General features: G+C 70.4%; 44 protein-coding genes (2 of these 44 cut by a window edge). 24 read left to right on the top strand and 20 right to left on the bottom strand.

Going from position 1 to position 57,671, the window contains the following annotated elements; genetic code table 11:
• The 4 genes from GVY39_RS25160 to GVY39_RS25145 all read left to right on the top strand — a co-directional run.
• Positions 1 to 930 carry the 3' portion of a serine/threonine-protein kinase gene (locus GVY39_RS25160; RefSeq protein ID WP_159928767.1) on the top strand. It extends 582 nt beyond the left edge of the window, so only the last 930 of its 1,512 coding nucleotides appear in the window; its start codon lies beyond the left edge, outside the window; it ends in the stop codon at positions 928 to 930.
• Positions 931 to 977: 47 nt separating this feature from the next.
• A complete protein-coding gene (locus GVY39_RS25155; protein WP_159928765.1) occupies positions 978 to 2,201 on the top strand; it encodes a serine hydrolase in 1,224 nt (407 codons plus the stop codon).
• Positions 2,202 to 2,368: 167 nt separating this feature from the next.
• A complete protein-coding gene (gene trpB / locus GVY39_RS25150) occupies positions 2,369 to 3,610 on the top strand; it encodes a tryptophan synthase subunit beta (RefSeq protein WP_159928763.1) in 1,242 nt (413 codons plus the stop codon).
• Between the two features lie 76 nt (positions 3,611 to 3,686).
• Entirely contained in the window at positions 3,687 to 4,829 is a 1,143-nt protein-coding gene (locus tag GVY39_RS25145; protein WP_159928761.1) for a metallophosphoesterase, read from the top strand.
• A gap of 35 nt (positions 4,830 to 4,864) precedes the next feature.
• On the opposite strand, the gene GVY39_RS25140 is transcribed toward GVY39_RS25145, so the two are convergent.
• The gene (locus GVY39_RS25140) at positions 4,865 to 6,517 is read right to left on the bottom strand and encodes an alkaline phosphatase (protein WP_159928759.1); all 1,653 of its coding nucleotides are present in this window, start codon (positions 6,515 to 6,517) and stop codon (positions 4,865 to 4,867) included.
• Positions 6,518 to 6,573: 56 nt separating this feature from the next.
• Positions 6,574 to 9,192 carry a LuxR C-terminal-related transcriptional regulator gene (locus GVY39_RS25135; protein WP_159928757.1) on the bottom strand — a complete coding sequence of 873 codons (2,619 nt, stop codon included), beginning with the start codon at positions 9,190 to 9,192 and terminating at the stop codon, positions 6,574 to 6,576.
• Between the two features lie 221 nt (positions 9,193 to 9,413).
• Here GVY39_RS25135 and GVY39_RS25130 point away from each other — a divergent pair, with 221 nt between their 5' ends.
• Together GVY39_RS25130 and GVY39_RS25125 are read left to right on the top strand one after the other, a co-directional pair.
• A complete protein-coding gene (locus GVY39_RS25130; protein ID WP_159928755.1) occupies positions 9,414 to 9,827 on the top strand; it encodes a hypothetical protein in 414 nt (137 codons plus the stop codon).
• A 226-nt stretch (positions 9,828 to 10,053) separates the two neighbouring features.
• Positions 10,054 to 10,836, top strand: a complete 783-nt coding sequence (locus GVY39_RS25125; RefSeq protein ID WP_159928753.1) for an alpha/beta fold hydrolase — start codon at positions 10,054 to 10,056, stop codon at positions 10,834 to 10,836.
• A gap of 15 nt (positions 10,837 to 10,851) precedes the next feature.
• Here GVY39_RS25125 and GVY39_RS25120 read toward each other — a convergent pair whose 3' ends face one another.
• A complete protein-coding gene (locus tag GVY39_RS25120; protein WP_159928751.1) occupies positions 10,852 to 12,642 on the bottom strand; it encodes an FAD-dependent oxidoreductase in 1,791 nt (596 codons plus the stop codon).
• On the bottom strand, positions 12,635 to 14,044 hold the full coding sequence (locus GVY39_RS25115; protein ID WP_159928749.1) for an NAD(P)/FAD-dependent oxidoreductase: 1,410 nt from the start codon (positions 14,042 to 14,044) through the stop codon (positions 12,635 to 12,637). Before GVY39_RS25115 ends, GVY39_RS25120 begins: the two co-directional genes overlap by 8 nt.
• A gap of 169 nt (positions 14,045 to 14,213) precedes the next feature.
• Here GVY39_RS25115 and GVY39_RS25110 point away from each other — a divergent pair, with 169 nt between their 5' ends.
• Positions 14,214 to 14,864: a TetR/AcrR family transcriptional regulator gene (locus GVY39_RS25110; RefSeq protein WP_159928747.1), complete on the top strand. Its 651-nt coding sequence runs from the start codon at positions 14,214 to 14,216 to the stop codon at positions 14,862 to 14,864.
• Between the two features lie 39 nt (positions 14,865 to 14,903).
• Positions 14,904 to 15,902 carry a Gfo/Idh/MocA family protein gene (locus tag GVY39_RS25105; RefSeq protein ID WP_159928745.1) on the top strand — a complete coding sequence of 333 codons (999 nt, stop codon included), beginning with the start codon at positions 14,904 to 14,906 and terminating at the stop codon, positions 15,900 to 15,902.
• On the opposite strand, the gene GVY39_RS25100 is transcribed toward GVY39_RS25105, so the two are convergent.
• The 5 genes from GVY39_RS25100 to GVY39_RS25080 form a co-directional block, all read right to left on the bottom strand.
• Complete coding sequence (locus GVY39_RS25100) at positions 15,885 to 17,135, bottom strand: glycosyltransferase (RefSeq protein WP_236565653.1); 1,251 nt, start codon at positions 17,133 to 17,135, stop codon at positions 15,885 to 15,887. The genes GVY39_RS25105 and GVY39_RS25100 overlap by 18 nt on opposite strands.
• Complete coding sequence (locus GVY39_RS25095) at positions 17,132 to 18,229, bottom strand: alpha/beta fold hydrolase (protein WP_236565652.1); 1,098 nt, start codon at positions 18,227 to 18,229, stop codon at positions 17,132 to 17,134. Before GVY39_RS25095 ends, GVY39_RS25100 begins: the two co-directional genes overlap by 4 nt.
• Positions 18,229 to 20,505, bottom strand: coding sequence for a thioester reductase domain-containing protein (locus GVY39_RS25090; protein ID WP_236565651.1), 2,277 nt, complete (start codon positions 20,503 to 20,505; stop codon positions 18,229 to 18,231). The genes GVY39_RS25095 and GVY39_RS25090 overlap by 1 nt, the downstream gene beginning before the upstream one ends.
• A complete protein-coding gene (locus GVY39_RS25085; protein ID WP_159928743.1) occupies positions 20,502 to 30,515 on the bottom strand; it encodes a hybrid fatty acyl-AMP ligase/type I polyketide synthase in 10,014 nt (3,337 codons plus the stop codon). Before GVY39_RS25085 ends, GVY39_RS25090 begins: the two co-directional genes overlap by 4 nt.
• An 85-nt stretch (positions 30,516 to 30,600) precedes the next feature.
• Positions 30,601 to 31,893, bottom strand: a complete 1,293-nt coding sequence (locus GVY39_RS25080; protein WP_159928741.1) for a glycosyltransferase — start codon at positions 31,891 to 31,893, stop codon at positions 30,601 to 30,603.
• Positions 31,894 to 32,594: 701 nt separating this feature from the next.
• On the opposite strand from GVY39_RS25080, the gene GVY39_RS25075 reads away from it, so the two are divergent.
• From GVY39_RS25075 to GVY39_RS25060, 4 genes are all read left to right on the top strand, one after another.
• Positions 32,595 to 32,930, top strand: a complete 336-nt coding sequence (locus GVY39_RS25075; protein WP_159928739.1) for an Lsr2 family protein — start codon at positions 32,595 to 32,597, stop codon at positions 32,928 to 32,930.
• 131 nt (positions 32,931 to 33,061) lie between these two features.
• Positions 33,062 to 34,078, top strand: coding sequence for an iron-containing redox enzyme family protein (locus GVY39_RS25070; RefSeq protein WP_321209982.1), 1,017 nt, complete (start codon positions 33,062 to 33,064; stop codon positions 34,076 to 34,078).
• Between the two features lie 32 nt (positions 34,079 to 34,110).
• Positions 34,111 to 34,764 (top strand): HemK2/MTQ2 family protein methyltransferase, encoded by a 654-nt coding sequence (locus GVY39_RS25065; protein ID WP_159928737.1) that lies wholly within the window; start codon positions 34,111 to 34,113, stop codon positions 34,762 to 34,764.
• Complete coding sequence (locus GVY39_RS25060; RefSeq protein WP_195071019.1) at positions 34,742 to 34,951, top strand: CDGSH iron-sulfur domain-containing protein; 210 nt, start codon at positions 34,742 to 34,744, stop codon at positions 34,949 to 34,951. Before GVY39_RS25065 ends, GVY39_RS25060 begins: the two co-directional genes overlap by 23 nt.
• A gap of 7 nt (positions 34,952 to 34,958) precedes the next feature.
• Here GVY39_RS25060 and GVY39_RS25055 read toward each other — a convergent pair whose 3' ends face one another.
• Complete coding sequence (locus GVY39_RS25055; protein ID WP_159928735.1) at positions 34,959 to 35,447, bottom strand: CinA family protein; 489 nt, start codon at positions 35,445 to 35,447, stop codon at positions 34,959 to 34,961.
• 138 nt (positions 35,448 to 35,585) lie between these two features.
• On the opposite strand from GVY39_RS25055, the gene GVY39_RS25050 reads away from it, so the two are divergent.
• Positions 35,586 to 36,086 (top strand): hemerythrin domain-containing protein, encoded by a 501-nt coding sequence (locus tag GVY39_RS25050; protein ID WP_159928724.1) that lies wholly within the window; start codon positions 35,586 to 35,588, stop codon positions 36,084 to 36,086.
• A gap of 53 nt (positions 36,087 to 36,139) precedes the next feature.
• Here the strand turns inward: GVY39_RS25050 and GVY39_RS25045 are convergent, their stop codons facing one another.
• Positions 36,140 to 36,751, bottom strand: a complete 612-nt coding sequence (locus GVY39_RS25045) for a flavodoxin family protein (RefSeq protein WP_159928722.1) — start codon at positions 36,749 to 36,751, stop codon at positions 36,140 to 36,142.
• A 34-nt stretch (positions 36,752 to 36,785) separates the two neighbouring features.
• Positions 36,786 to 38,249, bottom strand: coding sequence for an aminotransferase class I/II-fold pyridoxal phosphate-dependent enzyme (locus GVY39_RS25040; RefSeq protein WP_159928720.1), 1,464 nt, complete (start codon positions 38,247 to 38,249; stop codon positions 36,786 to 36,788).
• 285 nt (positions 38,250 to 38,534) lie between these two features.
• On the opposite strand from GVY39_RS25040, the gene GVY39_RS25035 reads away from it, so the two are divergent.
• From GVY39_RS25035 to GVY39_RS25015, 5 genes are all read left to right on the top strand, one after another.
• Positions 38,535 to 39,728, top strand: coding sequence for an alcohol dehydrogenase catalytic domain-containing protein (locus GVY39_RS25035; protein WP_159928718.1), 1,194 nt, complete (start codon positions 38,535 to 38,537; stop codon positions 39,726 to 39,728).
• A gap of 94 nt (positions 39,729 to 39,822) precedes the next feature.
• A complete protein-coding gene (locus GVY39_RS25030) occupies positions 39,823 to 44,439 on the top strand; it encodes a cation-translocating P-type ATPase (RefSeq protein ID WP_159928716.1) in 4,617 nt (1,538 codons plus the stop codon).
• Between the two features lie 80 nt (positions 44,440 to 44,519).
• Positions 44,520 to 46,301 (top strand): thiamine pyrophosphate-requiring protein, encoded by a 1,782-nt coding sequence (locus GVY39_RS25025; RefSeq protein WP_159928714.1) that lies wholly within the window; start codon positions 44,520 to 44,522, stop codon positions 46,299 to 46,301.
• A gap of 20 nt (positions 46,302 to 46,321) precedes the next feature.
• Positions 46,322 to 46,882, top strand: coding sequence for a hemerythrin domain-containing protein (locus GVY39_RS25020; RefSeq protein ID WP_159928712.1), 561 nt, complete (start codon positions 46,322 to 46,324; stop codon positions 46,880 to 46,882).
• A 60-nt stretch (positions 46,883 to 46,942) separates the two neighbouring features.
• Positions 46,943 to 47,782, top strand: coding sequence for an SDR family oxidoreductase (locus GVY39_RS25015; protein ID WP_159928710.1), 840 nt, complete (start codon positions 46,943 to 46,945; stop codon positions 47,780 to 47,782).
• A gap of 69 nt (positions 47,783 to 47,851) precedes the next feature.
• Here GVY39_RS25015 and GVY39_RS25010 read toward each other — a convergent pair whose 3' ends face one another.
• The 3 genes from GVY39_RS25010 to GVY39_RS25000 form a co-directional block, all read right to left on the bottom strand.
• Positions 47,852 to 48,073 (bottom strand): DUF6480 family protein, encoded by a 222-nt coding sequence (locus tag GVY39_RS25010; protein ID WP_159928785.1) that lies wholly within the window; start codon positions 48,071 to 48,073, stop codon positions 47,852 to 47,854.
• 197 nt (positions 48,074 to 48,270) lie between these two features.
• A complete protein-coding gene (locus GVY39_RS25005; protein WP_159928708.1) occupies positions 48,271 to 48,651 on the bottom strand; it encodes an inorganic diphosphatase in 381 nt (126 codons plus the stop codon).
• 28 nt (positions 48,652 to 48,679) lie between these two features.
• Positions 48,680 to 49,519: an ABC transporter permease gene (locus tag GVY39_RS25000; protein ID WP_159928706.1), complete on the bottom strand. Its 840-nt coding sequence runs from the start codon at positions 49,517 to 49,519 to the stop codon at positions 48,680 to 48,682.
• Positions 49,520 to 49,704: 185 nt separating this feature from the next.
• On the opposite strand from GVY39_RS25000, the gene GVY39_RS24995 reads away from it, so the two are divergent.
• The 3 genes from GVY39_RS24995 (at position 49,705) to GVY39_RS24985 (ending at position 52,142) form a co-directional block, all read left to right on the top strand.
• Positions 49,705 to 50,328 carry a hypothetical protein gene (locus GVY39_RS24995; protein ID WP_159928704.1) on the top strand — a complete coding sequence of 208 codons (624 nt, stop codon included), beginning with the start codon at positions 49,705 to 49,707 and terminating at the stop codon, positions 50,326 to 50,328.
• 174 nt (positions 50,329 to 50,502) lie between these two features.
• Positions 50,503 to 51,282, top strand: coding sequence for a helix-turn-helix domain-containing protein (locus tag GVY39_RS24990; RefSeq protein ID WP_159928702.1), 780 nt, complete (start codon positions 50,503 to 50,505; stop codon positions 51,280 to 51,282).
• Positions 51,279 to 52,142, top strand: a complete 864-nt coding sequence (locus tag GVY39_RS24985; protein WP_159928700.1) for a fructosamine kinase family protein — start codon at positions 51,279 to 51,281, stop codon at positions 52,140 to 52,142. Before GVY39_RS24990 ends, GVY39_RS24985 begins: the two co-directional genes overlap by 4 nt.
• 15 nt (positions 52,143 to 52,157) lie before the next feature.
• Here the strand turns inward: GVY39_RS24985 and GVY39_RS24980 are convergent, their stop codons facing one another.
• The 3 genes from GVY39_RS24980 to GVY39_RS24970 all read right to left on the bottom strand — a co-directional run bounded on the left by GVY39_RS24980 (position 52,158) and on the right by GVY39_RS24970 (position 54,446).
• The gene (locus tag GVY39_RS24980; protein ID WP_159928698.1) at positions 52,158 to 53,033 is read right to left on the bottom strand and encodes a TIGR03619 family F420-dependent LLM class oxidoreductase; all 876 of its coding nucleotides are present in this window, start codon (positions 53,031 to 53,033) and stop codon (positions 52,158 to 52,160) included.
• A 148-nt stretch (positions 53,034 to 53,181) separates the two neighbouring features.
• Entirely contained in the window at positions 53,182 to 53,685 is a 504-nt protein-coding gene (locus GVY39_RS24975; RefSeq protein WP_159928696.1) for a VOC family protein, read from the bottom strand.
• On the bottom strand, positions 53,682 to 54,446 hold the full coding sequence (locus GVY39_RS24970) for an SDR family oxidoreductase (RefSeq protein ID WP_159928694.1): 765 nt from the start codon (positions 54,444 to 54,446) through the stop codon (positions 53,682 to 53,684). Before GVY39_RS24970 ends, GVY39_RS24975 begins: the two co-directional genes overlap by 4 nt.
• Positions 54,447 to 54,507: 61 nt before the next feature.
• On the opposite strand from GVY39_RS24970, the gene GVY39_RS24965 reads away from it, so the two are divergent.
• Complete coding sequence (locus tag GVY39_RS24965) at positions 54,508 to 55,146, top strand: TetR/AcrR family transcriptional regulator (protein WP_159928692.1); 639 nt, start codon at positions 54,508 to 54,510, stop codon at positions 55,144 to 55,146.
• A 114-nt stretch (positions 55,147 to 55,260) separates the two neighbouring features.
• Here GVY39_RS24965 and GVY39_RS24960 read toward each other — a convergent pair whose 3' ends face one another.
• A complete protein-coding gene (locus GVY39_RS24960; RefSeq protein ID WP_159928690.1) occupies positions 55,261 to 55,521 on the bottom strand; it encodes a hypothetical protein in 261 nt (86 codons plus the stop codon).
• Between the two features lie 181 nt (positions 55,522 to 55,702).
• Here GVY39_RS24960 and GVY39_RS24955 point away from each other — a divergent pair, with 181 nt between their 5' ends.
• The gene (locus GVY39_RS24955; RefSeq protein ID WP_159928688.1) at positions 55,703 to 55,891 is read left to right on the top strand and encodes a hypothetical protein; all 189 of its coding nucleotides are present in this window, start codon (positions 55,703 to 55,705) and stop codon (positions 55,889 to 55,891) included.
• Positions 55,892 to 55,948: 57 nt separating this feature from the next.
• The gene (locus tag GVY39_RS24950; protein WP_159928686.1) at positions 55,949 to 57,247 is read left to right on the top strand and encodes an NtaA/DmoA family FMN-dependent monooxygenase; all 1,299 of its coding nucleotides are present in this window, start codon (positions 55,949 to 55,951) and stop codon (positions 57,245 to 57,247) included.
• A gap of 72 nt (positions 57,248 to 57,319) precedes the next feature.
• Here GVY39_RS24950 and GVY39_RS24945 read toward each other — a convergent pair whose 3' ends face one another.
• Positions 57,320 to 57,671, bottom strand: partial view of a hypothetical protein gene (locus GVY39_RS24945; RefSeq protein ID WP_159928684.1) — the 3' end only. Its footprint extends 407 nt past the window's final position; 352 of the gene's 759 nt are visible here — the last part of the coding sequence; its start codon lies off the right edge, out of view; its stop codon occupies positions 57,320 to 57,322.

Below are 57,671 nucleotides of genomic sequence, written 5' to 3'. Positions count from 1 at the left end.
GACCATCGCTGCGACGTGTACGCCCTCGGCGCGACCCTGTACCAGATGCTCACCGGCGCCATGCCGTTCGCGCGCACGACCCCTGCGGCGGTGCTGCGAGCGCATCTGGCCGAACCGCCACCGCGCCCTTCGGCGGCCGATCCGGCCCTGCCCGCGGCGCTGGACGTCGTCGTCGCCACCGCTATGTCGAAGCGTCCCGCAGACCGCTACGACAGTTGCCGCGCACTGGCCGTCGCTGCCGCGCAGGCATTCGCCCCTCCTCCCGCGCCCCGCCTCGCGCAACCTGTCGCGCGCCCGCGGCCGACGCCGCCCGTGCGTTCGTCGCCTCGGGTCCTGGCGACCACGGCCGCCGTATCGGTTCTGTTCCTGGCGCTCGCCGGTGTGCTGCTGCTGCGCTCGAACACGGTTCCCGGCGTGGGGATCGCGGATAGCGCGACACCATCCGCCTCGTCCACCGCGACCGCGGCGCCGTCGAGCACCGCCACCACGGCGGCGTCCTCCGCATGGGGACGCAACGCCGAACTCGTCGCGTCGCTCCCCGGTCTGCTTCCCGCCACACCGGACGGGTTCGGCTATCAGGGCGCGCGCTGCACCGACATCGACGTGGTCAACAACGGTGGCGCCCCCGCGGTCGAATGCCGCCAGGACAATGGGATCCACTGGTACGTGTGGTCTTTCCGGCACGGTGACCCCCGGCGCGACTCGACGTTCGACACCAACATCGACAACGACACCACTCGTCAGGAAATCTGGCGCAGGCCGTCCGGCTCGGGGCGGGTGCGCTGGAGCCACTACCCGGGCGGGAACACCGGCCTGCTCACGGTCGGATTCGACGACCCGGCGCGGGCATGGATCGTCATCGATGTGTCCTGGGATCACCACACCGGTCAGGAGCTGTTCGATCAGTGGTGGCAGTCGGCGCCGCTGTGAGCCGCCGCGTACCGGCGGCGCCCGCCGATGGTCGATAAGCTGGCCGGGTGAGCGCACTAACGGCCGGCTCGGTGGCCATCGTCGACGACTTGGACGCCGTCACCACCCGAGGTCCCGAGGACGATCCCGCGGCGGCCGGACTCAGCCGCGCCGACGTGGAGGCCCTGTGGGAGTCGGTGCAGGCGTGGTACCGCCTCGGCTCCACCCCGGCCATTCAGGTGTGTCTGCGCCGCAACGGCAAGATCGCGCTGAACCGGACCATCGGCCATGGCTGGGGCAACGCGCCGGATGACGGTCCGGACGCGGTCAAGATCTTGGCCACTCCGGATACGCCGTTCTGTGGATTCTCGACCGCGAAGGGCGTGGCCGGTGCGCTGATGTTCATGCTGGTCGAACAGGGCGCCTTCGCCCTGGACGAGCCGGTGTCCGGCTACATCCCGGAGTTCGCCGCGAATGGCAAGGCCGCCATCACGATCGGTGACGTGCTCTCGCACTCCGCCGGGGTCCCGTTCGTCACGCCGCCGTATCAGGGCGTCGATCTGGTTGTCGACGAGCAACTGGCGGTGCGCGGGCTGGCCGACCTCGTCCCGAGCTGGAAGCCGGGACGGTTCCGGGTGTATCACGCGCTGACGCTCGGATTGATCCTGCGTCTGCTGGTGCAACGCGCGACCGGCAAACGGCTGCGCGACCATTTGTCCGAGCAGGTGCTCGAGCCGTTCGGGTTCCGCTGGACCAACTTCGGCGTGCGGCCCGAGGACCTCGACAAGGTCGTGCCCAGCGTGAAGACCGGTCCGGCTCCGTCGCGCACAGCGAGCTATCTGGCGCGCAAGGCGATCGGCGGACGAATGGACCGCGCCTCGCGCGCGGCGACCGACGCTTTTCTCACCGCCGAGCTGCCCTCCGGCAATCTGATCACCACCGCGTCCGAATTGTCACGGTTCTACGAGATTCTCACGCGCGGCGCACCGGACGGCCGACGGATCATCCGGCCGGAGACACTGGAGGAAGCGGTGCGACCGGCTCGCTGGATACCCGGCGTGGCCGGCCGCGTCAGCCGAGCCGGCTTCGAACTCGGCGGCCGCAGGTCGAAATTCGGCCGCGACACCGGAGCGCATTTCGGGCGCAGTGGACTGACCACCCAGTACGGCTGGGCAGACCCGGCTCGTGGGCTGTCCGGGGCGATTCTCACCAGCGGCAAAGCCACGACCGATACCGAGCGGCCGTGGCAGCTGGTCGCGCAGATCTCCGCCACAGTGCGCGCCGATCGGTAGCCAGGGCTGTGCGCGCGGCCGCATCGATCGCCTCCACCAGTGAGAACATCTTAGCCATCCGAACGATCTAGTCTGTTAACTCGCTTGTTGCCCAACCGTGGGGTTGTGCTAGCGCTAGCGGAACAGACTGACCCGTCGGCTCTTTGGCGGTGAAAGCGTTGGTGTTGATGAGGATTGACCATGACGTGGCGGTGAGCGCATACCGGCACGAGACGTTCCCCGACGAACGCGGACGGTTCGGCGTGTTCGGCGGCAGATTCGTACCCGAGGGCCTGATGGCCGCGCTGCTGGCCCTGGAGGACGCCTACCGGCTGGCCCGTGCGGACGCCGGGTTCATGGCCGAGTACCGGGAGCTGTTGCGCGACCGCGTCGGCCGTCCCACGCTGCTGCATCAGGTGCGGCGGTTCGGGGAGTTGCTGGGTGTGCCGGGCGCCCGGGTGTATCTCAAGCGCGAGGACATGACCCACACCGGCGCCCACAAGATCAACAACGCGCTCGGGCAGGCGTTGCTGGCCAGGCGCATGGGCAAGAAGCGGATCGTCGCCGAGACCGGCGCGGGCCAGCACGGCGTCGCGGTGGCGACGGTCTCGGCGATGCTCGGATTGACCTGTGTGGTGTACATGGGAACCGAGGACATGCGGCGGCAGGCGTCGAACGTGATGCGCATGAAGCTGCTCGGCGCCGAAGTCCGTCCGGTCGACACCGGTTCGCGGCGACTCAAGGAGGCGATCAGCGAGTCGGTCCGCGACTGGGTGGCCGACGTGGACACCACCCACTACCTGTTCGGCACCGCCGCGGGACCCGCGCCGTACCCGCGGATCGTGCGGGACTTCCAGACGGTGATCGGTGCGGAGACCAGACACCAGATCGCCCGCCTCGAGGGCAGACTGCCCGATTACGTTTTGGCGTGTGTGGGCGGCGGCAGCAACGCCATCGGGGTCTTCCACCCCTTCGCCGACGACCCGCAGGTGCGGCTGATCGGCGTCGAAGCGGCCGGTCTCGGGGTCGACACCGGCGAGCACGCGGCGACCCTCTGCATGGGCAGTCCCGGTGAGATCGACGGCTCCTACAGCTACATGCTGCAGGACGAGGACGGCCAGATCGCGCGCACCCACAGCATCGCGGCGGGACTGGACTACCCGGGTGTCGGCCCCGAACTCAGTCACCTCAAAGACAGCGGCCGGGTGTCCTATCGCGCCGCCACCGACGCCGTGGCCCTGCGCGGCATGCAGGCGCTCAGTCACACCGAGGGCATCCTCGCCGCACTCGAATCCGCCCACGCCGTGGGTTACCTGATGGATATGGCCGAGCGCGGCGAGGTTCCCGCCGACTCGGTGATCGTGCTGTGCCTGTCCGGCCGCGGCGACAAGGATCTCGCTGTCGCCGCCGAGCGGCTCGGTGTGGCGTAGGCGCTGCTATGGTCGGAAGCGCCCAGGGCGCCGGAGAGGGACCGCGCGCTACACCCGCGCACGAGGACGAGCCCTCTTGAAGTATGTACCCCGCCTGATCTTGTTCCTGGCCATTCCCGCCGTGCTGTTCCTGCTGCCCTGGTGGACGCTGGTGGCGGCGCCCACCCAGGAATCCGGCGCACTGTTCTGGCTCGGGTCGGCGGTGTTCGGGCTCGGGTTCGCCGCCCTGCCCGCGTCGATGTTCCTCGGTCACGGGCCCGCGCAGTCGGACGCCGCCTCGATCGTCGGCGACACCTTGCTCGGTGTGATGTGGGTGGTCTTCAGCTGGTCGGTGCTCGGGAACCTCGCCGGCGCGGGGCTGGCCGCCGCGGGCGTCGGCGATCCGGCTCGCTCCCGCATCGTCGCGACGGGCGTGCTCGCGGCCGCGACGGTGCTGGTGGTGTGGGGTGTGTTCGAGGCGCGCCGGGTGCCGCGGGTGCGCACCGTGGAGGTATCCATTTCCGGTCTGGGACCGGCGCTGGACGGGCTGCGCGTGGTCGTCGTGACCGACACCCATTTCGCCGCGCTCGACCGGCTGCGCTGGTCGGAACGCGTGGTCGAGGTGGTCAACGCGCAGCGCCCCGACATCGCCTGCCATGCGGGAGATCTCGCGGACGGATCGGTGGCGAAACGGCACGCGCAGGTCGACCCCCTCGGCAAGGTCGAGGCCGAACTCGGCCGGTTCTACATCACCGGCAACCACGAGTATTTCGGTGACGCCCAGGGCTGGATCGATCACATGACCGCGCTCGGCTGGCAGCCGCTGCGCAATCAGCACGAGACGGTGCGTCGCGGTGACGATCGACTGGTGATCGCGGGCATCGATGACCCCACCGGCATCGCCTTGACCGGTCACGGCCCCGACCTGCCCGCCGCGCTCGCTGCGGCGGACCCGGACGCGCCGGTCGTCCTGCTCGCCCACCAACCCAAGCAGATCGCCGAGGCCGCGGCGGCGGGGGTGGCGCTGCAGATCTCCGGCCACACCCACGGCGGCCAGATCTGGCCCTTCCACTACCTCGTTCGCCTCGACCAGCCCGTCGTCGCCGGGCTGAGCCGCCACGGCGGCCACACCCAGCTCTACACCAGCCGGGGCACCGGGTTCTGGGGACCTCAGCTGCGGGTGTTCGCCCCGAGTGAGATCACCCTGCTCATCCTGCGGTCGGAGGCGGCGAGGGGCTGAGTTCGGCGCGGACGGTGCGCAGCGGGTACGCCTCGTCAGCGGTGGCCGCGGTCGGCGCCCGCCCGGCCGGTGGCCTCCGGCGCGGGCGAGGTAGCCGCGTCGCCGGAACTCCACGCCTCCCAGACGCCCGGAACCCCGTCTTGGACGACATAACTGGCGCGCGTGTGGATGGGCGCGCCGGGACGGCGGACATAGGGAACGACGCGAAAGTCGTTGCGCCAGGTGTGGTGATCGAGTTCCACCCGGACGTACCCACGCTGAGCGTTGAAGAACTTGATGTCCGGGTTCGCCCCGAGCAGCAGGCGGCCTTTGTCGCTCAGGTCGGCTCCGTCACCGTTGCTGGTGATCGAGGTGCCGGTGAATTCCGCCGCCACGACCGGTGACTCGGGGTCGGTGTAGTCGCGCCGCAGATCGGCGGCCTGGTTCTCGTGCCGGTCGCCGGTGATCACCACCAGGTTGCCCGCGCCGCGCGCCGCGGCGGCGCCGAGCACGGCATTGCGGTCGGCGACATAACCGTCCCAGGCGTCGGTGGAGACGCTGACCTCCGGACCCGGGTCGGAGTCGTTCTGGCTCATGCCCACCTGGTTGCCGAGCACCTGCCAGCGAGCGGGAGAGTGGGTCAAGCCGTCGATCAGCCAATCCCGCTGTGCCGCGCCCAGAATCGTGCGGTCGGGGGAGAGCCGCTCGGTGCAGCCGCCGACCACGGCGCCGCCACATGCCTGCGATGTGCGGTATTGGCGGGTGTCGAGCATCGTGATCTCGGCGAGGTCGCCGAACCGGAAGCGGCGATGCAGCCGGATGCCCGCGGCGGACGGCAGCTGCGCCAGGCGCAGCGGCTGGTGCTCGTACATGGCCTGGAACGCCGCGGCGCGGCGGCGGCGGAACAGGGCGGGAACACGCCAGATGTCGAGGCCCAGACCGGGCGCGCCCGCGGCCCAGTTGTTGTCGACTTCGTGATCGTCCATGGTGACCAGCCACGGGAACGCGGCGTGTGCCGCGCGCAGCGGCTGCTCCGATTTGTACAGCGCGTACCGCAGCCGGTAGTCGGTCAGGTCGACGGCTTCGTCGCGGAAGTTCGCGCCCATCGCGACGCCCACTCGCCCGCGCGTCCACGCGCGCTCGTAGATGTAGTCGCCCAGATGGACGACCAGATCCAGGTCTTCTCGGCTCATGTGCTCGTAGGCGGTGTAGTAGCCGGAGCTCCACGACTGGCAGGAGGCGAAGGCGAACCGTAACCGGGTCAGGGCCTGCCCGGGCGCCGGGGCCGTGCGGGTCCGTCCGACCGGGGAGATGGCCGAGCCCGCCCGGAAACGGTAGAAATACCAGCGATCCGGCGCCAATCCGTGCACCTCGGGATGCACGCTGTGGCCGAGTGCGCGAGTGGCCACCGCCGACCCGCGCGCCACCACTTGGCGGAAGTGCTCGTCGTGCGCTACTTCGTAGTCGACCGTGACCGGATCCAGCGGCATGCCGCCGAGCCCGTCCGGCGCCAGAGGGTCCGGGGCCAGTCGTGTCCACAGCACCACCCCGTCGGGAGCGGGATCGCCGGAGGCGACGCCCAGCGCGAACGGATCGCCGAGCCGGCGCGGGGCGGGGAATCGGGCGCTGCCCGCCGCCGCCGTTCCCACCAGCACCGCGGCCGACCCCGCGGTTCCGACTCGTAACAATTCCCGACGTGAGAGGGCCATACATCAGCGTAAGGCCGCGCCCGGCGGCGGGAAGGCCCACCGAAGCCGTGACGGCGTCAGAGCAACCCGCCGCGGCGCGCGTGGTCGAGGGCGTCGACCCGGGAATTCGTCCCCAACTTGCCATAGATACCGCGCAGGTGGGTTTTCACGGTGTTGACCGAGACACCGAGGTCGTCGGCGATCTGCTGGGCGGTTCGGCCGGACGGCAACTGCTTGAGCACGGTCATCTCGGTGTGGGTCAGAGCGGGGTAGGCGGGTCGGCGGCGCGCGGCGGGATGCCGCCGGATCGATTCGGCGAAACGCTCGGACCGGCCCAAACGGCCCGCATAGCTGTCCAGCAATCCCATCGCGGCGGGCACGTCGAGGAACGGGCGCAACAGCCGGTGCGGTGTGGCGGAACCCAGTGCGTTCTCCAGCGCGGTGAGCGCTTTGGCCGGTGCCCGGAACTCGTGTTGCGCCGCGGAGTACAGCAGCCATCCGGTGATCGCGCTGACCGGACGCAGGTCGCCCGCGCGGTCGAGCAGTGGTTCGAGGATGGCGCAGGTCGCCTTGAGACGATCGGCCGCGGCGTGCAGGGCCGCGTCGGCCAATCGCACTTCGGGAACTTCGCCGACGATGCCGCGGGCCCGCTCGACCAGCAGTCGCGCCGTCCTGGCATCGTGCACGCGCAGCAGCGCCCACACCACCGGCAAGATGAGGCTGCCCGTCGCGGCGGGCAAAGCCTTGTTCTCCAGCAGGATGAGCAGGCTCCGGCGCAATGCGTCGACCGCGGCGGACTGCTCCTCGGCCCGCTCGAGCTCGAGCAGGCGGCCCACGACATGGCCACGCCACCCCGCGACCGGACCGCAGGACCCGTCGTGCTCGACACGCTCGGTGAGAACAGCGCGGACCGCAGCCACATCGGGTGTCTCGCCTTGCAGGTACGCGCCGTAGGCGGCCACAGCGGTCGCCTGGACGGCGTCGGTCGCTTCCAGCAGCCCGTGTCGGGCCGCCGTCGCCAGCGCGCGCGCCGCGCGGTCGCGCATCGCGGTGGCGGCGTCGACGGTGTCGGCGGCCAACGCCAGCCGAGTCAGCGCGCGCAGCACCAAACGGGGACGGGCGGCGTGCTCAGCCAGCGCGAGGCCTGAGCGCAGCAGCTGTTCACCGCGTGCGACGGCGCCGCGGCCGACGAAGGCGGTGGCGACCTGGATCGCGGTGTACGCGTCGAGATCGGGGTCGCCGGTCGGGGGGACATCGTCGGGCACCCTCGGCAGAACAGCCCCGGTGGTGGCGGCGACGTCGATCGTCGCGGCCAGGGTGAGCGCGTCCAGGCGTTCGGCGGAGGCGAAGGAGACCTTGGCGGCGCGCCGGGCCGTCGCGGTGTCCAGGCACGCGACCGCCGCGGCGGTGCGGCCGGCGACGAGCGCGTCGACGACGCGTACCAGCCACAGGAAGGGGTCGTCGAGCAAGTCGGGCGCCGAGTGGGCCAACTGATCGAACAGCGTCTCGCCGCTTCCGTCGAGAACGATGCGCAGCGCGTACGCGGACAAGAATTCGCAGAGGTGTTCCCGGTCCGCGCCGGCGAGCTGATGCGGCAGCGCGGTCGCGGGCAGGCCCGCGGAACGCAACCAGCGGGCCGACTGGAGGTGTAGCTCCGCGCACAGTCGCGGCCCGAGGCGGCGGGTCTCGGCGAGGAAGTGAGCGCGTATCAGCGGAGGACAACAGAACCATACGTCGCCGTCGCGCGTGACGGAGCCGATCGGGAAGTTGATCCGTTCGAGTTCGTAGAGATAGTGGCCCGCACCGCCGCCGACGAGTTCGTCGGCGAGTTGCTCGGTGAACTCGACCGGAATGCTGGTGTAGGTGAGGAATTGGCGCAGCGCGGGCGGCAGCGCCTCGACGAGCTCGCCGGCCAGGAAATCGGTGACCGCGCGCGCCGGGCGCCCGAGACCGGTGAGCGCCGCCGCCCGGTCGTCGGACTTGGCGGCCAGATGGGTCGCGGCGATCCGCACGAGTGCGGCCCAGCCCTGGGTCAGGGTGTGGAGCGTCTGGAGTTCGGCGCCGGTGAGTTCACAGCCGTGGTCACGGCAGAGCGTATCGATCTGGTCCGCGGTGAAGGCGAGGTCGCTGGCGCCCCACCGGGTCAGCCGCGAGTGGAGTTCTAGGACGTGCCAGCGGATCGGCGGAGCGAATCGGGCGCACAGCACCGTCGTGACGGTCGGTGGGGCATGGTGCAGGAAGTATTCGACACCGGCCAGCGCGAGCGGATCGGTGAGCAGATGAGCGTCGTCGAGCACGAGGACGGTCGGTGTGGTGCGCGCGGCCAGTGTTTCGACCAGCTCCGCGGCAGGCGCGGTCGGCGGGCCCGGGCACCCGGTGGCCGCGATGCCGAAACGGGCGTGCAGTTCGGCCCACAGCGCCGTCGCGTCGTCGAGCTGTGCGGTGACGGTCAGCCACGCGACATCGGATGCGCGCGCGGCGTGCCGGGCGGCCCAGTCGGCCACCAGTACGGACTTTCCGGTTCCGGCCGGTGCGCAGATCAGCAGCACATGGCCCTCGCGGGTGTTCGACAGTCCGTCGGCGGCGGCGTACAGGTCCGGCCGGGGCAGCGGAGTGAACGGCGACGACGGTATGTCGGCTGCGGATCGCGCCGCGGCGGGGATGCGGGGTAGAGCGGGGACGTGCGAGGTGGTCACCGTGCCTCCCGGGCCGTGTGCTGACAGATCACTACCGCGCCTAGGTAGCGGAACTTACCCGGCGGAAAGTCCGCTCGATCCCATCGTGAGTGGTCGTTATGGAATTTTCACCCCCGGGACGGGGCGCGACCTCGGAGTCACCCGGAACGGGTGAAGTGCCGGACACCTCGGCTGGTGGAGATTCGGAGGACGTCACTACTTCCCGAGAAAGGGGGCGACCGATGACGCACATGACCGAACCGGAGCCACACCCCGTGCGACGTGGCATCGCGGCGGGCACGTCGATAGCGGCCGCGATCCTGCTGCTGACCGTCGGGGTGCTGTCGATCTTCGAGGGCATCTCCGCCGTCGCCGAGGACGAGCTCTACATCGTGGGCACCGAGTACGTCTACAAGTTCGACACCACGACGTGGGGTTGGATTCACATCGTGATCGGCATTCTGCTGGTCGTCGCCGCCCTGGGCTTGATGACCGGCGCCACGTGGGCGCGGGTGGCGGCGATCTGCCTGGCGGCCTTGTCGATCATCGCCAACTTCATGTGGCTGCCGTATTACCCGGCGTGGTCGATCCTGGTGATCGCGTTGAACATCGTCGTGATCTGGGCGGTCGCCACATGGCGGCCGGAAGTGGTCTGACCGGGCGAACGTCGGCCGCTCCGAGCCTGGAATGCCTCCACCGCGCATGATCTCGGGTGCGTTCACGAGCGCCTGCGCAGGCCGTGGCGAGGAGCGGCGTTCCGGCGAGCAAACTGTGGGAATCGCTCGGCGCGATCGACCGGTGAAGTGGGGGCTTCCGCTGTCACCGTAGGCGAAGTTGTGGTATCCACCTTCGAGATCGCACTACGGACTCGAAGGGAAGCCAATGCCCAGCAAGCCCCCGCTCGTTCTTCTGCACGGTGTCACCATGTCCGAACGGGTGTGGGAGGACGTCACCCCGTTGCTCGCCGCGCGCCACGAGGTGATCACACCGACCGCCCTCGGCCATCGAGGCGGCCCGCAGGCCCTGCGGCGGCCGGCGCGGGTCGAGCACTTGGTGGACGACATCGAGCGGCGCATGGACGCGCTGGGGCTGCGCCGGGCGCACATCGCGGGCAATTCGCTGGGTGGCTGGATGGCCATCGAGTTGGCCCGCCGTGGTCGCGCCGAGACCGTCTGCGCGCTCTCGCCCGCGGGTTTCTGGGAAGCCGGGGCCAGAAGTCAGTCGGCCGCGACCCGCCGCATCGCCCGCGAGGCGGCCACCGGGCGGCTGCTGGGTGTCCTCGCCCCGTTGGGTCTGCGCAGTGCGGCGGTCCGGCGAGTGGCGTTGCGCAACATCGCCGTGCACGGCGATCGCGCGAGCGCGGCGCAAGCGATGACCTTCTTACGTGATCTGGTGGGGTGCACGGTCACCGCCGATCTGCTCGGCACCGACGAACAGCTCTCCCCCCTGGACCCGTTGCCGTGCCCGATCACGGTTGCCTGGTCGGAACACGATCGTGTTCTTCCCGAGCAGATCCACGGAGCGATCGCTCGGGCGCGGCTGCCGGAGGCCGCGTTCTCCGTACTGCCCGACACCGGGCACGTGCCGATGATCGATGACCCGGGGCTGGTCGCCCGGACGATCCTGGCCACCACGAGCATCACCACCAGCGCCGAAGCCTCTTAGCGAGCCGTCTGCCGGTCAGCCCTCGAGCAGGTGTGGCAATCCCGCCCGGTACCGATCCGCGTCGATGCGTTTCCACGGCTCGAAGATCGGCAGTGCCACCAACGGGAAGACCGGAACCCGGGGCGCGGGGTCGTCGGCGGCATCGAGGATCGCGTTGGTCGCGGCGCGTCCGGATTCGTTGGCGCCCTCCATCGTGGCGAGGTCGATATTGCTGCGCACGTGGTCGCCGCCGAAGAACAGGTTCGGGATGGCGCAGCGGGCCTCCGGGCGGTTGTCGTAGGAGCCGACGGTGTTGACCAGCAACGGGGTTTCGTTGTGGATTCCGTTCGCGGTCCAGGTGATCCCGGGGTCCAGATGCCAGGAGCGGATGTCCTCGGGGCGCAGCCAACCCGTCGCGGTGTTAAGCCATTCGGTGAGCTGTGCCCACACCTCTTCGGCGATCTCGGCGGCGGTGCACTGCTTGGCAGGCCGGCGCAAGCGGATGCCGGGGGAATCCCAGTCGGAGATGTCCACCGACAAGCATTCCCGCACGGTGCCGTCGCCGTACCGGCCGGCGAAGTCACCGACCCACATCGGGGCCTGGCGCAAGGCGGTGAGCGCCCCCGGGGAGCCGAGTGCGGCGATATGGCCTTCCGGCAGTTCGGTGGGGCGGGCGAGATAGTACTGGATGCCGACCATCCAGTCGGTCCGCAGCTGCCGCATGCCCGCCAGATGCGGGTCGGCGTCGAGGATCTGGTCACTCAACAGCGCTATCGCCTTCTCGACCGGCGTGGCGCACAGATACCAGTCCGCGGTGACGGCGGTGGAGCGGCCGTCGCCGTCGGTCACCGTCGCCGAGGCGATCCGGCCTGCGCGCAGCTCCAGCCGCGTCGCCCGCTGACCCGCGACGAATCGCACGCCCCGGGACCGCAGATACCTCACCCAGGGGTCGATCCATGCTTCGTTGGTGGGCCGGTTGAGAATCCGGTCGATGCCCGCGGAGTATTGCGGGATCGCTCCGGTGCCCGCCAGCACCAGCGCTTCGCCGATGGTGCCGATCGTGCGGGCCGAACTCACCTGCGGCTTGGCCGCCACGGTGATCCTGGTGAGAGCGCTGACCAGGTATTCGCGGTATGCCGGTGACTTGCCCTCGGCGCGCAGGATCTGCTCCCACGTCACGTACTCCCATTGCTCGAACCGCCGTTCGTGACACGAGGTGAACCAGACGGCCATCTGCTTGGCGAAGAACGCGAGCTCGGCAGGCGGCAGCTCGGGGATGAAGCCGAACGCGCCGATCAGCGTGTTCTGCAATCGCTGCGGGGTGAGCTGATCGAGGCCCGTGATCTCGACCGGAGCGAAGATCGGCGGCCTGCCGCGAAAACCGGCGACGGTGCCCTCGACACGGACGAGGTTGTCCTCGACGCCATCGGGATTGCCGGAAAAAGGGATGCGCCGCATCGTATCCGGCAGATTCTGATAACAGCCGGGAAAGAACCGGAAGCCGTGCTCGCCGGGCAGATCCAGGCGGCCGTCGGTGCCGGTGCCCGGTACGCCCATGCTGCGCGCCTTGCCGCCGAGGAACGCCGGTTCGTACACGGTGACCGCGTATCCGCGCTCGATCAGTTCGTGGGCCGCCGACAGTCCGGCCACCCCGCCGCCGAACACCGCGACGGATTTTCCCCCGGTGCGCAGCCCGGGCGTTCGGCGAGCTTCGGGCGGCGTGGCGTGTGCCGGTGCGGCGGCGGCGGCCGCCCCTGCCGCGAGGGCGCCGCGCAACAGGTCGCGGCGGGTGAGGTCGATGGTCGGCCGGGGACGCGGGTCATGCATGTCGATCTCCTGAAGGTGCCGCGAGGCGCCGCGGCGGCCGGGACGGGATGGCGTCGGCGGGAGCGGTGCGCGCGAAGGCGCGGGCTTCCCTGCGTTCGGAGACCGTGTCGCGGCATTCATTCACCAGGTCCGCCACTACCGGCCACGGGGCGCGCCAGGAATCGCGCAGTGCTCCCGCCGCGAACGCAGCCGCGCGTGCCGGAGTGAAGATGTCCTCCGGATGCGCCGTGCGAGAGAAGATCTCGGTGACCGCGTCGGCCAGCGCGGGGTCGGCCGCGGCTCTGCGATAGAGCTCCATCTCCAAGGGGCGCATCGCGGTGCCCCGGGCCAGCCGGTTGGTCCACTGGTAGATGCCCAGGCACTCGCGATCGCGCAGCCGTTCCCACGCGGCCAGGGCAGTGTCGAGGTGCTCGGTGTCATCGAGGGCGGGGGCGGCGAGTTCGCCGAGCAATCTGCCGTAACGCAAGGCATCTCGGATGCCCTGGGCGGTCACCGGATCCTTGAAGTGTCCGGCGTCGCCCGGCAGCGCCCAGCCCGGCCCGGCCGAACGCCGGAAGTAGGACATCAGGCCGGTAGCCGCACGCACCCGCCCGGCGCGGCGGCAGTCGCGCAACCGCAGCCGAAGTCCCGGCAGCCGCTCGATCGCCTCCTGATACCGGCGCTCGGCGCGTCCGCCGCCCGCTTCCGCGGGCCGTGCGGGCGGCTGGACCAGGCTGAGCAGCAGGCCGTCGTCGCAGGGAAAGGCGGTGCCGAGATCGGATCCGGAACGCCATTGCGCGGCGACGTGCCGCTGGTCGGCGGCGCCGTCGTGCCAGTAGGCGAAGTAACAGTCCCTTCCGCTCGGCGCGGACAATCGGGGGCGGGTGGCGCCGACGAGCCGGGCCACGGTACTGCGGCGGCCGTCCGCGCCGACGACCAGGCGGGCGCGCACCTCGCGTGCGGTGCCGCCGTCGGCATACCGCACGCCGACGCAGCGATCGCCGGACCAGAGCAGTTCGGTCACCCGGGCGCCCTCGCGGATGCGCGCTCCGGCGTCCGCGGCGGTCGCCACGAGCGCGGCGTCCAATCCGGTCCGCCGGACACACATCGCGTAGTCGATGCCGTCCACCGGCGTGAACGCCGACCGGACCTGGTAGCCGCCGCCGGCGGCGAAGGCCGTGGTCAGCGGCGGAGCGCCGAGCTGCCGGACGCGCTGCAGGGCGCCGACGCGGCGCAGTTCGGCCACGCCGCCGGGCCACAGCAGATGCGTCGAGAGGGTGTCGGACGGAAAGCGCGCGGCGTCCAGCGCGAGGACGTCACGGCCGGCTCGGGCGAACGCGATGGCGGCAGCCGAGCCCGCGCATCGCGCGCCGACCACGACGACATCGGTGTGCTCGATTGCCGGGGCAGAGGATCCGCGCATGCCCGAACACCTCGGTCGCATAGTCTCGGACAGTGTGTCCGATTGATGGTGAGTGGTAGGTGCCGGAATGTCAATATCGGTGCCGTGTCGGCAGAATGGAGCCCATGGCGCGACGCACCCGACCGGCGCGGCCGAACAAGGCGGCCGCTTCGCCGCAGAGAGGAGCCGGATGCCCTCGCTGACCCGAGTCCCCCGAAACGCACGCAAACCGGTCGATGATCGGCGCGCGGAGTTCGAGCGACGAGTCCTCGCCGCGGTGGAGGAGCTGCTCGCCGACGGCACGCCCTTCACCGAGATCGCCGTCCACCGGATCGCCGCCGCGTCACAGTCGGCGCGGTCGACGTTCTACCGGTATTTCCCGGACAAGAGTCAGCTGCTGATCCGCATGGCCGAATTGGCCACGGCGGATCTGTTCGAGGCCGCCGAGCGCTGGTGGCGCGCCGAGCACACCGGGGGGCAGGCCGGTGTGGTGGCGGCCGTGCGAACCATGATCGCGGGCTTCCGTGAGCACCGGTCGCTGCTGTTGGCGCTGAGCGAGGTGGCCGCCTACGACCGCGATGTCGGCGCGTATTGGCGCGGCCGGGTGGCCTCCTTCGTGGAAGTGGTGCGATCGCGGCTGGAGGCCGACCGAGCGGCCGGCCGGATCAGCCCGGCGATCGATCCGCAAGCCACCGCCGTGGTGCTGACCTCGATGGTCGAACGCGCGATCGCCGCAGGCTTCTCCTCCGGCTCCGGGATCACCGACGACGCGCTGGCGGAGGCGCTGGGCCGGGCGATCTGGCTGACGGTGTACGGCGACGCACCCCCGGCTGACGGATAGCCCGGCCACGCAACCGGATCCATTGCTACAGTCGCGCGCATGACGCACTCCGGACCGCCCCTGCGGATCGGCATCCTGGGCGCCGCCCGCATCGCACCGGCCGCTCTCGTGCATCCCGCCGCGGAGAATCCGGACGTGGTGGTAGCCGCCGTGGCGGCACGCGAGGCGGAGCGCGGCCGTGCCTTCGCGCGCAGGCACGGCATCGAGCAGGTCTTCGACAGCTACGCCGCACTGGTCGCCGCGCCGGGCATCGACGCCGTCTACAACCCGTTGCCGAACGGTTTGCACGGGCGGTGGACGAAAGAGGCGCTCGCGGCGGGCAAGCACGTGCTGTGCGAGAAACCGTTCACCGCCAACGCCGCCGAGGCCAGGGAGATCGCCGCACTCGCCGCGACCTCCGACCGTGTGGTCATGGAGGCGTTCCACTACCGCTATCACCCGATGACCAGGCGAGCCGAAGAGATCATCGCCTCGGGCGAACTCGGGAAGCTGGTGCGGGTGGACACCGCGATGTGCTTTCCGCTGCCGCGTTTTTCCGATATCCGCTACGACTACGCGCTGGCGGGCGGGGCGCTGATGGACGCCGGTTGCTACGCCGTCCACATGGCCAGGGTCTTCGGCGGCGAAGAACCCGATGTCGTTGCGGCGACCGCGAAATTGCGCGGCTCGAACATCGACCGCGCGATGAGCGCCGAGCTGCGTTTCCCTTCCGGTCACATCGGGCGGGTGCGCTGCTCGATGTGGTCGTCGGACCTGCTGCGCATCGGCGCGCGAGTGGTGGGCGAGCGTGGTGAACTGCGGGTGGTCAACCCGGTGGCGCCGCAGTTGCCGCGCAGGCTGTCGGTGCGTTCGGAACGCGGCAGGCGCACCGAGAAGACGTCGCGCCGCAGCACATACGCCTATCAGCTCGACGCCTTCATAGCGGCGGTGCGGCACGGGGAGCCGGTCGCCACCTCGCCGGATGACGCGGTGGCGACGATGAGCGTCATCGATGCGATCTACGCTGCCGCGGGCTTGCCGCTACGGCAACCGAGCTGACGCGCCGGCCGCGATCGCCTCGGTGTAGACCGAGACAAGCCGCGTGGTGAACCGTGACTGTAGAGCCCGGCCGGCGTGGCGAGCCAGGACAGCGCGCATGGCGTCGAGGCTGTCGGGATGATCCGCCAGCGTGCGCAGCGCATCGGCGAGCGCGGTCGTCGAGCAATCGCGGGCGCGCAATTCCCCGCCCTCCGGGACGGTTTCGGTCACGTCGGGGTCGCAGTGCAGCACCGGAAGACCCACCGCGACCGCCTCGAGCAGCACCATGCCCTGTGTGTCGCACCCGGCGGAGGGGAACAGCAGCACGTCGTGGGCGCGCATCGCCGCCAAGCATTCCGCCTGGCTCACTTCGCCGTGCAACCGAACCCGCTCGCGCAACCCGAGCCCGTCGACAGCCGAGCGCAGGCGTGGCTCCAGCGCTCCCGCACCGTAGATGTCGAGAGTGCAGCCCTCGGCCCGGTGTACCGCCTCGATGGCCTCCAACGGTCGCTTCTCCGCGGAGAAGCGACCGCACCAGAGAACGCGCAGCAGGGGATCCCGCTCGCCGGGGCGCTTCGGCAGGCCGCGCACCAGATCGTCGTCGACTCCGTTGGACACCACGTGCATCGGACGATCCACCCCGTGCGCGGCCAATCGCTGCGCGAAATGCCGCGTCGGCACGACGACCCGGTCCGCGGCCTGCGCTTGGGCGACCAACGGCCGCCAGGCGTGCCGCGCCGTGCGGCTTTCCGGCAGACGCGGCATCGTCGCGCGCAGGCGGACGAAGCCGCCGTGCAGGACGCGCATGGTGAGCGCGGCGAGGTAGGGGAACGGGGAATTGCGCTCGATGAAGGAGTCGTCGCGGCTGTGCATGGACTGGACGACGGGGATGCCGTGGCGGCGGGCGGCGCGCAATCCGGCGACGCCCGCGCCGTAGGTGGTCTGCGTGTGCACGACGTCGAAGCCGCGCTCGGCGAACACCGCGTCGATGCGCCGTGCGTTCCCGCGCGTCGGCAGGGCGACGGGGTAGCCGTTGACGGCCAAGCCCGCCGTGGTCGCCAAGACGACTATCCCTGGGTCCGGCGGTCCTGGTTGTGGTGGCGGGATGGTGAACACGGTGACGTGATGGCCCAGCCGTTCCAATGCCCTGCGCTGCGCGCGCATCGAGGTTTGGATTCCTCCGAGGGTGGCCGGGTGGAAATCCGAGAACATCGCGATGCGCAGCGAGGGGCCGTCGGCCGGTTGTGCGCTCACGCCGCACCCTTCGATCCGGGGCCGGACGGCCCGCAGCCGTCGAGGAATTCGAGGATGTGGCCGTACACGTCCAAGGCGGCGCCGCGACCGAGGAAGGTGTCGAGGTGACCGTAGGAGGGGATTTCGACGTAGCGCACGTCCAGCCGGGGGTGCCGGGTGGTGAGCACGTCGTGGCAGAGCTTGTTCGAGTCGAGCCAGACCGCGTTCTGACTGCCCGACAGCAGCAGCACCGGGCAGTCGATCCGGTCGGCGTGGTCCAGGGCGTTCTCCGGCAGCACGCGGTAGCGGTCGTCGTTGTCGTTCCAGCGTTGCACCGCGTGCGCCAGCTCCATCCGCCGCAGCTGCGGAAGCACATGCACCGGGATCGGACCGAACAGCTCCGCAAGGCGGTCGTGGGTGCGCGGATCGAGATGATCGTGCACGAACAGCTCGGCGCCCATGCCCCAGCTGCCGTGCACCATCCGGCACGTGGGATCGGTGCACTCCCCTTTCCGGGTGAGCAACGCGTACAGCAGCGTTTTCCGCGACCACAGCCCGACTTTGCGGAAGTCGGATTCGAGATGGTGGACGCGCGAGCCGAGCAGTTCCCCGCCCACGAGCACCCGCATCCGCACCGCATTGCCGACCTTGGGAGTGAGGAAGACCCCCTGGGCGACGACCCCGGCCAGGTCCGGTAGCAGTCCCGCGGTCATGCTCATCGACAGCGCCAGGGCGCCGACGCAGTGCGCGACCACGAACAGCGGCTGGTCCCCGCCGCGCCGCCGGATCTGTGCGACGGCCTCCGGAAGGTCGTAGAGCGCAACGTCGTCGAAGCTGAAGCGCGGCCCGGACGCGTTGTACGGCAGGCGCGAGCTGCCGCGCCAATCCAGCAGCCACGGCTGGTATCCCGCGTCGACCAGCGCGTCGACGACAGTGCGGGTCTCCGGCAGCAGGAACATCTCCGAGGACACGCCGTGGCCGTGGACCAGCAGGACCGCGGGCCGGCCGGGATCGTCGAGGACGACGCGGCGCAGACCGAGCCGGATGCCGTCGGTGGTCTGGAACGGGATCTCCTCCACCATGAGCGCGCCGCCCGGCCGGATGGGGGTGAGCATCAACGGAACTCCTTCGCGTTTCGGCGCAGATCCAGCAGTTCGGTGCCCACGCGCAGCGCCGGTTCCAGCAGGCCCTTACCGAGCTGGGAGCCGAACCAGCTCAGCCACAGCAGTTTCGCGGTGCGCCGCTGGCGTTCGGACAGTCGCGGATCCACCTGGATGCCGTCGATCTGATCGCGCAGGTAGGTCTCCAACGGAACGGCGACTTCGCCTGCGAAGCCCGCCGGTTCGCCCTCGCGACCGAGTTCGATGGTCAGCGTGCGCGCCTGCCGGATCACGGCGCGGCGCGCCTCGGCGTGTTTGTAGCCCGACAGCCACCACGTCCCGCCGTCGGCCTCACGCAGCGTCAACCGGTAGTGCATCAGCGGATGCTTCAGTCCGTGCCGTATCGGGATGCCGTCGTGCGGGCGGACCGACGCCACACCGGTCACGGTGAGCGGTTCGTCGTGCAGAAGTGCGCACCGCAGTTCGCCGCTGACATCGACCGTGCGCCCGGCCGCCAGCTGGTGGGTGCTCGCGATGGACAGTCGCAGGTTCAGGGTGCAGGAGGTGTCGGCCGCCGCCTGCGCGGGACCGATCGTGCCCACCAGGGTTTCCGAGAACCACAGATAGGGAGGGTCCTGCGGCTGCGGCAGCCGCGCCAGGCCGGTGCTCGCCAGCATTTCCAGCGTCTTGCGCTGGGCCTGCGCGCCGTAGCGGACCGGCTCGGGCAGGTTGTGCGCGCGCAGGAAAGCCCGGGTCCGCTCGTCGGTGGCGGCGGGCACGGAAGCCATCGTCTCCAGCGGATGGCGCGCGATGGGGCTCTGCAACACCTGAGCCAGCGACTCCAGTTCCGGCACCGGTTCGGTGCGGATCCGTTCCACCACCTCGTCGCACCAGGTGGCCCAGTGCTGGACCCGCATGTCCATGCCGATCGCCGACGACTCGCCCAGCATCTGCTCGAGCGCGGTGGGGGTGCCGGTGAGGTGGTAGTTGTGCCCCCATGCCGTCGGCGCGCACACGATCGCGGCGGCGACCTTGCTCACCCAATCCACCGGGGCGACATGCAGATTGCGCAGCGCGGGGACGGTGCCGAACCGCGAGAGCGCCGCGATGATGCCGCTGTTGAGGTCGCGGGGGTTGTGCGCGCCGGTCTCGCGATGGCCGCCGATTCCGCCGGGGCGCAGGACGGTGACGACCAGTCCGTGTTCGCGTGCGCGTCGCATCACGGCCTCGGCGGCCCATTTCGTCCGGTCGTAGCCGATCACGAGCTTGCCGATGTTCGCCACCGGATCGTCCTCACCCATCGAGGTTCTGCCGAGCTCGTTGAACACCGCGATCGAGGAGACGTGATGCAGCGGTTTGGGTCTGCCGGTCGCCGCCAGCCGCGCCAGCGTCAGCGGACCGAGCACATTGCCGCGGCGCAGCGACCGGTAGCCGCGCAGGAAGTCCACCGCGGCGCCGACGTTGACGATCGCGTCGACCTCCTCCGCCAGCCCGGCCCAGCGTTCGCCGGACAGGCCGAGGTCGGGTTCGCGCAGATCGCCGGTCAGCACCGTCACCCGCCTGCGCACCTCCGCCGACCACGGCAGCTGGTACCGCGTCAGCGCTTCGGCCAACCGGTCGAGGCCGGCGGCGTCGTCCCGCGCGCGAACGAGGCAGACGACGTGGGCGTCGCTGCCGCGCAGCAGATCCAGCAGCAGATGACTGCCGAGGAAGCCGGTGGCGCCGGTCAGCAGCACGCGGCGGGGGACCACCCGGTCCGGCGGTTCGACCGAAGGGAGCCGGTCGGCTCCGGCGACGTCGGACATGAGCTGGGCGAACTCGTCGTCCACGGAATCCGCGACGAGTACCGGCCTCTCGCTTTCAGACGCCTGCGTGGCTGCGCCCAGCCGGCGTTGCGCCAGCCTGCGCGGGCGCGCGTCGGCGAACACGTCGTCCAGATCGAGATGCACGTCGAGCTCTGCGGCCAGTGCCGCGACGAACTGCACCGCGGCGATGGACGTGCCGCCGCCGTCGAAGAAATCGGTCTCGGGACCGATGGTCTCGGCGGTGAACCGATTCGCCACCCGTGTGATCGCCGTCGTGAGCGATTCGAGGTCCCATTCGCCGGGACGCTCGACCGCCGCCGTCTCGGTGGTCACCGCAGCACCCGCGCGCGCCAGCAACGCGGACACGTCGAGACCACCACCGCGTTCGATGGCCTCGGCGAGGTCGCGCCGATCGGCCCGCTCGGTGCGGGGCGGGTGCTCGCCGTTGGGACTGCGCACGGGAAACTCCTTGTCGGTCATGCTCATTGCGCCCAGGATCGGAACGTGCGCAGGCGCTCGGGCGCCACCTCGACCTCGAGTCGCTCGTCATCGATGCCGCCGCCGCCGAGCGCGGCGGCCAGCCGCCGGGCGGGCACGTTGCGTGCGGTGCGGTGGACGGTCATGCGCACCGTCGCGCAACCCAGCGCCTCCGCGCGGTCGGCCAGCCAGCCGAGCAGGCGTTCCTCGACGCCGCGGCCCAGCGCGCGACAGCTCAGATGCCAGCCGCGCAACCGCAGCGCGGCCCCGTCGGCGTGCAGCGCGAGCACCGCCACCGTTCCGTAGTCGCCGAACCGGTCCCGCGCCGAAGCCGTCCACACCTCGCCGTCCTCCCGCCAGCGCTCGACATCCTCCCCGGTGACGGCGCCCAGGACGAACTGACTGGTCCGGCGGACGAGTTGCGCCGCGCGCGCCGAGTTCTGCTCGGAGAGCCGCTCGACGTTCACCTCCAGCTCCAACTGCTCGAGGAATTGCGCGAAGTCGAGTTGTTCCCGGGCCGAATCGCGGTCGCGCTCGCGCCGGTAGAACTCCGCGCGCGCGGCGTCCTCCGCGGTCACCGCCACCGGCGTCACCGGCCACAACCGGGTGAGGAACGCCTCCAGTTCCCCGACCGGCGGACACGTCACCGCGAGCGCTTCCGGTGCACGGGAACGCACTTTCGCGATCTCGACCGGGTTGTCGTCCAGATAGACCACCTCGTCCAGGGCGAAACCCAATGTGCGGACGGCGCCCTCGAGCCGCTCGGCCTTACTGTCCCATCCGGTGGAGACGACGGCGAAGTCCTCGGCGCGCAGTGGGCTGTCCGGGCGGGCCAGGACCGCATGAACGGAATCGTCGTCGTTGTTGCTGATCAGCACCAGCAGGGTGCCCGCGGCGCGCCATTGCCGCAGCCGCCGCGCCAGCGTGATCCGCGGTGGGTCGAAGGTGACGGCGGCAGGGCCGATCTCGCCCACCACCCCGCTCCACAGGGTGTCGTCGCCGTCCACGGCGATGACCTTCGGCGCGGGCAGCAAGGCGACACGTGCGACGGCGGCGAGCGTCAGCGCCACCGCCGCTTGGAACTCCTCGGTGAACGGCAGGTGTGCCAGGGCGTCGGTCTGCTCGTCGAACCGATGCGCCACGTGGTGATCACGGGTCCAGTCGGCCTCGGTGAGGACCGCGACGCCGGGGATCTCCCGTAGCCGCTCCGCGGTTCGCCGCTCCCACCGCAGCAGTCGATCATCGAGGCCGGGGGAGGGAAGGAAGCCGACGACGATCGGCGCACGGGCGCGTTCGGAGGCTTCCCGGACCGCGGCGGGGTACTGCTCGGTCAGTTCGGCGAGCGTGTCGTCGGTGAGGGCGCCGAAACGCTCCAGGTCCGCCGCACGCAACAGCACGATGCCCAAGTCGGTCGACGGTTGCGCGAAGACGCCGGAGGGATCGCGCAGCCCGGCCGAGACGTGGTGGTAGGGGGCTTCGAAGACAGTCAGCCCGTCCCCGTGCTCGCCGTGCGCCGTCGCCGCGCGATACAGATCCGGTAGCTTGCCCAGCGCGAACGTGGCCCCGAACGCGACAGCCTGCGGCGTGGCCGGGTGCGGCGCGCTCGACCCCGGGCGCACCGGCAATCCGGCCTGCTCGACCACCTCATCGAGCAACGCGAGGTAGTCCTGGCCGAGCCGGGTGCAGGTCGTGTCATCGATGATGTCCGCGTTGTAGGTGAACCAGATCCGGCCCGCGTCGGCCAGCACGGCCACCATGAGGTCCAGATCGGAGTACCCGGTCCCCACCGGAACCAGATCCGCACGGTGGACAGCGGAATTCGCCCTCAGGTAGTTGAAGTACACCTCGACCAGCGGCGCGTTGTCCCGGTACAGGCCCTCCGCGGCGAGAGCGACGAGGACGTCGGAGAAACCGGCTCCGGGCACCAGCAGGCGCCGCAGCCGGTCACCGGTCCGGCGCAGCAGCTCATCGATGGACTCGCCCGGCTCGACGTTCGCCGGGTAGGGCACCGGCACCCCGAAATAGCCGACGGCCGCCGGAGCATCGGCGTGGATGCGGGTGTCCACCGGGACGGCGAGCGCGAAACGATCGTTGTCCTGCCGCCGGGCGAGCAGCACGGTCAGCGCGCCGAGGAACAGCGCCGCCGGTGTGATGCCCAGCTCCCGAGCGCGCCGCGCGGCCCGGTCCTGGAGCCCGGCCGGCATTTCCAGCAGCACCTCTCCGGCACGGTGACTGCGTTGCGCGGGTCTGGGCCGGGCCAGGGCCAGGTCGAGGCGGCGGCATCCGGCGAACTCCCGGCGCCAGTCGGCGTCGGGCTCGGCCTGCGGCGCTTGTGCGGCGAGCAGATCGTGCATGTCCTTGTTGGACAGGACATCCGGGAACGCAGCGCCGGACAGTTCGGCTTCGATCTCCCCGGCGACCAGCAACATCGACTGGACATCGGACATGGCGTGGTGCGCGCCGAAGATCAGCGTCTGCTCGCCGGAATCGGATTCCAGCAGTTCGAACCGCCACAGCGGCCCCTCCGCCAGGTCGAACGGCTCGCGCATCAGCTCAGCGAAGCGTTCGCGCGCCACGGCGTGGCCGAGCCGATCGACGACCGACCACCGCAGCAGCGGCCCGCCCGGCCGCGACCGCACTCGCAGTCGGGTGCCGTGCTCGTCGCTGGGCACGATCACCGTGCGCAAGGCCGCGTGGCGTCCGGCGAGGCGGTCGAGGATCGCTTCCAGCTCGGCGCGTTCGACCGCCCTGTGTAGCCGCATGGCCAGCCCGCCGGTCTGGGCGACACTCGGAATGCCTTGCTGCGCCGTGCGCAGCAGCCGCATCAGGTCTCGGGTGACAGGCAGGGTGACGACCTCGGGGACCTCCTGCTCGGCCGTGCTCACGGCGGGCACCTCGGTAGCCGTGCGCGCCGCTTCGGTGAGGAGGTATTCGCCCAGCGCGGCGGGACTCTGGTTGGCGAAGATCTCGCTGAGCGGCACCAGGATGCCGGTATCGTCGCGCAACCGGTTGCGCAGTTCCACCGCCATCAGCGAGTCCATGCCCAGACTCTGGAACGACCGGTCGGGCGCGATGGCGTCGGCGCCGGTATGGCCGAGCACGTCGGCGGCCCAGCGCGCCACTACGTCGACCGCGACCGCGGTCGCTTCTCCGGGCGGCAATCCGCGCAGCCGTTCGGCGAATCGCGACCGCGCCGAGGGGTCGGTGGCGTCGCGGTGGACGGCCGTGCGGCGCGACGGCGGACGGATCAGCCCCCGCAGCATCGGCGGAACGTTCGGCGCGCGCCGCATCGCGTCGGCATCGACCCGCATCGGAGCCAGCACCGGATCGGTGTACCGCAGCGCCGCGTCGAACGCGGCCAAGCCCTCGTGTGCCGTCAGCGGACGCACGCCGGTGCGTTCCATGCGGCGGATATCCGCCGCCGCCATCACCTCGTGCATGTCCAAGCTCCACGGACCCCACGCCAGGGACTGCGCGGTCAGCCCCCGCGCCACCCGATGAGTGGCGAGGGCGTCGAGGTAGGCGTTGGCGGCCGCGTAGTTCGCCTGACCGGGATTGCCGAGCACGCCGGCGACGGAGGAGAACAGCACGAAGCACGACAGATCCATGCCCGAGGTCAGCTCGTGCAGGTGATAGGCCCCGTCGACCTTCGGCCGCAGCACCGCCTCGAGCCGGCCGGGCGTCAGCGAGCCCAGCGTGCCGTCGTCGAGAACCATCGCCGCGTGGACGACGCCGCTGAGCGTGCGTCCGCGCAGCAGTTCGGTCGCGGCGGCTCGGTCGGCGACGTCGCAGCGGGCGAAGACCACTTCCGCGCCGAGGGCGGTCAGTTCGGCGCGCAACTCCTGCGCGCCGGGGCCGTCGGCGCCGCGGCGACTGGCGAGCAGCAGTTTCGTGACGCCGTGCGACCGGGCCAGGTGCCCGGCCAGCAGCGAGCCGAGCCGTCCCGGCGCTCCGGTGACGAGCACGAAACCGCCGCCGAAGTCCGGGCTGCTTGCCGCGGCGTCCGTCGCGGCGGGCCGCACGAGTCGCGGCGCGGACAGGACGCCGTCGCGCACGAGAACCTGGGGCGCACCGCAGGCCAGTACCGTCGCGATATCCACCTCCGCGTCGGTGCTGTCGACCAGCACGATGCGTTCCGGGTTCTCCGACTGCGCCGCGCGAGTCAGCCCCCACACCGCCGCTCCCGCGGTGTTCGGGACGTCCTCGCCGGGCAGTGCCATGGCCCCGCGGGTGCGCACCACGATGGTGGCCGTGCCCAGTCGCGGGTCGTCGAGGGCCGACTGCAAGGCTTCGAGCGTCTGCCCTACCGCGGCGTGCACCGCGTCGATCGAATGCCCTTGGGCGACGTCGATGATCACCGCCTCCGGCGCGGCATCCCGCGGGCCCGAGCGCGACCACGCAACCGCGACGACCGGCCGGACGGTCAGCGGCGCCGCAACGGCCGTCCACTCCGGCCGGAACAATGTGCGATGCGCGGCGGACGCCGCTGAGTCGAGCACCTGCGCCGCGGGTGCGGGCCGCAGCACCAGCGAGCCCACCGACACGACCGGCTCTCCTGTGAGATCGTTCGCCACGACGCGCACCCCGTCGGAGCCGTCGCGGGAGATCCGGACGCGCAGCGCCGTCGCGCCGGAGGCGTGCAGGGTCACACCGGTCCACGCGAACGGCAGCAGCGCGGCATCGCTGTCGTCCGTGCCCAGCAGCAGCGCCGCGTGCAGTGCGGAGTCGAGCAGCGCGGGATGGATCTCGAATCGCGCGGCATCACCGTAGGCATTCTCGGGAAGCGCCACCTCGGCGAAGATTTCCGGGCCGCTGCGCCACGCCGCGCGCACCGACCGGAACAGCGGGCCGTAGCGATGCCCGCGAACCGACAGCCGCGCGTACATGTCCTCGACGTCGACGGCGGTCGCGCCCGCCGGAGGCCACGGCGCGGTGTCGGCGTCACCGGCGTGGGATTCGGGCGTCGCCGCCATCACTCCGCGAGCGTGCAGCGTCCAGGAAGTGCCGAGATCCCGCTCGAGGCGGGAGTGGATCGACACGGGCCTGCCACCGGTGGCGTCGGCGTCGGCGACCACCACCTGGATCTGCAAGGCCGCGTCCTGGGGAATCACCATGGGGGCGTGCAGCACGAGTTCGCGCACGATTCCGGCGGCCACCTCGTCACCGGCGCGGATCGCGAGCTCGACCAGACCTGTGCCGGGCATGACGACCGCGGTGGGCGCGGCATGGTCGGCCAGCCACGGGTGGGTCCGCAGGGCGATCCGTCCGGTCAGCGTCACGCCATCGGAATCCGGATGCGGCACAACGGCTCCGACGAAGGGATGGGCGGCCGACCGCAACCCGAGCGCAGTGGCGTCCTCGGACGCCGATTCGGTCCAGAACCGCCGCCGGTCGAAGGCGTAGGTCGGCAGGTCGACGCTGCCGTGCGCGGGCACCAGACGCGACCAGTCGAGGTCGCGGCCGGCCACCCAGAGCGCGGCCTGGGCACGCGCCAGGCTGCGCGGCCCGTCTTCGTCGCGCACCAGCGAACCCACCGCGACGACCTCGCGGCCGGTCTGCTCGGCGACGGCCCGCACCGCCGTGGTGAGCAGCGGATGCACGCCGAGTTCGACGAAATACCGGAATCCGTCGCCGATCATGCGCTCGATTGTGCTCGCGAACCGGACCGGCTCGCGCGCGTTGCGGTACCAGTAACTCGCTTCGGCGCGGTCGTCCACGACCGGTTCGCCCAGCACGGTCGAGTACCAGGTAACGGATGGTGGGGTAGCGCTCAAACCGGCGAGTTCGTCGAGCAGTCGGTCCCGTATCGGTTCGAGGAGAACCGAATGCCCGGCCAGCGCAGGCCCGGCGGCCAGCACCCGCGCCTCGACCTGTTCGTCCACCAGGTCACCCACGAGCGTCTCGACCGCCTCGCGTGCTCCGGCCACGATCGTCGAACGGGGAATGTTGACCGCCGCGATCGACACCGCTCCGTCGAAGGCGGCCAAGCGTTCTTCGAGCCGTTGCGCGGGCAACGCGATCATCGCCATCGCGCCCTGTTCGGCGATGCCCGCCATCAGGCGGCTGCGCGCCACGACCACGCGGGCGGCCTCGTCCAGGCTCAGTGCGCCCGAGACGTAGGCCGCGGCGATCTCGCCCTGGCTGTGCCCGATGACCGCGTCCGGTGCGACGCCCGCGTCCTGCCAGGTGGCCGCGAGTGCCGCCATCGTGGCGAACAACAGCGGTTGCACCACGGTGAAGTCGCCGAGTTCCGCCGCGGTGAGCCCGAACAGCCGGGTCGCCAGCGACCATCCGGTGCGGTGCCGGAACGCTTCGTCGCATCGTGCGAACTCGGCGCGGAAGACCTCGGAGCGGGCCACCATGTCCCGCGCCATCCCGGCCCACTGAACACCCTGCCCGGGGAGGACGAACGCCGTTTTGCCCGCGGTGAGCGCCGCGTCCGCGGCGACGACGACATCGGGCGTCGACCGTTCGCCGGCCAGATCGCCGAGCGCGCTGACCATGTCGTCACGCTCGCTCGCCACCACCACGGCCCGCCACTCGAACGGTGTGCGCTCCAACGCCAGTGACCGGGACACCGTCGCCGGCGCCAGGGCGGGGTCGCCGGTGACGCGCTCGAGCAGGCGGCGCGCCTGACCGTACAACGAGGCCCGGTTCCGAGCCGAGATCGGCAACAGCGCCACCCGGGTATCCCGCGGTGCGTCGTCGTCGAAGGGGTCGGAAAGGTCCTCGGGTGCGGGCGCCTCCTCGACGATCAGGTGGGCGTTGGTTCCGCTGAGCCCGAAGGCGCTCACTCCGGCACGGCGCGGTCGGTCGCCCCGGGGCCAGGGCGCCGGATCGGTGCGCACGACCAGTCCGGTGTCGTCCCAATCGACCTGCCGTGTCGGCGGCCCGTCGTGCGCCATTCCCGGAATCTTCTCGTGCTGCAACCCCAGGATCACTTTGATGAGGCCGCCGATTCCGGCCGCCGCCTGCGTGTGCCCCACGTTGGATTTCAGCGAACCCACCCCGAGCGGGCGCTGCGGCGCCCGTCCCGCACCGAAGACCCGCGCCAGGGCGCGCGCTTCGATCGGGTCACCGAGCGCGGTGCCGGTGCCGTGCGCTTCCACATAGTCGATGTCCTCGGGCGCCAGCCCGGCGGAGTGCAACGCCGCCCGGATGACCTGTTCTTGGGCGAATCCGTTGGGAGCGCTGATGCCTTGGCTACGACCGTCCTGGTTCACCGCCGACCCGCGGACCACCGCGAGCACCCGGTCGCCGTCGCGCCGGGCGTCGTCGAGCCGTTTCACCAGCACGAGACCCGCGCCTTCGGCCCACACCGTCCCATCCGCTCCCGCCGAGAACGGCGCGCACCGCCCGGTGGGCGAGAGCACACCGAGCTTGCACAATTCCACGTGCGCGGTCGGCCCCATCAGTAGTGTCGTGCCGCCGGCCAGGGCGAGGTCGCATTCACCGGCGCGCAAAGCCTGCGCGGCCAGGTGCAGCGCGACGATCGCGGACGAACACGCCGTGTCGAGGGTGACGGCGGGACCGTGGAAGCCCAGCGTGTACGCGACCCGGCCGGAGGCCACACTCGGCGACAGGCCGGTGCCGACCTGTCCGTTCAACTGCCGGGGAGCGGGGTCGGCGAGATAACCGGTGCTGTACACCCCGAAGTAGACCCCGGTCATGCTGCCCTGCAACTGCCTGGGGTCGCGGCCGGACCGTTCGATCGCCTCCCAGCTCAGTTCCAGCATGAGCCGCTGCTGCGGGTCCATCACCGCCGCCTCGCGCGGTCCGATGCCGAAGAACGCGGCGTCGAACTGGTCGACCTGTGTGAGGTATCCGCCGCGGAAGGTGTACGCCTTGCCTTCGGCGGCCGGGTCCGGGTCGTAGAGCCCGTCGGTGCTCCAGCGCCCCGGCGGCACGTCGGACAGGCCGTCGCGTCCCTCCTCCAGCAGTCGCCACAGCGATTCCGGATCGTCGGCGCCGCCGGGGAAACGACAGGCCATCGAGATGATCGCGATGGCGTCGTCGGTGCGTTCCTGGTGCGTTACCGGCGTGGCGGCGGCTTCGGTGCGATGCAGCGCCGCCACCACCTGGGCGATGGTGGGATGCTCGAAGAACAGGTTCGTGTCCAGGCTCCGCCCGACCCGGTCGGACAGCTCCACGACGAGCTCGACGAGATCGGCGGAGCCGAGGCCGAATTCGACCAGCGGCCGATGCACGTCGATCCGCGCCGGATCGAGATAGGCCAGCCGGGCGATGAACTCCACCAGCCAGGTCTGCATCTCTTCGGCCGTCATCGCCGCGCCCGGTGGCGTGCCCGCCGGGGCGGCGAGGTCGTCGAACTCTCCGCGTGTGGACAGCAGTGGAGCGAACTCGTCGTCGAGATACGCCGCGCGGCAGGCCTGCCGCTGTACCTTGCCGCTGCTGGTCTTGAGGACGGCCCCGGGCCGGATCAGCACCACCGACCGCAGTGTGAGCCCGTGCTCGGCGCCGATCGCCGCGCGGATCGCGTCTTCGGCCTCGGCGAGTGCGGCGGGGTCCTCCGTGCGCACCTCCGCGACCACGACGGGCAGTTCTCCGTCGATGCCTTCGTCCACCGAGAAGGCGGCCACACAGCCGGGCCGGACGCAGGCGTGCGCGGTCTCGACCGTCAGCTCCAGGTCCTGCGGGTAGTGGTTCTTGCCGTCGATGATCAGCAGATCCTTGCGCCGCCCCGTGACGAACAACTCGCCGTCGGACACGAAACCCAGATCCCCGGTGCGCAGGAAAGCGCGGTCATCAGCACCGAGCCGGGCGTGGAAGGTCTCGCGGGTGGCTTGTTCGTTGCCGAAATATCCAGCGGCGACACTGGTTCCGGACACCCATATCTCGCCCTCGTCGCCTTCCGCGCATTCCGTGCGCCGCTCGGGGTCCACGATGGCGATCGACAGCCCTTCGGCGGGGCGCCCCACGCCGACCAGTTCGGACCGGCCCGGCGGCAGGATCACCGTGGGCTCGGCGCCGAGTTCGGCGGCGCTGACGATGAGTGTCGCCTCGGCCAAGCCGTATACCGGCTGGAACGATTCCGCTCGGAACCCCGCGTTCCGGAAGGTGTCGGCGAACCGGCGCACAGTGGCGGGGCGCACCGTCTCCGAGCCGTTGAAGGCCACTTTCCAGCCGCGCAGGTCGAGCTGATCGATCTGCGCGGGCGTCATCCGGCGCAGGCACAGCTCGTAACCGAAATTCGGGCCGCCGCTGGTGTGCGCGCCGAACGCCGAGACCGCCTGCGGCCAGCGCTCGGGACGCTGCAGGAAATGCTGAGGGGACAACAGCACCGCGTTCGCGCCGACGAACATCGTCTGCAACACAGGCGCGATGAGTCCCATGTCGTGATACATCGGCAGCCAGCTCACGAACAGCGCGTCGGTGCGGGATTCCAGCAGCTCGGGCGTATGACCCAGCGCGGTGGCGATGGCGCGCTCGTTGTGCAGCAGGTTCGCGTGGGTGACCACGACGCCGCGCGGCGCGCTCGTCGAACCCGACGTGTATTGCAGGAAGGCGACCGAATCCGGTCCGACGGCGGGCCGATGCCACGATGCCGCCATGTCGTCGGGGATCTCGTCGGTCGCCAGCCAGGTGGGCGCGCCCAGTTCGGGAAGCTGCTCGAGCGCCGCGGCCGCCTCGGCGCGGACCTGTCCGGTGGTGAGTACCGCGTCGACGTCGGCATCGGTGACCATGTGCCGCAACCGTCGCAGGGACCGAGCCTCCAGCTGCGGCAGCGGTGCGGGCACGGCGACGACGCCGGCGGCCAGGCAGCCGAAAAAGCCCGCGATGAAATCCAATCCGGACGGATACAGCAGCAGGGCCCGGCGCACGCCGCCCTCCTGCAACGCGGCGGCGATCGCCCGCGCCCGGACCGACACGGCGGCGTAGGTGATCTCGTCGATGGCGCCGTCCACGTCGCCGGTCCGCAGGAAACGGTAAGCGGTGGCGGCGGGCAGTGTCTCACCGCGGGTGAGCAGGACATCGACGAACGATCGGTATTCGGTCATGCGATACAACCTTCGGAACTCGACTGTCACGGTTGTCGTGCGCTCATCGGCGAACGCCGCGCACCGACGCGGCGGCCGACCGTCCTCATGGTCGGACGGCCGCGGCGGCGAGTTCCTCGACGGCGTCGACCGCCGCGAGCACGCCGTTCTCCTGTGCGACCGTGCGGCCGATCTCCGCGGCTCGCTGCCGCGCTCGCGGCGCCAAGGCCTGCGCCAACGCCTGATACAGGCGCTCGGTGGTGATCTCGCGATACGGGAAGGTGGCCCCGATACCGAGCGCTGCGATCCGCCAGCCATAGAAGAATTGATCGCTGTGCACCGGTATCACCACGGCCGGAATCCCCGCCCGCACCACGTCATGGGTATTGCCGCTGCCGCCGTGGTGCACCACCGCGCTGCATCGCGGCAGGACGCGGTCGTAGTCGAACGAGTCGATGACCAGCAGAGTCCGGTCGGCGCTGAATCCCTTCGGGAAACCCTCGCCTTTCACCGTGAGGAGGGCCCGCGTGCCCAATCGCGCGCAGACCGTCGCGATCATCGCGCGGCATTCCACCGGATCGAGAACGGGCATTCCGGTCATGCAGAAATATATCGGAGGTGGGCCTTCGTCCAGCCACGCGTCGAGTCGCGGATCGACGACCGCTTCGCCCCAGGCGTCACGCAGTCGCGGCGGCAGGATGGAAGCGCCCACGATCGTCGCGCGTTCGGACCAATCGTGCGGCTTCGGCAGCAACACCGGGCTCACCATATGGACGAGCGGTATCCGCTCGTCACGCAGTCGCCGAAAAGGATTGCGCGGCTTACCGGGCAGTCCCATCTCGCGGCGCATTCGACGGTCGACCTTGCGATACAAGAACGTATACGACAATTCGAAGAGGCTATAACTCGCCCGGGACAGAAATCGGGACGACGTCATGTTCTTCGCCATGAACGACGACGGGAACTCATCGGTGCGTTCGAGCGGATACGGCAGGCAGCCGATCACCGGCGTGCCGGTCTTCTCGCGGAAATCCATCGCCCACGGCAGCGTCGACGCGCAGGCGACGACGACATCCGCCGCCGCACAGGCTTTCACGAGCACCTCGTGCATCGCCACGCCGCGCGAACCTTCGATGATCTTCACCGTGTCGAGCATGATGCGAACGAACGGCAGCGTCTTGCCGGAGGCCAGGGCCCGCTTGGCCTCGGTCGTCTCGAGCAATTCCGCGGCGTCGAAGGGAATCACATGGGGTTCGAAGTCCGCGTTGCGCAGGATGTGCGCTTGGTTGCGGGTGGCGGTGATCTCCACCTCGTGCCCGCGGGTGCGGAACTCGTGCGCCAACGCGAGATACGGTTGATGATCGCCCCGCGTACCTGCGGGCAACAAGGCCACACGCATACTATCGACTTCCGCTCGTGCACTTGGCTCGTCTGGCCGAATTCCGCGAATCGGCCGACATCTGATTCGTTGCTGGGATCCGCTTCCCGCGGATGTCCCACTCTCTCGAAAGAGTTCGGAACGGTACTCGGCCCCCCGCCGTTCTCAACGGGCCGACTGCCTGTCTGCAGAATCGGGAGATAGTTCCTTTCGTCCGAACGCATGCGCCACACCACGTGTGGTCGACTCCTGCGAAACCGGCGCACGCCAGTATTCCGGCTCGACCGGGCGTCGTCCAGACTAAGCCGCGACCGGGCCGTATCTCTTCTCAGCAATGGGAGGTAACCGGCTGCGGGCTTCGCGTCGGTGCCGCCGGAAATCCGCGCGCTCCACCGGGTTTCCCGGTGCGTTCCGGTGCATGTGTCTCTCCGTGGGCCAGTCACTCTGGCGGATTTCGGACTGCGTACGATCCGATCGACGTGCCGCCCTGCGCGCTGCCGTCGGAGTATGGTCGACCGTCCTGTGCGGGAGGTCGTTTGCGGCCCGGCTGTGCGCGCGTGCAATATGTGAAGGATCAACCGTCGGGCCGGTGCACTCTTCGCGGCGCATCCCGTCCAGCGGTGAGGACCCCGCTGTTCCAAGGGCGGAACTGATCTGTTATCTACTGGCTAAGATTGTTTTTTCGACTGCACGCGCTCGGTAACCGTGAAGGGATTATCTACATGGCACGCAAGGTCGTCGTGACACTGGTCGATGACTACGACGGCAAGTCTCAGGCCGAGGAAACCGTGTCTTTCGCCGTGGACGGCGTGGCCTACGAGATGGACTTGTCGGCGGACAATGCCGGTCAGTTGCGCGGATTCTTCGAGCAGTGGGTTCCATACGCTCGCAAGGTCGGCCGTGCGCGTCGCGGCCGAGGGGGTGTCCTGCGGTCGGCTACCGATCGGGAACAGGCCACGGTCATCCGGGAATGGGCGCGCAAGAACGGCATCGATGTGTCGGCGCGGGGACGGATCTCCGCCGAGGTCGTCGAGGCGTACAAGAAGGCGAACGGGTAGCTCCGCGAAAGTCTCCATCGATAGTGGTTTGCTGTTCCCGCGCCGTCGTACCGGCGGCGCGGGACGGCCGCCGCGCATTCTTTCCGCAGCGATGCCGCGATAACCCCGCTTTTCCGGGGTAAGCGACCGTTATGACGGTCATGACAGACGCCCAGACGCACGAACTGCCCCGACCCCGCGGAGAGTTGTCGGAGGCGGTAGTGGAGTTGCTGCGCGGCGAGCCGGGCGGTTCGGTGCCGGAGGCGGGTTCGGTGGACCCGTACGGCGAGGATCTGCATCTGGCCCTGCACACCTGCTACGAGCTGCACTATCACGGGTTCACGACCGTGGACGCGGGCTGGGAATGGGATCCGGGCCTGCTCGGTCTGCGCGCGGCGATGGAACAGCGGTTCCTGCGCGCGCTGCGCGACGACGTGCCAGGCGGAGCGGATCTCGACGCCGAACTCGACCAGTTGCTCATCACCCCCGCCGACCCGGCCGGACCCAGCCGCTTCCTGCGCGACGAGGGCGAATGGTGGCAGATGCGCGAGTACTTCGTGCACCGTTCGATCTATCACCACAAAGAAGCCGACCCCTATGCCTGGGTGATCCCCCGGCTGCGCGGCCAAGCCAAAGCGTCGCTGGTGGCGGTCGAATTCGACGAGTTCGGGGGTGGGCGCGGCGAACGCGTGCACGCGCAGCTGTATGCCGATCTGCTGGCCGGCGCCGGCCTGAACCCGGGATACCTGCACTATCTGGACGTGGTGCCCGCCCCGATGCTCGCGCTGGTGAACATGATGTCGCTGTTCGGGCTGCACCGGGTGTGGCGTGGTGCGCTGGTGGGCCACTTCGCCGCGGTGGAGATCACTTCTCCGCCCGGCGCCCAGCGCTTGGTGGAGGCGTTGGAGCGTTTGGACGCCGACCCGGCCTGCGTGCTGTTCTACCGTGAACACGTCGAGGCCGACGCCGTGCACGAGCAGATCATGCGCACCGGCGTGATCGGCGACCTGCTGCGGCGGGAGCCCGGCCTGACCGAGTCGGTGGCGTTCGGCATCCAGGTGACGAACCTGCTCGAGGACCGATTTGCCGATCATGTGCTGGATGCCTGGGGCGCCGGACGCAGTTCGTTGCGGGAGACCGGGAGCGGACCGGGCGAGGTGGACGATTAAGCAGCGCGCGGCGGGCTACTCGCTAGAACGTGATGTTGATTCGACCCCCCGGCGTCTACCCGCCGCAATTGGACACCTGGTTGCTCACTCGTGCCCTGTCGGAGGCGGGCGTCCCGCGTGGCGGGCATGCGTTGGACGTGTGTACCGGCACCGGAGCCTTGGCCGTCGCCGCCGCGCGTACGGGAGCGGCGAGGGTGACCGCCGTGGACGTGTCCCGAGCCGCCGTCGTCTCCGCCTGGTTGAACTGCAGGATGCGCGGCATCGACGCCGAAGTGCTGCGCGGTGATTTCGCGGCGGTTCTCGGCGGGCGCAATTTCGATCTGGTGCTCGCCAACCCACCGTATGTGCCGGCTCCCGCGGGCACCGACAGCCGCGGCATCGCCCGCGCGTGGGACGCCGGGATCCGGGGTAGGGCGGTACTGGACCAGTTGTGCGCGGCGCTGCCCACCCTGTTGAAACCGCGAGGGGTCGCGTTGATCGTGCATTCGGCGTTGTGCGATCCCGATTCGACCCTGGTCCAATTGCGCGAGCGAGACCTGAAGGCCGCGATCGTGGCGCGGGCGACCGTGCCGTTCGGGCCGGTGCTGCGTCGCCGCGCGGACTGGCTGGAGGCGGCCGGGTTGATCGAACCCGGCCAGCGAATGGAAGATCTGGTGGTTATCCGTGCCGACCGCATCCGGCAATGAGCAGTGGCGGCGGGTGACGCTCACCGCGGACGGCCCGGCGTTGATCGAGGGGCCGGTCGAACTGGTGACCCCGGACGGCCGGACGATCCGCTGTGACCGCTTCGCGGTGGCGCTGTGCCTGTGCCGACGCTCGAAGAACTACCCCCTGTGCGACACCAGCCACCGCAAGCATCGCCGGTCGTCGTGACCGCGGGTCATGCCCGCGACCGGTCCGCGCCCAGGGCGCGGACCGTGTCGAGCAGCGACTCGGTCGCGCAGGCGACGGTCTGATCGAGCACGTCTTTCGGGTCGCCCTCGAACTGCCGGTGCCAGGCGTGGACGTCGTGCTCGGTGGCGATGGCGAACCAGACCGACCCCGGCGGCTGGCCGTCCTGCGGATCCGGGCCGCCCGCGCCGGTGACCGCCACGGCGACAACCGCTTTCAGCAGGCTTCGCGCACCGGTGGCCATCGCCTCGGCCGCGGTCTGCGACACCACGGGCACATCGGGCACCCCGAGAACCGTGTGCTTGACCTGCGAGCTGTAGGCCACGAGGCCGCCGCGGAACCAGTCGGAGGAATTCGGCGCCGCGCCGAGTGTGGCGCAGAGCCGACCCGAGGTCAGCGATTCGGCGACCGCCACGGTGATCTCGGACTGCCGCGCCGATTCGGCCAGCTGCTGTGCGTACTCGTCCGCGTGGGGCATTTCCGTCCTTCCTGCCTGTCTCCAGGCCCACCATACGGTCCGGCCCGGGTCTCGCCGAACGGCGCGGGCCAGGGTTTGCGCGACGCGGCGCCGGGAATGTCGGCAGAAGACCGGCACCCGACGCAAGGAGATGAAGCGATGACGACCGACGCGATCGTGCTGCTGCGCGACGACCACAAGGTGATCCGGAGGCTGTTCCGCGAGTTCGAGAAGGCGGGCGACGATGCCGTCGAGACCAAGGGCCACGTGGTGAACAAGATCATCGAGGCGCTCACGGTGCACACCTACCTCGAGAACGAGTGCATGTACCCCGAGGTGCGCAAACTCGTGCCCGAGCTCGAGGAGGACATCCTGGAGTCCTACGAGGAGCATCACGTCGCCGACGTGCTGGTCACCGAGCTGGCGATGATGAAGCCCGACGACGAGCACTTCACCGCCAAGGCCACCGTGCTGATCGAGAACGTCGACCATCACATCGATGAGGAAGAGGGCGAGTGGTTCCCGAAGGTGCGAGAGCGCCTGGGCCGCAAGCAGCTTCAGGAAATCGGGGCACGGCTGCAAGAACTCAGGAAGAAGGCGCCGACCTCACCGGCGCAGCCCTCTGCCCTGAAGAAGACGGTGGACGCCGTCCTGGCCTGAAACCGGCGATGGCGCCGACACCTCCGCAGGTGTCGGGCGCCATCGCGCGGGACTCATTCGGCGGGCGGGTACTGCTGGGCGCCGAGCACCCGGGCCAAGTGGGCGGCGTTGCGGGCCAGCGCCGCGGTCGCCGAGGCCACCGCCTTCGGCACCGAGTCGAGGTCCTGATAGTCGGTGCCGCCCATGGCTTGATCGTTCCAGTACGTGCAGCCCTGCGCGGGGATGGTGAAGCCGATGTCGTTGAGCCCCTGATACAGGTCGGCGACGATCTTGTGCGCGCCGTCCTCGTTGCCGACCACGGCGACCGTGGCCACCTTGCCGACCATCGCGGGACGGCCCTGATCGTCGGTTTCGGACAGCTCGGCGTCCAAACGCTCCAGCACCCGCTGCGCCACCGAGGACATGTGCCCGACCCAGGTGGGGGTCGAGATCAGCAGGATGTCGGCCGCCGCGATCCGTTCCCGAATCGACGGCCACTGGTCGCCGGGCCCCTCATCGGCGGTGACACCGGGCAGCACCTCGTAGTCCACCACGCGCAGCACCGTGCCCTGCACGTCGTGCCCGGCCAGCTCGTCGAGCACCTGGCGGGCGATGAGGTCGCTGCTGGATTCGGCGGGTGACTTCTTCAGTGTGCACACCAGTGCGAGGGCGCTCGGTCCGGCCATGGGGGAAACCTCCTGATTCGCAGTATGTTTCGGTTCAGCCGCGGGCGACGACCCGGATCGTGCGCAGCTTGGAGTCCGCGGCATCCGGCACGTTCATTCCCGCGTCGAGCCCGGTGCGCAGGTAGTCGATCACCGCGCCGTCGATCCGCTCGCCGGGCACGACCACCGGAATGCCGGGCGGGTACGGCGTGAGCTGCTCGGCGGCGATGCGGCCCACGGCGTCTTGCGCGTCCACCGTCTCGACCGGACCGAAGAACGCGTCGCGCGGCAGCATCACGGTCTCCAATTGCAGGTCACCGGGCGAGGGCAGGTGGATGGGGGGCGGCTGGGGATCGGTCAGTTGCTCGCGCCAAGCGGCTACGCCGTCGACCAAGGCCTCCACGGTGCCTTTGTCGTCGGCGAGCGACAGGGTCGCCAGCACACGACGGTGATCGCTCAGCCCCATGTCGAGGCGCCGGTGCTCGCGCAACCAGTCCGCCGCCTGGTAGCCGCTGGCCCCGGTCTCGGACACGTCCATCAGGACCTGGAGCCGATCGAGGTCGTGAGAGGCTTCGACGCCGAGCAGTTCGTCCTCGAGCACCGTGATGCCGGGGAGCTCGGCGAGCTGTTGTCTGGCCCGTCCGGCGACGCGCAGCGCGTGGCCCAGCAGTTCGGGCCCACGCTCGACCATTTGCCTGCGCCAACCGTCGAGCGCGGCGTAGACCAGCACGTTCGGGCTCGTGGTCATCAGCAGGTCGGCGCATTCGCTGAGCCGGATCGGGTCGATGAGATCGCCTTGCAGGTGGAACACCGAGCCCTGCTCGAACCCCGCGCCCATCTTGTGCACGCTGACCACGCACAGATCGGCGCCCGCGTCCATCGCCCAGGTGGGCAGGTCGTCGTGGAAGGGCAGATGCGCGCCCCACGCCTCGTCGACGATCAAGGGTTTGCCCCGCTCGTGGCAGACGTCGGCGATGGCGGCGATGTCCGCGCAGGTGCCGTAGGGACTGGGGCTGACGATCAGCGCGCCCGCGGCGTCGGGATGCGCGTCCCAGGCTTCTCTGACCTGCTCGGGTGAGGGCGGGTGCGAGAAATGCAGGTCGGTATCCCAGCGCGGGGTGATCCAATGCGGCTGGACGCCGGAGAACACCAGCCCGGCGACCACCGATTTGTGGCTGTCGCGCGCCACGAGCAAGCCGCCCTCGTGACCGCCCGCGACCGCCATCATGGCCGCCTTGACCGACAGGGAACTGCCGCAGGTGGAGAAGAACGCGGTTTCCGCGCGCACCGCGTCGGCCATGAGTGCCTCGGCGCGGGCGAGGTAGCCGCCGCGTGCCAGCCGGTCGTCCAATCCGGCGACGGCCAGCACGTCGGAGCCGAAGGCGTCGCGGCCGATCACGTCCAACACCCGTTCGTCGGTGCCGCGTCCTTGCCGGTGTCCGGGCGGGGTGAATCCGTACCGGCCCAGTCGGTGATAGTCGGCAAGCGCTTCCAGCAGAGGAGCTCGTGTATGGTCCACGGCTTCCGCCTACCCGGATTCGGCGACGGCACACGTCCGGTGTGCTACCCATCCACTACACCCGTCGCAAGCGGGCCGCCGCGGTCTCGAACAGCGGCCGCTACGCACGTCGGGTCGGCTCGCGCGCCGAGCGGTCCGGCGGGCCGTCGGCGCGATCCCCCGTACCCGCGTATGTGTTCGCACGCGGAGAACGGACCGGCGCGGGTGAACCCGGCGCGCTCGTTTCGGGCGAGGGCGCCCGGGTAGCACGGGGACAAGACCGGACCCCACAGGAGGAACACGCGGATGAAGGCAGTGACCTGGCAAGGACGACGCAAAGTCGCCGTGGAGACGGTGCCCGATCCACGGATCGAGGCCCCGACGGACGCGATCATCGAGGTCACCTCCACCGGTATATGCGGATCCGATCTGCACCTGTACGAAGTGCTCGGCGCCTACATGAGCAACGGCGACGTGCTCGGCCACGAACCCATGGGACGGGTGGTCGAAACCGGTTCGGCCGTCACCGGTCTGCGCCGCGGCGACCGCGTCGTGATCCCCTTCCAGATCAGCTGCGGCGCCTGCTACATGTGCCGGACCGGCCTGCCCACGCAGTGCGAGACGACCCAGGTCCGCGAATACGGTTGCGGCGCGGCGCTGTTCGGCTACTCCAAGCTCTACGGACAGGTGCCAGGCGGGCAAGCGGAGTATCTGCGGGTGCCGCACGCGGACGCCACCCACATCACGGTGCCCGACGGACCGCCCGATTCGCGGTTCCTGTACCTGTCCGACGTGCTGCCCACCGCATGGCAGGCGGTGGAGTACGCCGCGGTCCCGGAGGGCGGTTCGGTGACCGTGCTGGGCCTGGGCCCGATCGGGGACATGGCGTGCCGGGTCGCGGCGCATCGCGGGTATCGCGTGATCGGCGTCGACCGGGTTCCCGAGCGGCTGGCGCGGGTGGCCGAACGCGGCGTGGAGGTGATCGACCTCACCGACGCCGACGAGCCGGTGGGCGAGATCATCCGCGGATGGACCGACGGCCGGGGCACCGACTCGGTGATCGACGCGGTCGGCATGGAGGCCCACGGCTCGCCCTTGGCCTCGGCGGCCCAGCGCTCGGCGGCGTTCCTGCCGGATTTCGTGGCCGAGAAGGTGATGGACACCGCGGGTATCGATCGGCTCGCGGCGCTGCACTCGGCGATCGACATCGTCCGCCGCGGCGGCACGATCTCGGTCATCGGCGTCTACGGCGGCATGCTCGACCCGATGCCGATGCGGGTGCTGTTCGACAAGCAGATCCAGGTGCGGATGGGGCAGGCGAACGTGAACCGGTGGGTCGGCGACATCATGCCGCTGCTGCAGGACGGCGACCCGCTCGGCGTGGACACCTTCGCCACCCACCGCCTTCCCCTGACCGACGCGGCGCAGGCCTATGCCAGTTTCCAGCAGAAGACCGACGGTGCGGTGAAGATCGTCCTCGACCCGACCGCCACGAACTGATCGGCGCGGCGGGTCCGCACCGGACCCCGCCGCGGTCGTCCGCGACCGCGGCCGGGAACTGTTTGCTCTCTGCGCGCCTGGGTAGCTGCCGGGTATGAGCTTTTTACTACGCGGAGTGGTCTCGCCGTGGTGGCTCGAGGCGCCCACCTCCGCAGCCGCTGAGATGGCCCGCGCGGGCGTGGAGAAGGCAGTCGGCCTGGGAGCCAGGGCCGCCCAGGCGCCGGTGCAGGCAGTGGCCGCCGGCGCCCGGGCAGGTGCGTCACTGCTGAATCTGGGACGCGACGAGGAGTTGCGCGACGAGTTGGCGGCGCTGGTCGATCCGCACGCACTGCGTTCGCGCCGCCGCGTGGCCGTCTACGAGGACCGGGCCACCGTCGAGGTCCGCGGCCTGGACTCCGGCAAGAGCGAAGCCGTCACCGAGGCGCTGCACCGCACCCTGGACCGCCGCCGGGATGTGCGCTGGTGGCGGGTGAACGCGGTGACCGGACGAGTCGTCGCCGCGCTGGAGCACGGTGCGGCCGATCTGCCCGCCCTGGTGTCGGCGATCGAGTCGGTCGAGGCCGACACCGCGGTCGGCGACCTGGACTGGAGCCGCGGCTGTGAGCACCCCGGCGACCGGGAGCCGTTGCTGGCGGCGGGAATTCAGGTCGCCGGCGACGTGTGCGCGATCGGGCTGTCGGCGGTGGGGGCGGTGCTGCCGTTGCGCGCACCCGCCCGGGTACTGCGCGCGGCCGCCGCGTTCGTCGACACCCAGCCGCGGATCCGTAAACGGTTGGAGGAACAGCTCGGCCGTCCCCGGACGGACATGGTGCTCACCACGGCCAACGCCATCGGCAACGCCCTGGGCAACAGCGCCGCGGCGGGCACGGCGAATCTGGTGATCGACGCGGTGCACCGCGGTTTCACGCTGACCGAGTCGCTGACCAGGTACGCGCAATGGCGCAACTGGGAGGCCGAGATCGACCGCCGTCCCGCGGAAGTGTGCGAACCGTTGTCACCGCCCGCCCGCATCGTCGAGATGCCACAGGGGCCGATCGAACGCGTGGCCGACGAGACGGCCGCGGGTGCACTGGTGGGTGCGGTCAGCTCCGTGCTCGGCGGGCGTGGGCTGTTCGGCGCGGCCGACGCGTTGGAACTCGGAGCGCCCAAGGCGGCGCGAGCGAGCCGGGAAGCTTACGGTGCCCTGGTCTCCACGACGCTGGGCCGGGCCGGGGTGCTGACGCTGCACCCACGGGTCTGGCGGCGGCTGGACCGATTGTCGGCGCTGGTCATCGACGGTGAGTCGCTGCTGACCGCACGCAGGCTGGTGCTCGACGCCGAGACGACGCACGAGAAGTGGTCGGTCGCCGACGTGTGGAGCGTGAGCCAGCGCCTGCTGTGGGGTCAGGAAGCCGAGGAAGGCTCCGAGGGCGACGCGCGACCGGACGACCTCGATCGTCTCCAGTCCTCCGATGGCAACCGGCGGCTGGTGCACGCCGCGACCGGAAAGGTCGACCGAGGCGGGACGCGCCGCCCGGTATGGCGGGAACTGCACGACAACGGCACACCGGTCGGACGGGTACTGATCGGTCGCGAACTCGACCGGCGGGCCCACGCGCTGCTGGCGCGTGCGCGCAGCGCGGGACTGCGCGTGACCCTCGTCGGCGACGCCGACGCCGCGGAGTTGCGCTCCATGGCCGACGAATTCGTCTCTCCGTCGCGCTCACTGAGCAAGCTGGTGCGCACGTTGCAGCAGGACGGTCACGTGGTGGCCGTGCTGAGCCCCCGCGCGCACCGGGCGCTGGCCTTCGCCGACGTGGCGATCGGGCTGGCCGTCCGAGAGGACAACGCACTGCAGATCCCCTGGACCGCCGACGCGGTCTGCCGCGACCTCGGGCAGGCCGACCGCGTCCTGGCCGCCGTCGGTCCGGCTCGTCAGGTGAGCGAACGCGGGCGCTCGCTGGCCCTGTCGGCGGCCGCGCTGGGCGGACTGCTGCTGGCCGTGGCCCCGACCAGCGCGGGCAGAGCTTCGCCCATGACCGCCGCGCACTACACCGGTCTGCTCAGCGGCGCCTTCACCGGATGGCGTTCGGCGCGGACCGAGCCACCGGCCACCCTCGCCCCGTTGCTGCCCTGGCACGCTCTGGAAGCCGGCGAGGTGCTCAGCCGGCTGGCGCAGCCGGCTCCGTTGGAGGAGCGAGCCCAGCCGAGCCCCGCCGCCCGCATCCCGGGGGTGAGCGTCCTCTCCTCGGCCGCGTCGTTCGCCGGTCAGCTGCGCCGCGAACTGGCCGACCCGCTCACCCCGATCCTCGGGGTCGGCGCGGTCGCCACCGCCGTGCTCGGCGCGCCGTCGGACGCGGTGCTGCTGTCGTCGGTGCTCGCGGTCAACGCACTGGTCTCCGCGTGGCAGCGCCAGCGCGCCGAGGGCGCGCTGCACCGGTTGTTCGAGGGCGAACAGCTCACCGCCCGCGTCATCGATCGCGCGGACCTCGACGCGGACGAGCCGGGCGAACGCCAGGTGCCCGCGAACCTGCTCGCGCTCGGCGACGTGATCGTGCTGCGGTCCGGGGACGTGGTCCCCGCCGACGCGCGGCTGCTGCGCGCCGCCGACCTGGAGATGGACGAATCCGGCCTCACCGGCGAGTCGATCACCGTGGACAAGCAGGTCTCCGCCACCCCCGGTACGGCGGTGGCCGACCGCGCCTGCATGGTTTTCGAAGGCAGCACGGTGGTCAACGGCACCGGCCGGGCGATCGTCGTGGCCGTCGGCGCCGACACCCAGGCAGGCCGCGCCGCGGCCGGAGCCATACCGCCGGAGAAAGGCGGCGTGCAAGCGCAATTGCGCCGCTTGACCGACCGCGCCCTGCCGCTGACCTTGACCGGCGGCGGCGTCGTGACCGGGCTCGGCCTCCTGCGCGGCAGGCCGCTGCGCACCGCGATCGCCGACGGCGTCGCGGTCGCGGTCGCCGCGGTGCCCGAGGGGCTGCCGCTGGTGGCCACGGTCGCCCAGCTCGCGGCCGCCCGCAGGCTCTCCCGCCACGGCGTGCTGGTCCGCGCCAGCCGCACCGTCGAGGCGCTGGGCCGCGTGGACACTCTGTGCTTCGACAAGACCGGCACCCTCACCGAGGGGCGGCTGCGCCTGACCACCCTCGCCGACCTCGACGAGCAGTGGTCCCCGGACGCGGGCTCGGAGAACGCGCACCGGCTGCTGCGGGCCGCGGCCCGCGCCTGCCCCGACCCCGACGAGGGCCCGATCGTGCACGCCACCGACCGCGCGGTGGTGGATGCCGCGGGCGAGGTGCTCGGCGACGACGCCCGCCGCTGGGACCCGATCGAGGAGATCCCCTTCGAATCCAACCGCGGCTACGCCGCCACCCTCGGCCACACCGCCCGCAAACTGCGGCTCATCGTCAAGGGCGCCCCCGAAGTTGTGCTGTCGCGCTGCACGCAGGTGCGTGTGGACGACACCGACCATCCCTTCGACGACCGCATGCGCGAGCGCGCCGAACAGGTGGTGCGCGATCTCGCCGAACAGGGTTTGCGGGTCCTCGTGGTGGCCCGGCGCGACCTGCGCACCGAACCCGACGACGTCGAGGCGGCGGTCGTCGAACTCACTTTGCTCGGCTTCCTCGGACTCGCCGACGCCCCGCGCCCGCAGACGCTCCCGCTGGTGACCGCGTTGCAGCGCAATGGCATCAGCGTGCGCATGATCACCGGCGACCACCCGGTGACCGCGGCGGCGGTGGCCCGCCAGCTCGGCATCGAGGCGGGGGAGGTGGTGACCGGCGGGGATCTCGACCGGCTCGACGAGACCGCGCGCGCCGAGCTGATCGAACAGGGCACGGTGTTCGCCCGCGTCAGCCCGGAACAGAAAGTGCGCATCGTCGCGGCGCTGCGCCGCGCGGGTCACGTCGTCGGCATGACCGGCGACGGCAGCAACGACGCCGCCGCGATCCGCACCGCCGATGTCGGAATCGGCTTGGCCGCACAGGGTTCCGTCGCCGCCCGCAACGCCGCCGACATGGTGCTCACCCGTCCCGACCCGCTGGTGCTGCTGCACGCCCTCGTCGAAGGGCGCGGCATGTGGCAGCGGGTCACCGACGCCGTCGGCGTGCTGGTCGGCGGCAACGCAGGCGAAGTGGCCTTCACGCTCTACGGCACCGCCGTCAGCGGGCAGGCGCCGCTGGGCACCCGGCAATTCCTGCTGGTCAACATGCTCACCGACATGTTCCCCGCCATGGCGCTCGCGCTGTCGCGCGACGGCGAGGCCGTCGATCCCGACGACGACGACGATCCGCAGGCCCAAGCGCAGCGGGCGGCCGAGCGGCTCGCCGAACTCCCGCCCGCGCACCTGGGCACGGACCTGCTGCACACCCTCGGCGTCCGCGGCGTCGCCACGGCCACCAGCGCGTCGGTGGCGTGGACCCTCGGCCGCATGACCGGCACCCAGCGGCGCGCCGCCACCATCGGCCTGGTCGCGCTCATCGGAACGCAACTCGGCCAGACGCTGGTCTCCGGCTACCGCAGCCCGCTGGTGTGGGTCACCACGGCCGCGAGCGGGGCGGTGCTCGGCGCGGTGGTGATGACGCCGGGGCTGTGCCACTACTTCGGTTGCCGCCCGCTGGATCCGATCGGGTGGGGGATCGCGACCACATGCGCCACGACCGCCACCGCCGCAGCGGTGCTGCTTCCCCGGTTGCTGCCCCAGCCGGAGATCGCGGAGGAAGGGTGAGGCGCTGATTCGCACATCGCCGCCCGGGTATCCGCCCGGCGACGGACCCTGCCACCGCCACATCGACGAGGAGGAACCCTATGGCTCAACAGGTCGGTGACTACGTCGTGCAACGTCTGCGGGAGTGGGGCGTCGAGCAGGTCTTCGGCTATCCCGGCGACGGGATCAACGGTCTGATCGCCGCTTTCGGCCGCGCGGGGGACAATCCGGCGTTCATCCAAGCCCGCCACGAGGAGATGTCGGCATTCCAGGCCACCGGGTACGCCAAATTCAGCGGCAAGGTGGGTGTGTGCACCGCGACCTCGGGGCCGGGGGCGATCCATCTGCTCAACGGTTTGTACGACGCGAAACTCGATCACGTCCCGGTGGTGGCGATCGTCGGGCAGACCGCGCGCAGCGCGATGGGCGGCAGCTACCAGCAGGAAGTCGACCTGCAGAACCTGTTCAAGGACGTCGCCTCCGACTACTTGGTCGAGGTGAACGTGGCCAGCCAGTTGCCCAATGCCCTCGACCGCGCCTTCCGGGTCGCGCTCGCGCGCCGAGCCCCGACGGCGGTGATCCTGCCGTCGGATCTGCAGGAGGAGGACTACCGGCCACCGCAGCACGCGTTCAAACAGGTGCCGTCGAGCCCTCCTGGACTGCACTCGCCGCGCGTCGTTCCCGCCCCCGAGGACATCCGGCGCGCCGCGGAAGTGCTCGACGCCGGATCGAAGGTCGCGATCCTCATCGGTCAGGGCGCCCGCTCGGCCGCCGAGCAGGTCGTCGAGCTCGCGGAGCGCACCGGCGCGGGCGTGGCGAAAGCCTTGCTGGGCAAGGACGTCCTGCCCGACGATCTGCCCTTCGTCACCGGGGCGATCGGATTGCTCGGCAGCAGGCCCAGTTACGAGCTCATGCGTGACTGCGACACACTGTTGATCGTCGGATCGAACTTCCCCTACAGCCAGTTCCTGCCCGAACTCGGGCAGGCGCGCGCGGTGCAGATCGATATCGACGGCACGATGATCGGCATGCGCTACCCGACCGAGGTGAACCTGGTCGGCGACGCGAAATCCACACTGAGCGAACTGATTCCGCTGGTGCGGCGCAAGGACGACCGCGCATGGCGGGAGAAGATCGAGAAGAATGTCGCCCGCTGGTGGCAGACCATCGAACGCCAGTCCCTGCTGGACGCCGAACCGGTCAACCCGATGCGGGTGGTGTGGGAACTGTCCGAACGCATCCCCGACAACGCCATCGTCACAGCGGATTCCGGGTCCTCCACCAATTGGTACGCCCGCTGCCTGCGCTTCCGCGGCCGGATGCGCGGTTCCCTGTCGGGCACCCTGGCGACCATGGGCCCCGGCGTGCCCTACGCCATCGGCGCCAAGTTCGCCCACCCCGACCGGCCCGCGATCGCGCTGGTCGGCGACGGCGCCATGCAGATGAACGGCATGGCCGAACTGCTCACGATCGCCCGCTACCGATCACGCTGGAGCGATCAGCGCCTGGTGGTGTGCGTCTTCCACAACAACGACCTCAACCAGGTCACCTGGGAGCTGCGCGCCATGGGCGGTGCGCCGAAGTTCGAACAGTCTCAAACCCTTCCCGACGTCTCCTACGCCGAGGTCGCCCGCAGCGCGGGCCTGACCGGGATCACCGTGCGCACACCTGAGGAACTCGGCCCGGCCTGGGACAGCGCCCTGCACGCCGACGGCCCGGTGGTGCTCGACGTGCACTGCGACCCCGACGTGCCGCCCATCCCGCCGCACGCCACCTGGGACCAGATGAAGGACACCGCCGAAGCCGTGCTGCGCGGTGACCCGGACGCCTGGCACCTCGTCGCGCAGGGCGCGAAAACCAAGATCCAGGAGTTCATTCCGTAGCGACCGAAACGAGTGGTGCGATGACCGACCAGGATGTCGTCGACCTGCTGACCGCCCAGCACGCGCAGATCACCACGCTGCTGGCGCGACTGAAGGCGGGTGAGGACGGGAAGCAGGATCTGTTCATCGATCTGGTGCGGCTGCTGGCCGTGCACGAGAGCGCCGAGGAGGAGGTCGTGCATCCGGTCGCCGGGCGGGCCCGTTTCGGCGCCGACGACGACATCGTGCGACCGCGGCTGGAGGAGGAGAACGCGGCCAAGCGGGCGCTGGCACACCTGTACGACCTCGGGGTGGACCATCCCGATTTCGACGCCGCGCTGGCCGCGTTCGCCGACGCCGTGGCCGAGCACGCCACACGCGAGGAGACCGAGGAGTTCACGCTGCTGCGCGCGCAGTTCTCGACCGATCAGCTACGGCGCATGGCCGGTTCGGTGCGCGCCGCCGAAGCGGTGGCACCCACCCGCCCGCACCCCGGCACGGGGGAGTCCGCGGCCGCGAACCTCCTGGCCGGACCTCCACTGGCGCTGTTCGACCGCGCCCGCGACGCGGTGCGGGACTGGCGGCGCAACCAGGACATGTGAACCATCGGCAGGCCCGGCCTGCCACCCGAACGCCGAAACGGAAGAAGGAGGACACCGACCATGGGGTTTCCCGAACAGCAACAGAAGGTGCCAGGCATCCAGGCCAGGATGAACCCGGTGCCGGACTGCGGCGAGGACAGCTACCGCGGATCCGGCAGGCTGACCGGCAAGGCCGCCGTCATCACCGGCGCCGACAGCGGCATCGGGCGAGCGGTGGCGATCGCCTACGCGCGCGAAGGCGCCGACGTGCTGATCTCCTATCTCGACGAGGACGAGGACGCGAAGGAAGTCGCCGACCTGGTGACGCAGGCGGGACGCAAAGCCGTGCTCGTGCCGGGCGACCTGTCCGACGCCGCGCACTGCCGCGCCGTCATCGACCGGGCGGTGCGGGAATTCGGGAAGATCGACGTGCTGGTGAGCAACGCGGCGTTCCAGATGACCCACGAGACGCTGGAGGAGATCAGCGACGAGGAATTCGACCACACCGTCAAACTGAACATCAACGCCTACTTCTACCTGGTGAAGGCGGCGCTGCCGCATATGCCCGCCGGCTCGTCGATCATCGGGAGTTCCTCGGTCAACTCCGACATGCCCTCCCCGACGCTGGCGCCCTACGCGGCGACCAAAGCCGCCATCGCCAACTTCTCCGCCAGCCTCGCCCAGCTGCTGGGCGAGCGCGGAATCCGGGTCAACAGCGTTGCCCCCGGGCCCATCTGGACCCCGCTGATCCCCTCCACCATGCCGGTGGAGAAGGTCGCCCACTTCGGTGACGACACACCGCTGGGCCGTGCCGGTCAACCGGCCGAACTGGCCTCCACTTATGTCCTGCTGGCCTCCGACGAGGGCAGCTACATCTCCGGAGCACGGATCGCGGTCACCGGCGGCCGACCGATCCTGTGACCGCCTGGGCACGAGGAACCGCACGGGCGGCCGCTGCGCGAAGCGGCCGCCCGGCGCGGCGGTGACGGGTCACAGCATCGACACCACGATCGCGACCGCCGCGGCGAGGAAGACCAGCACCACCACCGCCGTGAGCACCATCGCCGCGACCCCGGTGACCGGGAAGTGGTGTCTGGTGCTGGGCTCCGGCGCGGACAGCCCGGAAGTCTGCGGTGTGTCCGGTGGCGTCGAGCCCGGTGGCACGCCGCCGCCGGGTTCCAGATCGGGCGTCCTCGTCGGGTCCGGATCCATCGCGTTCACTGCCGCTCCCTATTCGCCGTCGTTTCCAGGTACCTCGGGCGGTGCGTCAGGTCGTTTGCCGGGCTTCTTGCGGTACACGATCACCGCGCCGACCAGCACCGCGAGCCCGAGAATCACCAACAGTTCCATGCCAGGGGCCTACCCGGTATCCGCGTGCCCAATCGACCCGCGCTCAGGTGATCCGCCGGTCACACCCTGACGATGACGTAGTGACCGGCGGTCTCCTGGAACTCGACCGCGGAAGCGATCGCCGCGTCGTCGAGGACGGGACTGCCGTCCGGGACGACGATCAGTTTGTCGTCATCGTCGTAGAGCCGGTGGATGATCCCGACGCAGAGTCCGCGTGCGCGGACCATCGGTTCGGCCGGGCCGAGGTAGTAGGCGTCGAGCTCCGCACCGTCGGGCGCGAGGGTCCCCGGCACATAGCCGTAGTTGGCGAGGTACCGGAAGCCGCACGTCGGATGATGGCTGCCGTATGGACGGTCGAAGACCAGATCCACTGTGCGGCCGAGGAATCGGCGCGCCGATCGCAGCGATTCGGAATCCTCCATCGCGGGCGTGTCGGTCATCGTCCGACGCTACGCGGATCCACGCCCGTCACCGGTCGCGACGAAGCTCGACCGGGATCACCGGGGCGCGCGCCGCGATCCGCGCGCGCAGGCTCTGTGACGATCGATCGGCTGCCGGCGGCGTGGGGGCGCGGCGACGCACCCGGGCGCGGGCGACGAGTTCGAGGGTGACCGCGACGGCGCAGGACTGCGCCAGCAGCAGCCCGGCCAGCACCATGATCTGCACCGCGGCGGCCTGCGCGGCCGAGCCGGTCGCGAGCAGAACCCCGACGAACGCCCCCGGCAGCGTCACCAGCCCGACCGTGCGGGTCTGGTCGACGCCGGGCAGCAGCGCGTCGGCGGCCGTGGGCCGGATGATCTCCAGGCGCGCGTCACGCTCGGTGAACCCGAGACCGAGCGCGGCTTCGACCTCCCCCCAGCGCTCCTCGATCGTGTCCAGGGCACGCCGCGCCGCCAGCGACGTCGCGGTCATGGCGCCACCGGAGACGATGCCGCCGATCGGCACCAGCGCCACCCCGCTGAGCGGGACGACGCCGCTGAGCAGCAACATCGGCAGCACCGCGCCCAGACCCGCGCCGAGCGCCAGGCTCAGCCACAACCCCGATCCGCCCGCGCGGGCGCGCCGCGCCGAGGTCGCCACGGCCGCGCCGAACATCACCGCCAGCACCAGCAGCGACGACCACAGCTGCGCCAGCGCCGCGGTCAGGATCAGCGCGACCGCGGCGAGCTGCGCGGCGCCGCGGACCGCCGCCCACGGAGCCACCGTCACCCGCCCCAGCCCGGCGACCCCGTACACCACCGCCGCGGCAACGACCATGACGGCGCACACCACCACCAACCCCACCCCGGGCGTGATCGCCGTATTCATCCGTGCACTCTCTCACGCCGCCACACCCACCCGGGTTCGACGTCGCGACCGACGGTGCCGACCCGCCACGGCCAGGCGATGGCGCACGAGAGTGAGGGCATTGCGTGCGAGCGCGGGCTGGAGGAAGGTGAGTATGTCCGGTGGCGCCACCGGGGCGCCGCCCTGACCAGAGCAGGAGGTGGCCCGTGTACGCACGTTCCAGCACCATCGCGGCCCAGCCCTCGTCGATCGACGACGGGATCGCGTACCTGCGTGATGAAGTGATGCCGAATCTGCCCGAAATCCAGGGATGGGTCGGCTTGTCCTTGATGGCCGACCGGTCGACCGGGCGCTGCATCGCCACGACCTCATGGGAAGCAGAGGAGGCATTGCATGCCAGCAGAGGACGAGTCCAGCAACTGCGCGACGGCCTGGCCCGGCGGCTCGGCGGCCGGGTGGAGCGCGTCGAGGAATGGGAGATCGCGGTGATGCACCGTGACCATCCGGCCGGCGACAATGCCTGTGCCCGGTGTTCGTGGGTGCAGGTCGATCCGGGCCGGCTCGACCAGCTGGCCGACACGTTCAAGATGGAAGTGCTGCCGCAGACGGAGATGCTCGACGGATTCTGCAGCGCGAGCCTGTTCCTCGATCGGGCCAGCGGCCGAGCGGTGGGAGCGACCGTATGGGAGACCCGGGAGGCGATGGAGGGCAGCCGCGAGCAGACCAACCGGATCAGGACCATGGCGACGCAGCGAGTGAGCGCCAACGTGCTCGAGGTCGGAGAGTTCGACCTGGCGTTCGCGCACCTGCGGGTACCCGAGATGGCCTGAGGTCCTCCGATATCCGGCCGGAACACGGGTTTGTCCGGCCGGATCTCCGTGCTCGCGATCGCGCGATCCGCCCGATCCACGAGCGCTCGGACGCCGCGCCGCACGCCGACGGTATAGATGTCGATTACCCGCGAGGTAATGGCCGCGCCCCGCGGCCGTTCGTAGGATCGGGGAGTGAGTACCCCCACGGCAGGCGACCTGCTGCGACACTGGCGCTTGGAACGCAGGCTGAGCCAACTGGAACTGGCCGGACGGGCCGACACCTCGGCCCGGCACTTGAGTTTCATCGAGACCGGACGCGCCACCCCGAGCCGGACCATGATCGTGCACCTGTCCGAGCACTTGGAGATCCCGTTGCGCGAACGCAACCGCGTGCTGCTGGCCGCGGGCTACGCCCCCGCCTACGCGCAACCCGGCCTGGACACCCCCGCCATGGACGCCATCCGCGGCGCGATGCGCGAGATTCTCACCGGTCACGAACCCTATCCGGCGCTGGCCATCGACCAGAACTGGACCATGATCGACGCCAACAGCGGTGTGGCCGTCCTCATCGACGGCATCGATCCGGCACTGGCGCGACCGCCGGTGAACGCCCTGCGGCTGAGCCTGCACCCCGACGGGATGGCCGGGCGCATCCGCAACCTCGCCGAGTGGCGCGGCCACATCTTCGCCCGCCTGGCGCGCCAAGCCGAGGTCACCGGATCACGGGACCTGGCCGACCTGCTCGAGGAGCTGCGGTCCTATCCCGGTGGCGAAGTCGAGCTCGCCGTCCCCGAACCGGACCAGGCGGTGGTCCCGCTGCGGATCGAACACGACGGGGACGAGCTGTCGTTCCTCAGCGTCACGACGGTGTTCGGCACCCCGATGAACGTCACCGTCGCCGAACTGGCCATCGAATCGTTCTTCCCCGCCGACGAGGACACCAAGAAGCGCCTCACCGCGGGCGCCCGGTGACCCCCGCCGCCCAGCTGTCCGCGCTGCTCGGCGTGTCCGTGCGCGCCGTCACCGATCTCGGCGAAGGCCACGCGTGGACGCTGCATCGCGCCGAATTGGCCGATGGCCGAACCATTTTCGTGAAGGCCTCGCAGCAGCCGACACCGGTCTTCGCGGCCGAAGCGGCGGGCCTGGCGTGGCTGCGGGGGACGGGCCGGGACCGCGACGGCGTCAGCGCGTTGCTGCCGGAGGTGCTGGCCGCCGACGAACGGACGCTGGTGCTGCCCTGGCTGGAGGAATCCGGCCCCACACCCGCTGCCGCCGAACGTCTCGGCCGTGAACTGGCCGCGTTGCACGCGGGCCGATCCGAGCTCTACGGTGCGCCTTGGGACGGCTGGATCGCGCGCCTGCCGCTGCCCAACACCCCCACCGACGGGCCGTGGCCGCGGTGGTATGCCGAGCATCGCCTCGCACCGTACCTCGCTGCGGCCGCCGGGTCTCTCGGCGCCGAGGGCACACGCCTGCTCGAGCGCGTCATCGAACGCATCGACGACCTGGCCGGGCCCGACGAGCCTCCGGCCCGCATCCACGGCGACCTCTGGTCGGGCAACATCCTGTGGACCCGGCAGCGCGCGATGCTCGTCGACCCCGCCGCGCACGCCGGTCACCGCGAGACCGACTTGGCCATGCTGGCCCTCTTCGGCGCGGCGCACCTGGACCGCATCCTCGCCGCCTACCACGAGACCCATCCGCTCGCCGACGGGTGGCGAACCCGTACGCCGCTGCACCAGCTGCACCCGCTGCTGGTGCACGTCGTGCTGTTCGGCGCTGGCTATCGCGCGCGGACCGTCACCGCGGCCCGCGCGGCGCTCGCGTCCTGACCTGCGGCCCGCGCGTCACCCGTCGACCCGGGCGATGACCTTCTCCGCGAAGCGGGACAGGTTGGCGATCTTCGTGTCCAGCGGCTCGGTGTCCTGTTCGGTGGTGTAGGGCAGCCGGAATCCGACGATCACATCGGTGACCCCTTTGTCCTCGAGGCGCTTGATGCCGTCGACGGTGAAGCCGTCCAGCGAGATCACGTGCACTTCGAAATCCTCGCGGGTGCCGTATTCCGCGCGCAGGGCGTCCAATTCGGCCAGCAGCCGGTCGAGTTCGGCGCCGTCGCCACCGGCGTGCATCCATCCGTCGCCGCGTCGGGCGGCCCGGCGCAACGCGGGCTTGCTGTGCCCGCCGATCAGGATCGGCACCGGTTCGGTCGGCACCGGGCTGATCTTGATCGGCGGGATGTCGTAGAACTGCCCGTGGTACTCGAAGTACCCGCCTGCCGAGAGTCCGCGCACGATATCGATGCATTCGTCCATCCGCGCGCCGCGTTTGTCGAACGGCACACCCATGATCTCGAAGTCGTCCGGCCACGGGCTGATGCCGACGCCCAGCCCGAATCGGTTACCGCTCAGCGCGGCCACCGAGGCGGCCTGCTTGGCCACCAGCACCGGGGGCCGGATCGGCAGCTTCAGCACGAAGGGCGTGAAACGCAGCGTGGTGGTCACCGCCGCCATCGCCGCGCTGAGCACGAAGGCCTCGATGAACGGCTTGTCCTCCAGGAACTCCCGGCTTCCGTCGGGTGTGTAGGGGTACTTCGCGTCGGATTCCCTCGGATACGCCACGCTGTCGGCGACCGCCATGGAGGTATAGCCCGCCTCCTCTGCGGCCTTGGCGAGAGCGAGGTAGTACGACGGATCGGTCATCGTCTCGGCGTAGGTGAAGCGCATGATGCTCGCCTTCCTGGCGCGTCGAGCGCGCCGCGTGGGCCCCGGCGCCGGTGCCCGCGGACCGGGCCCTGGCCGAGACGTGAGGGGAACCGGCGCAAGCGCGACCCAACCGCCTCGATGGTGTCGAGGCCGCTCGGGGGAACACCGCCTACTGCCATGGGTTGGTGAAACCTTCCGGAATCAAGTGGTCGAACATCGCCTTCATCTGTGGTGACAGCCGCATCAGTTCGATGTGCGAACCGAGCGGTCCGCCGTCGAGGTAGGCGAACTCCATCCCGACGCCTTCGAACCCGCCGCGCGCGACGATCTCGACTCCCGCCGCGCGGGCCTCGGCGAGCGCGGCGTCGTAGTCGTCGGGCACCCAGGCGGCGTGATGCAGGCCGGGGCCGAGACGATCGAGATGCTCGGAGTACAGGCTCACCCCGCCGCGCGGCTCGATCAGCTCCAATTGCTGGCCGCCCGCGTAGCCGAGCGCCACGCCGATGGTGTAATCGGCGGGCGCACCATGCAGTTCGGCGGTATCGGGGCCGAAGTGGACCTCCGGAATGGTGAACCACTCGCCGACCCCGTACCGGGTGGTGAACGCCCGGACTGCCGCGGCCAGGTCCTCCACCACCCAGCACAGCTGGAAGATCGGGCCTTCGGTGATCATCGGCGTCCTCCGAGGCGGCTCATCAGCCGCGGACACCACCGGTAGGCGGCCAGCACGGCTCTGTTGTAGCGGGGGAACACGATGTACGGCTTGTTCTTTCGCATGCCACGCAGAATGTGCTGCGCCGCCCGTTCGGATCCGATCATCCCGATCGGAATGCGGCGCGCCGGCCCGCGATACGAATACCCCGGCAGGTCGATGCCGGAATCGACGATGTCGGTCGCGACCCCTCCCGGTACGGCCACGCTGACCCTGACGCCCGCCGCGGCCGCTTCGACGCGCAGCGCGGTGCTCAACCCGACAACGGCGTGCTCGGTCATCGCATACGCCGCCGACGGCGCCACGGGTGTGAGTCCCGCGATGGAGGCCATGTTGACGATGTGGCCGGAACCCTGTGCGCGCATCAGCGGGTAGGCGTGCCGCGTCCCGTGCACCACACCCCACAGATTCACGTCCACGATCCGCTGCCACTGCGCCAACGGCATGTGCTCGGCCGCGCCGCCGAGGCGGATACCCGCGGTGTTGAACAGGAAGTCGATGCCTCCCAGCTCGGCAACGGCTCCGTGGATGAGGCGGCGCACCTGGTCGTCGTCGGAGACGTCGACGACCTGCGTATGGATCGCGGTATCGGCCGCCAGCCCCACCAGCCCGGCGGCATCGTCGTCGGCGGCCACGACCGCGACGCCCCGCGCGGCCAGCAGTCGGCACAGCGCGGCGCCGATGCCGGACGCGGCGCCGGTGACCACCGCCACATCATTCACGTCGTTTAATTAAGCATCTGTGTTTAACATCGTCAATACTTGTGTTTAGTACAGTGCGGGTATGCCGAGCGACGATTCGCGCACCGCTTTGCTCGACGCCGGAGAACGCCTCATCGCCGAACGCGGCGTCGACGTGCCGCTGCGCGACATCGCCGCCGCGGCGGGCCAGCGCAACAACTCCGCCGTGCATTACTACTTCGATTCGCGCACCGGCCTGATCGAGGCCATCGTGCAGCGGCGGATGAACTGGCTCGAACAGCGGCGCATGCAGCTGCTGGCCGCCCACGAAGCCGAAGGCGGCGCCAACGACCTGCCCACCCTCGTCGCCATGCTCGCGACACCCATCCTCGAACTGCTCGGCCACCATCGCGTGACCCATCTGGGCCGGTTCCTGGAAGTCGTGCGCACCCACCCCGTGGTGGCGGACGCGCGCCGCCTCGCCGGCGCCGACCGCGCCGCGGTCCGGATCATCGCCACCCGGCTCGACGCCGCACTGTCCGGCCTGCCACGGCGGCTGCGCAGGCAGCGCCTGGAATCCATGGCCACCGTCATGTTGGCCTTGATCGCCGACTACGAGCGCACCCTGGAATCGGGCGTCCGCACCGCCCACCCCGGGGACGCGGCGGAAATCGTGGACATGATCGTCGCCATGCTCACCGTGCCCGTCCACGACGACACAGCAGCCGCACCGGGACATTGAAATCGGCGCGGCGCGCGACCGGACACCGTCCCCGCCGCCCACGGTCGGCACTCCGCCGCAGACCGGCGACCAGCGGCAACGCGCGGCACTCGTCATTACGGCAGTCTCACCGCCTCAACCCAGCGTCCGCCGTGGCCCGGGCGCACACCCCGGGACCGTCGCCAGCCGCCGGTCGCTCTGGGGCACGGTTTCCGGGAACCTGTGGTGGAGCCGGTCGACATAGCGGCGCACAGCGCGCAATTCACTGTGCAGCTCGTTCCGCCTTGCGGGATCGCCACGGTGGGCGAATCCGATCTCCCTGGCCAATGCCTGCGCACGCACGGCGAGCAATTCCAAGAAGACCCGGGCCTGGGCGAGGTCGGCGTCGTATTCCATTCGGTAGGCCGATCTGTCGTCGATTCACATTGTCGGTCGCCCAGCGCTCACCGTGCCGCGGTCCTCGGCCGAGGGGAGCAGGACATGATGCTAACCGACCTGTTGCCCTGTAGGTGCCGAAATGGGACTGTCCGACTCACGCTCCGGCGGCCGACGTATCGCCCGCGCGTATCGTGATCGTATGGGCGTCATCGGGGAGCTGTTTCCGGGTAAGAAGCTGACTCACGACGGCAGCGAGGACAGCGACGGGCAAACCCACACACCGCGCTTCGACATCGACCTCGACTCCGGCGTGGTGCGGGTGCCTCGCGCCACCCGCCCGGCGACCGAGGACCGAGCCGAAGAACGGCGAGAGCCTCTCCAGCAGTAATCATCTCGCTGATCACAACCCGTTACGCCCCAGAAGCGCACCGGTAGCGTCGCCGCAATGGGCAATCCTGATGGACGACGGCGGCCGCTGAAGACCGTCACGGGAGTCAGCGGTGCGGTGAGCGTCTACGCGGCGGCCATCGATCCGACCACCACCACGATCGCGTCCTCCATCGAGGTCGCGAAGATCGCCGAACGACACAAGTTCGACGCCCTTTTCGCCGCCGACCTGCTCAGCTTCGGGGCACAGGGCGCGATCGGCGCGCAGGAACCCTTGATCTTCCTGTCCGCGTTGAGCGCCATGACCTCGCACGTCGGACTGATCGCGACGGTGACCACCACCTTCCACCACCCCTACAACCTCGCACGGTTGTTCGGCACACTCGACCACATCAGCAACGGCCGCGCCGCGTGGAACGCGGTGACTTCCTCGGTGGGGGAGGAGAACTACGGTGACCAGGACCTGCCCAGCCCCGAAGAGCGTTACGCACGCGCGACCGAATCCCTCGAGGTGGTCAACGCACTGTTCGACAGCTGGCAGCCCGGCGCGCTGACCTCCGACGGGCGCGGCGGCGCGATCTTGGACGCCACCCGCGTCCGGCCCATCGATCACGCGGGGCAGTACTTCACCGTGCGCGGGCCGCTGAACATCCCGCCCCTGCCGCAGCGCCGCCCCGTCCAGTTCCAGGCCGGGCAGTCGGCAGGCGGCATCGAGCTGGGCGCACGATTCGCCGAGGTCGTGTTCACCTCGCTGCCGACACCGGAAGACGCGGTGACCTACACCAAGCGCATCCGCGCCCGCGCCGGCGAACTCGGCCGGGCCGAGGGCCTGCCGTTGATCATGAGCTCGTTCCACGCGACCTACGGCGCCACCGAAGCCGAAGCCCGACGTCTGGCGCGAGAACAAGCGGAGGCAACCGACTTCCAGGCCGGACGCGCCGCGCTCGCCGATATGCTGGGCGGCGGCATCGACCTGTCCGACCTGCCGTTGGACAAGCCGCTACCGGAGAGTCTGCTCCCCGACGTGACCTCCGTACACCGCAGACGCGGCCGCGTGGAGATCTTCGGCAACTTCGCACGGTCCGGAAAGACACTGCGGGAGCTGATCATCGCCGCCGAAGACACCGGGCACTGGGCAGCCGTCGGAACCCCCGAACAACTCGCCGACGCGGTCGAAGAACGCTACAACGCAGGAGTTCTCGACGTGATCTCCCTCGGCGGGCTCGCCGACGAACGCACCCGCGACTTCGTCGTGAACGGACTGCTGCCGGAACCGCGCCGCCGCGGCATCGTCGGCTCCGACTACCTCGGCGGCACCCTCCGCGAAAACCTCGAACTCCCCCCGCTACCGGAATGACCCCGGCGACGCCCGCCACCGCGCCGCCGAGTTACGAACGGCTGGTCGACGCACCGGAGCCACTACCGGCTGCTAGCGGGTGAGAACCGGCGTCGAGGTGTTCATACGGCGATCCGAGGCCTCGTTCTGCGGCGGGTTCGTGTTCCGCACCCAGGTGATGTTGGCGACCAGATCGTCGTCGAAGACGAGTTCGTCCCACAACAGCCGCTCGGATTCCGGCGCAACCTGCTCCGTCGGCCGCGTCGGTTCGGCGGGCGCCGCGGGTTGCTGCGTCTGCTCCTCGGGCAACGGCGTCACCATCCACGACAGCGCCCGCATCGGACTCAGGTCGTAGCGGCGCGTGCCCTGTGCGACAGCGGCCACCGCGCCGGCACAGGCCATCACACCGGCGAGCAACGCCACCGGCGTCAGCCCGGCGCCGGCC

Source organism: Nocardia sp. CY15 (assembly GCF_009829295.1).
Classification (GTDB): Bacteria; Actinomycetota; Actinomycetes; order Mycobacteriales; family Mycobacteriaceae; genus Nocardia; species Nocardia sputi.
This window is presented reverse-complemented; position numbering and strand designations above follow the sequence as displayed.

Coding starts and splice junctions, on each gene's coding strand:
- trpB (WP_159928763.1), top strand. CDS start 2,369: ATGAGGATTGACCATGACGTGGCGGTGAGCGCATACCGGCACGAGACG.
- GVY39_RS25140 (WP_159928759.1), bottom strand. CDS start 6,517: ATGGCCCTCTCACGTCGGGAATTGTTACGAGTCGGAACCGCGGGGTCG.
- GVY39_RS25130 (WP_159928755.1), top strand. CDS start 9,414: ATGACGCACATGACCGAACCGGAGCCACACCCCGTGCGACGTGGCATC.
- GVY39_RS25125 (WP_159928753.1), top strand. CDS start 10,054: ATGCCCAGCAAGCCCCCGCTCGTTCTTCTGCACGGTGTCACCATGTCC.
- GVY39_RS25120 (WP_159928751.1), bottom strand. CDS start 12,642: ATGCATGACCCGCGTCCCCGGCCGACCATCGACCTCACCCGCCGCGAC.
- GVY39_RS25115 (WP_159928749.1), bottom strand. CDS start 14,044: ATGCGCGGATCCTCTGCCCCGGCAATCGAGCACACCGATGTCGTCGTG.
- GVY39_RS25110 (WP_159928747.1), top strand. CDS start 14,214: ATGCCCTCGCTGACCCGAGTCCCCCGAAACGCACGCAAACCGGTCGAT.
- GVY39_RS25105 (WP_159928745.1), top strand. CDS start 14,904: ATGACGCACTCCGGACCGCCCCTGCGGATCGGCATCCTGGGCGCCGCC.
- GVY39_RS25095 (WP_236565652.1), bottom strand. CDS start 18,229: ATGCTCACCCCCATCCGGCCGGGCGGCGCGCTCATGGTGGAGGAGATC.
- GVY39_RS25090 (WP_236565651.1), bottom strand. CDS start 20,505: ATGAGCATGACCGACAAGGAGTTTCCCGTGCGCAGTCCCAACGGCGAG.
- GVY39_RS25085 (WP_159928743.1), bottom strand. CDS start 30,515: ATGACCGAATACCGATCGTTCGTCGATGTCCTGCTCACCCGCGGTGAG.
- GVY39_RS25080 (WP_159928741.1), bottom strand. CDS start 31,893: ATGCGTGTGGCCTTGTTGCCCGCAGGTACGCGGGGCGATCATCAACCG.
- GVY39_RS25075 (WP_159928739.1), top strand. CDS start 32,595: ATGGCACGCAAGGTCGTCGTGACACTGGTCGATGACTACGACGGCAAG.
- GVY39_RS25070 (WP_321209982.1), top strand. CDS start 33,062: ATGACGGTCATGACAGACGCCCAGACGCACGAACTGCCCCGACCCCGC.
- GVY39_RS25065 (WP_159928737.1), top strand. CDS start 34,111: ATGTTGATTCGACCCCCCGGCGTCTACCCGCCGCAATTGGACACCTGG.
- GVY39_RS25055 (WP_159928735.1), bottom strand. CDS start 35,447: ATGCCCCACGCGGACGAGTACGCACAGCAGCTGGCCGAATCGGCGCGG.
- GVY39_RS25050 (WP_159928724.1), top strand. CDS start 35,586: ATGACGACCGACGCGATCGTGCTGCTGCGCGACGACCACAAGGTGATC.
- GVY39_RS25045 (WP_159928722.1), bottom strand. CDS start 36,751: ATGGCCGGACCGAGCGCCCTCGCACTGGTGTGCACACTGAAGAAGTCA.
- GVY39_RS25035 (WP_159928718.1), top strand. CDS start 38,535: ATGAAGGCAGTGACCTGGCAAGGACGACGCAAAGTCGCCGTGGAGACG.
- GVY39_RS25030 (WP_159928716.1), top strand. CDS start 39,823: ATGAGCTTTTTACTACGCGGAGTGGTCTCGCCGTGGTGGCTCGAGGCG.
- GVY39_RS25025 (WP_159928714.1), top strand. CDS start 44,520: ATGGCTCAACAGGTCGGTGACTACGTCGTGCAACGTCTGCGGGAGTGG.
- GVY39_RS25020 (WP_159928712.1), top strand. CDS start 46,322: ATGACCGACCAGGATGTCGTCGACCTGCTGACCGCCCAGCACGCGCAG.
- GVY39_RS25015 (WP_159928710.1), top strand. CDS start 46,943: ATGGGGTTTCCCGAACAGCAACAGAAGGTGCCAGGCATCCAGGCCAGG.
- GVY39_RS25010 (WP_159928785.1), bottom strand. CDS start 48,073: ATGGATCCGGACCCGACGAGGACGCCCGATCTGGAACCCGGCGGCGGC.
- GVY39_RS25005 (WP_159928708.1), bottom strand. CDS start 48,651: ATGACCGACACGCCCGCGATGGAGGATTCCGAATCGCTGCGATCGGCG.
- GVY39_RS25000 (WP_159928706.1), bottom strand. CDS start 49,519: ATGAATACGGCGATCACGCCCGGGGTGGGGTTGGTGGTGGTGTGCGCC.
- GVY39_RS24980 (WP_159928698.1), bottom strand. CDS start 53,033: ATGCGCTTCACCTACGCCGAGACGATGACCGATCCGTCGTACTACCTC.
- GVY39_RS24975 (WP_159928696.1), bottom strand. CDS start 53,685: ATGATCACCGAAGGCCCGATCTTCCAGCTGTGCTGGGTGGTGGAGGAC.
- GVY39_RS24965 (WP_159928692.1), top strand. CDS start 54,508: ATGCCGAGCGACGATTCGCGCACCGCTTTGCTCGACGCCGGAGAACGC.
- GVY39_RS24960 (WP_159928690.1), bottom strand. CDS start 55,521: ATGGAATACGACGCCGACCTCGCCCAGGCCCGGGTCTTCTTGGAATTG.
- GVY39_RS24955 (WP_159928688.1), top strand. CDS start 55,703: ATGGGCGTCATCGGGGAGCTGTTTCCGGGTAAGAAGCTGACTCACGAC.
- GVY39_RS24950 (WP_159928686.1), top strand. CDS start 55,949: ATGGGCAATCCTGATGGACGACGGCGGCCGCTGAAGACCGTCACGGGA.